This is a genomic window from Paracoccus sp. J56 (assembly GCF_019633685.1).
In the GTDB taxonomy this organism is placed as follows: domain Bacteria; phylum Pseudomonadota; class Alphaproteobacteria; order Rhodobacterales; family Rhodobacteraceae; genus Paracoccus; species Paracoccus kondratievae.
This window is the reverse complement of the sequence record NZ_JAFL01000003.1, coordinates 1-56,555: the sequence shown is the minus strand read 5'-3', so window position 1 is coordinate 56,555 and position 56,555 is coordinate 1. Positions and strand designations below refer to the sequence as shown.

General features: G+C 62.9%; 52 protein-coding genes and 1 pseudogene (1 of these 53 running past the window's edge). 37 read left to right on the top strand and 16 right to left on the bottom strand.

Annotation, left to right across the window (positions count from 1 at the left end; all coding sequences use genetic code 11):
• From lpdA to sucC, 8 genes are all read right to left on the bottom strand, one after another.
• On the bottom strand, positions 1 to 1,248 hold the 5' portion of the coding sequence (gene lpdA / locus M511_RS03005; protein WP_010393099.1) for a dihydrolipoyl dehydrogenase. Its footprint begins 147 nt before the window's first position; only the first 1,248 of its 1,395 coding nucleotides appear in the window; the start codon lies at positions 1,246 to 1,248; its stop codon lies beyond the left edge, outside the window.
• 50 nt (positions 1,249 to 1,298) lie between these two features.
• Positions 1,299 to 1,691, bottom strand: coding sequence for an MAPEG family protein (locus tag M511_RS03000; RefSeq protein WP_085501324.1), 393 nt, complete (start codon positions 1,689 to 1,691; stop codon positions 1,299 to 1,301).
• A complete protein-coding gene (locus M511_RS02995; RefSeq protein ID WP_085501323.1) occupies positions 1,691 to 1,948 on the bottom strand; it encodes a hypothetical protein in 258 nt (85 codons plus the stop codon). The genes M511_RS03000 and M511_RS02995 overlap by 1 nt, the downstream gene beginning before the upstream one ends.
• A gap of 141 nt (positions 1,949 to 2,089) precedes the next feature.
• Entirely contained in the window at positions 2,090 to 3,634 is a 1,545-nt protein-coding gene (gene odhB, locus M511_RS02990) for a 2-oxoglutarate dehydrogenase complex dihydrolipoyllysine-residue succinyltransferase (protein WP_085501322.1), read from the bottom strand.
• 2 nt (positions 3,635 to 3,636) lie between these two features.
• Positions 3,637 to 6,603 carry a 2-oxoglutarate dehydrogenase E1 component gene (locus M511_RS02985; protein ID WP_010393093.1) on the bottom strand — a complete coding sequence of 989 codons (2,967 nt, stop codon included), beginning with the start codon at positions 6,601 to 6,603 and terminating at the stop codon, positions 3,637 to 3,639.
• A 21-nt stretch (positions 6,604 to 6,624) separates the two neighbouring features.
• Positions 6,625 to 7,785, bottom strand: coding sequence for a glycosyltransferase family 2 protein (locus tag M511_RS02980; protein WP_085501321.1), 1,161 nt, complete (start codon positions 7,783 to 7,785; stop codon positions 6,625 to 6,627).
• Positions 7,786 to 7,991: 206 nt separating this feature from the next.
• Positions 7,992 to 8,876: a succinate--CoA ligase subunit alpha gene (gene sucD, locus M511_RS02975; protein ID WP_085501320.1), complete on the bottom strand. Its 885-nt coding sequence runs from the start codon at positions 8,874 to 8,876 to the stop codon at positions 7,992 to 7,994.
• Between the two features lie 4 nt (positions 8,877 to 8,880).
• Positions 8,881 to 10,074, bottom strand: coding sequence for an ADP-forming succinate--CoA ligase subunit beta (gene sucC / locus M511_RS02970; RefSeq protein ID WP_010393090.1), 1,194 nt, complete (start codon positions 10,072 to 10,074; stop codon positions 8,881 to 8,883).
• Between the two features lie 329 nt (positions 10,075 to 10,403).
• On the opposite strand from sucC, the gene M511_RS02965 reads away from it, so the two are divergent.
• Positions 10,404 to 13,478 (top strand): beta strand repeat-containing protein, encoded by a 3,075-nt coding sequence (locus tag M511_RS02965; protein ID WP_085501319.1) that lies wholly within the window; start codon positions 10,404 to 10,406, stop codon positions 13,476 to 13,478.
• 81 nt (positions 13,479 to 13,559) lie between these two features.
• On the opposite strand, the gene mdh is transcribed toward M511_RS02965, so the two are convergent.
• Positions 13,560 to 14,522 carry a malate dehydrogenase gene (gene mdh / locus M511_RS02960; RefSeq protein WP_010393082.1) on the bottom strand — a complete coding sequence of 321 codons (963 nt, stop codon included), beginning with the start codon at positions 14,520 to 14,522 and terminating at the stop codon, positions 13,560 to 13,562.
• Positions 14,523 to 14,708: 186 nt separating this feature from the next.
• Here mdh and M511_RS02955 point away from each other — a divergent pair.
• A pseudogene (locus M511_RS02955) lies at positions 14,709 to 15,413 on the top strand (sulfite exporter TauE/SafE family protein); the annotation flags it as partial.
• A 19-nt stretch (positions 15,414 to 15,432) separates the two neighbouring features.
• Positions 15,433 to 15,576 (top strand): hypothetical protein, encoded by a 144-nt coding sequence (locus tag M511_RS02950; protein ID WP_176224505.1) that lies wholly within the window; start codon positions 15,433 to 15,435, stop codon positions 15,574 to 15,576.
• On the opposite strand, the gene M511_RS02945 is transcribed toward M511_RS02950, so the two are convergent.
• From M511_RS02945 to M511_RS02935, 3 genes are all read right to left on the bottom strand, one after another.
• Positions 15,573 to 16,370 (bottom strand): family 1 encapsulin nanocompartment shell protein, encoded by a 798-nt coding sequence (locus M511_RS02945; RefSeq protein WP_085501318.1) that lies wholly within the window; start codon positions 16,368 to 16,370, stop codon positions 15,573 to 15,575. The two genes, M511_RS02950 and M511_RS02945, sit on opposite strands and share 4 nt — an antisense overlap.
• 1 nt (position 16,371) lies before the next feature.
• On the bottom strand, positions 16,372 to 17,397 hold the full coding sequence (locus M511_RS02940; protein WP_085501404.1) for a Dyp-type peroxidase: 1,026 nt from the start codon (positions 17,395 to 17,397) through the stop codon (positions 16,372 to 16,374).
• 410 nt (positions 17,398 to 17,807) lie between these two features.
• The gene (locus tag M511_RS02935; RefSeq protein WP_012112698.1) at positions 17,808 to 19,163 is read right to left on the bottom strand and encodes an IS1380-like element ISPme1 family transposase; all 1,356 of its coding nucleotides are present in this window, start codon (positions 19,161 to 19,163) and stop codon (positions 17,808 to 17,810) included.
• A gap of 180 nt (positions 19,164 to 19,343) precedes the next feature.
• Between M511_RS02935 and M511_RS02930 the strand changes: the two genes are divergently transcribed.
• The 13 genes from M511_RS02930 (at position 19,344) to M511_RS02870 (ending at position 28,543) form a co-directional block, all read left to right on the top strand.
• Positions 19,344 to 20,183 carry an HpcH/HpaI aldolase/citrate lyase family protein gene (locus M511_RS02930; RefSeq protein ID WP_010393077.1) on the top strand — a complete coding sequence of 280 codons (840 nt, stop codon included), beginning with the start codon at positions 19,344 to 19,346 and terminating at the stop codon, positions 20,181 to 20,183.
• A gap of 42 nt (positions 20,184 to 20,225) precedes the next feature.
• A complete protein-coding gene (locus M511_RS02925; protein WP_010393076.1) occupies positions 20,226 to 20,768 on the top strand; it encodes an NnrU family protein in 543 nt (180 codons plus the stop codon).
• A gap of 15 nt (positions 20,769 to 20,783) precedes the next feature.
• A complete protein-coding gene (locus M511_RS02920) occupies positions 20,784 to 20,990 on the top strand; it encodes a DUF1737 domain-containing protein (RefSeq protein WP_010393075.1) in 207 nt (68 codons plus the stop codon).
• A 9-nt stretch (positions 20,991 to 20,999) separates the two neighbouring features.
• Positions 21,000 to 22,034, top strand: a complete 1,035-nt coding sequence (locus M511_RS02915; RefSeq protein ID WP_085501317.1) for a MaoC family dehydratase — start codon at positions 21,000 to 21,002, stop codon at positions 22,032 to 22,034.
• A 302-nt stretch (positions 22,035 to 22,336) separates the two neighbouring features.
• A complete protein-coding gene (gene sdhC, locus M511_RS02910) occupies positions 22,337 to 22,729 on the top strand; it encodes a succinate dehydrogenase, cytochrome b556 subunit (RefSeq protein WP_010393073.1) in 393 nt (130 codons plus the stop codon).
• Between the two features lie 16 nt (positions 22,730 to 22,745).
• Complete coding sequence (gene sdhD / locus M511_RS02905) at positions 22,746 to 23,135, top strand: succinate dehydrogenase, hydrophobic membrane anchor protein (RefSeq protein WP_085501316.1); 390 nt, start codon at positions 22,746 to 22,748, stop codon at positions 23,133 to 23,135.
• A gap of 9 nt (positions 23,136 to 23,144) precedes the next feature.
• Entirely contained in the window at positions 23,145 to 24,947 is a 1,803-nt protein-coding gene (gene sdhA / locus M511_RS02900; RefSeq protein ID WP_010393071.1) for a succinate dehydrogenase flavoprotein subunit, read from the top strand.
• Positions 24,947 to 25,306 carry a hypothetical protein gene (locus M511_RS02895; protein ID WP_010393070.1) on the top strand — a complete coding sequence of 120 codons (360 nt, stop codon included), beginning with the start codon at positions 24,947 to 24,949 and terminating at the stop codon, positions 25,304 to 25,306. Before sdhA ends, M511_RS02895 begins: the two co-directional genes overlap by 1 nt.
• Complete coding sequence (locus M511_RS02890; protein WP_010393069.1) at positions 25,306 to 25,629, top strand: hypothetical protein; 324 nt, start codon at positions 25,306 to 25,308, stop codon at positions 25,627 to 25,629. Before M511_RS02895 ends, M511_RS02890 begins: the two co-directional genes overlap by 1 nt.
• Positions 25,629 to 26,483 (top strand): hypothetical protein, encoded by an 855-nt coding sequence (locus tag M511_RS02885; RefSeq protein ID WP_139824523.1) that lies wholly within the window; start codon positions 25,629 to 25,631, stop codon positions 26,481 to 26,483. The genes M511_RS02890 and M511_RS02885 overlap by 1 nt, the downstream gene beginning before the upstream one ends.
• A 9-nt stretch (positions 26,484 to 26,492) precedes the next feature.
• Positions 26,493 to 27,272 carry a succinate dehydrogenase iron-sulfur subunit gene (locus tag M511_RS02880; protein WP_010393066.1) on the top strand — a complete coding sequence of 260 codons (780 nt, stop codon included), beginning with the start codon at positions 26,493 to 26,495 and terminating at the stop codon, positions 27,270 to 27,272.
• Positions 27,273 to 27,286: 14 nt separating this feature from the next.
• Positions 27,287 to 27,562 (top strand): hypothetical protein, encoded by a 276-nt coding sequence (locus M511_RS02875; RefSeq protein ID WP_085501314.1) that lies wholly within the window; start codon positions 27,287 to 27,289, stop codon positions 27,560 to 27,562.
• A gap of 147 nt (positions 27,563 to 27,709) precedes the next feature.
• On the top strand, positions 27,710 to 28,543 hold the full coding sequence (locus tag M511_RS02870) for an urea carboxylase-associated family protein (RefSeq protein ID WP_085501313.1): 834 nt from the start codon (positions 27,710 to 27,712) through the stop codon (positions 28,541 to 28,543).
• On the opposite strand, the gene M511_RS02865 is transcribed toward M511_RS02870, so the two are convergent.
• The gene (locus M511_RS02865) at positions 28,540 to 29,232 is read right to left on the bottom strand and encodes a metal-dependent hydrolase (protein WP_010393063.1); all 693 of its coding nucleotides are present in this window, start codon (positions 29,230 to 29,232) and stop codon (positions 28,540 to 28,542) included. The two genes, M511_RS02870 and M511_RS02865, sit on opposite strands and share 4 nt — an antisense overlap.
• Positions 29,233 to 29,364: 132 nt before the next feature.
• On the opposite strand from M511_RS02865, the gene gatC reads away from it, so the two are divergent.
• From gatC to M511_RS02845, 4 genes are read left to right on the top strand one after another with little or no spacing between them, the layout of a single operon-like run.
• The gene (gene gatC / locus M511_RS02860; protein ID WP_010393062.1) at positions 29,365 to 29,652 is read left to right on the top strand and encodes an Asp-tRNA(Asn)/Glu-tRNA(Gln) amidotransferase subunit GatC; all 288 of its coding nucleotides are present in this window, start codon (positions 29,365 to 29,367) and stop codon (positions 29,650 to 29,652) included.
• Positions 29,649 to 31,130: an Asp-tRNA(Asn)/Glu-tRNA(Gln) amidotransferase subunit GatA gene (gatA, locus tag M511_RS02855; RefSeq protein ID WP_085501312.1), complete on the top strand. Its 1,482-nt coding sequence runs from the start codon at positions 29,649 to 29,651 to the stop codon at positions 31,128 to 31,130. Before gatC ends, gatA begins: the two co-directional genes overlap by 4 nt.
• Before the next feature lie 23 nt (positions 31,131 to 31,153).
• The gene (locus M511_RS02850) at positions 31,154 to 31,711 is read left to right on the top strand and encodes a hypothetical protein (RefSeq protein WP_085501311.1); all 558 of its coding nucleotides are present in this window, start codon (positions 31,154 to 31,156) and stop codon (positions 31,709 to 31,711) included.
• Positions 31,708 to 32,370, top strand: coding sequence for an N-acetylmuramoyl-L-alanine amidase (locus tag M511_RS02845; RefSeq protein WP_085501310.1), 663 nt, complete (start codon positions 31,708 to 31,710; stop codon positions 32,368 to 32,370). Before M511_RS02850 ends, M511_RS02845 begins: the two co-directional genes overlap by 4 nt.
• Here the strand turns inward: M511_RS02845 and M511_RS02840 are convergent.
• Both M511_RS02840 and M511_RS02835 read right to left on the bottom strand, forming a co-directional pair.
• Complete coding sequence (locus M511_RS02840; RefSeq protein ID WP_085501309.1) at positions 32,367 to 33,164, bottom strand: 23S rRNA (adenine(2030)-N(6))-methyltransferase RlmJ; 798 nt, start codon at positions 33,162 to 33,164, stop codon at positions 32,367 to 32,369. The two genes, M511_RS02845 and M511_RS02840, sit on opposite strands and share 4 nt — an antisense overlap.
• A gap of 547 nt (positions 33,165 to 33,711) precedes the next feature.
• Positions 33,712 to 33,942, bottom strand: coding sequence for a DUF1127 domain-containing protein (locus tag M511_RS02835; protein ID WP_010393053.1), 231 nt, complete (start codon positions 33,940 to 33,942; stop codon positions 33,712 to 33,714).
• A 330-nt stretch (positions 33,943 to 34,272) separates the two neighbouring features.
• On the opposite strand from M511_RS02835, the gene M511_RS02830 reads away from it, so the two are divergent.
• From M511_RS02830 to murD, 9 genes are all read left to right on the top strand, one after another.
• A complete protein-coding gene (locus M511_RS02830; RefSeq protein ID WP_085501308.1) occupies positions 34,273 to 35,379 on the top strand; it encodes an Mrp/NBP35 family ATP-binding protein in 1,107 nt (368 codons plus the stop codon).
• Positions 35,380 to 36,022: 643 nt separating this feature from the next.
• Positions 36,023 to 36,529, top strand: coding sequence for a division/cell wall cluster transcriptional repressor MraZ (gene mraZ, locus M511_RS02825; RefSeq protein WP_010393051.1), 507 nt, complete (start codon positions 36,023 to 36,025; stop codon positions 36,527 to 36,529).
• Between the two features lie 2 nt (positions 36,530 to 36,531).
• Entirely contained in the window at positions 36,532 to 37,500 is a 969-nt protein-coding gene (rsmH, locus tag M511_RS02820; RefSeq protein ID WP_085501307.1) for a 16S rRNA (cytosine(1402)-N(4))-methyltransferase RsmH, read from the top strand.
• The gene (ftsL, locus tag M511_RS02815; protein ID WP_010393047.1) at positions 37,500 to 37,877 is read left to right on the top strand and encodes a cell division protein FtsL; all 378 of its coding nucleotides are present in this window, start codon (positions 37,500 to 37,502) and stop codon (positions 37,875 to 37,877) included. The genes rsmH and ftsL overlap by 1 nt, the downstream gene beginning before the upstream one ends.
• Positions 37,874 to 39,679 (top strand): peptidoglycan D,D-transpeptidase FtsI family protein, encoded by a 1,806-nt coding sequence (locus M511_RS02810; RefSeq protein ID WP_085501306.1) that lies wholly within the window; start codon positions 37,874 to 37,876, stop codon positions 39,677 to 39,679. The genes ftsL and M511_RS02810 overlap by 4 nt, the downstream gene beginning before the upstream one ends.
• Positions 39,680 to 39,708: 29 nt before the next feature.
• On the top strand, positions 39,709 to 41,178 hold the full coding sequence (locus tag M511_RS02805) for a UDP-N-acetylmuramoyl-L-alanyl-D-glutamate--2,6-diaminopimelate ligase (protein WP_085501305.1): 1,470 nt from the start codon (positions 39,709 to 39,711) through the stop codon (positions 41,176 to 41,178).
• Complete coding sequence (locus M511_RS02800) at positions 41,175 to 42,560, top strand: UDP-N-acetylmuramoyl-tripeptide--D-alanyl-D-alanine ligase (protein ID WP_085501304.1); 1,386 nt, start codon at positions 41,175 to 41,177, stop codon at positions 42,558 to 42,560. Before M511_RS02805 ends, M511_RS02800 begins: the two co-directional genes overlap by 4 nt.
• Positions 42,560 to 43,642 carry a phospho-N-acetylmuramoyl-pentapeptide-transferase gene (gene mraY, locus M511_RS02795; protein WP_010393038.1) on the top strand — a complete coding sequence of 361 codons (1,083 nt, stop codon included), beginning with the start codon at positions 42,560 to 42,562 and terminating at the stop codon, positions 43,640 to 43,642. The genes M511_RS02800 and mraY overlap by 1 nt, the downstream gene beginning before the upstream one ends.
• 71 nt (positions 43,643 to 43,713) lie before the next feature.
• Positions 43,714 to 45,114, top strand: a complete 1,401-nt coding sequence (gene murD / locus M511_RS02790) for a UDP-N-acetylmuramoyl-L-alanine--D-glutamate ligase (RefSeq protein ID WP_085501303.1) — start codon at positions 43,714 to 43,716, stop codon at positions 45,112 to 45,114.
• Between the two features lie 68 nt (positions 45,115 to 45,182).
• Here the strand turns inward: murD and M511_RS02785 are convergent, their stop codons facing one another.
• Positions 45,183 to 46,313, bottom strand: a complete 1,131-nt coding sequence (locus tag M511_RS02785) for an OmpP1/FadL family transporter (protein WP_010393035.1) — start codon at positions 46,311 to 46,313, stop codon at positions 45,183 to 45,185.
• A gap of 301 nt (positions 46,314 to 46,614) precedes the next feature.
• Between M511_RS02785 and guaB the strand changes: the two genes are divergently transcribed.
• The 8 genes from guaB to M511_RS02745 all read left to right on the top strand — a co-directional run.
• On the top strand, positions 46,615 to 48,063 hold the full coding sequence (gene guaB / locus M511_RS02780; protein ID WP_010393033.1) for an IMP dehydrogenase: 1,449 nt from the start codon (positions 46,615 to 46,617) through the stop codon (positions 48,061 to 48,063).
• Positions 48,064 to 48,192: 129 nt separating this feature from the next.
• Positions 48,193 to 49,176 (top strand): AraC family transcriptional regulator, encoded by a 984-nt coding sequence (locus tag M511_RS02775; RefSeq protein ID WP_085501302.1) that lies wholly within the window; start codon positions 48,193 to 48,195, stop codon positions 49,174 to 49,176.
• A gap of 123 nt (positions 49,177 to 49,299) precedes the next feature.
• Positions 49,300 to 50,796 carry an aldehyde dehydrogenase family protein gene (locus M511_RS02770; protein WP_085501301.1) on the top strand — a complete coding sequence of 499 codons (1,497 nt, stop codon included), beginning with the start codon at positions 49,300 to 49,302 and terminating at the stop codon, positions 50,794 to 50,796.
• A 13-nt stretch (positions 50,797 to 50,809) separates the two neighbouring features.
• Positions 50,810 to 51,910: an NAD(P)-dependent alcohol dehydrogenase gene (locus tag M511_RS02765; RefSeq protein WP_010393025.1), complete on the top strand. Its 1,101-nt coding sequence runs from the start codon at positions 50,810 to 50,812 to the stop codon at positions 51,908 to 51,910.
• 107 nt (positions 51,911 to 52,017) lie between these two features.
• A complete protein-coding gene (locus M511_RS02760) occupies positions 52,018 to 52,827 on the top strand; it encodes a lysozyme family protein (protein WP_085501300.1) in 810 nt (269 codons plus the stop codon).
• A gap of 77 nt (positions 52,828 to 52,904) precedes the next feature.
• Positions 52,905 to 54,056 (top strand): RsmB/NOP family class I SAM-dependent RNA methyltransferase, encoded by a 1,152-nt coding sequence (locus tag M511_RS02755; RefSeq protein ID WP_085501299.1) that lies wholly within the window; start codon positions 52,905 to 52,907, stop codon positions 54,054 to 54,056.
• Positions 54,057 to 54,110: 54 nt separating this feature from the next.
• A complete protein-coding gene (locus tag M511_RS02750; protein ID WP_085501298.1) occupies positions 54,111 to 56,159 on the top strand; it encodes an ATP-binding protein in 2,049 nt (682 codons plus the stop codon).
• A gap of 141 nt (positions 56,160 to 56,300) precedes the next feature.
• On the top strand, positions 56,301 to 56,555 hold a 255-nt coding region (locus M511_RS02745; protein WP_139824522.1), incomplete at its 3' end, for a transposase.

Genomic DNA, 56,555 nt, shown 5'->3' with positions numbered 1-56,555 from the left:
AGCGTTCGGGCCGATGATATGGCAGCCAAGCACCCGGTCGGTGTCGGCATCGGCGATCATCTTGACGAAGCCTTCGGCCTGGAACAGCGCCTTGGCGCGTGCGTTGCCCATAAAGGGAAACTTGCCGACCTTGATCTTGCGGCCGTTGGCCTTGGCGGCCTCTTCGGTCAGGCCGACCGAGGCGACCTCAGGCGTGGTATAGATCACGCCGGGGATGACGTCGTAATTCACATGGCCATGTTTGCCGGCGATGACCTCGGCAACTGCCATGCCTTCGTCCTCGGCTTTGTGGGCCAGCATCGGACCGGGCACCGCGTCGCCGATGGCATAAATGCCCGGCACGCTGGTCTGCCAATGCTTGTCGATCTGAACAAAGCCGCGATCGGTCAGCGCGACCCCGACCTTGTCGAGGCCAAGGCCGGTGACATAGGGGCGGCGGCCGGTGGCGACCAGCACGCATTCGGCCTTGATCTCATGCTCGCTGTCGTCCTTGCGCAGCTTGTATTTGACCTCGGCCTTGCCCTTTTCGACCTCGACCTCTTGTACGGCGGCGCCAAGAACGAATTTCAGACCCTGCTTGGCCAGGATGCGCTGGAACTGCTTTTGCACCTCGCCATCCATACCGGGGGTGATAGCGTCGAGATATTCGACAACAGTCACCTCGGCGCCCAGACGGGCATAGACCGAACCAAGCTCAAGGCCGATCACGCCGGCACCGATCACCACCATTGATTTCGGGATCTTGGGCAGGGACAGCGCGCCGGTGGAATCGACGACGATGCCAGCCGCGTTATCGACCTCGACCCCTTTCAGGCTCGCCGGTTCCGAGCCCGAGGCGATAACGATGTTCTTGGTTTCGTGAACGGTGTCGCCGACCTTGACCTTGCCGGGGGCCTCGATGCTGGCCCAACCCTTGAGCCAGTCGATCTTGTTCTTTTTGAACAGGAACTCGATGCCCTTGGTGTTCCCGCCGACCGTCTCGGCCTTATAGCCCTGCATCTTTTCCCAATCGACCTTGGGCTTGGCACCCATCAGGCCCATTTTCTCAAAATTCTCATGGGTTTCATGCAGCAGGTGGCTGGCATGGAGAAGCGCCTTTGAGGGAATGCAGCCCACGTTCAGGCAGGTCCCGCCCAGGGTTTCGCGCCCCTCGACGCAGGCGACCTTCAGCCCCAGCTGGGCGGCGCGGATCGCGCAGACATAGCCGCCGGGACCGGCGCCGATCACGATCAGATCATAGGTGGGCATTCGGGCTCTCCTTGCAGTTCACGGGCCGCGTGCGGCGCCGCTTGTTCGGTTCAGGTAAATAAGGTGATTACGATCATCACCAGGGTGGCGATGAACCCAGCCGCCCAGATGACCGATCGCCACGGCGACCAGCCAAAGGCATAGGCGGGAATGTAAAGCAGCCGCGCCAGCAGATAGGTCCACGAGCAAAGCACGGTCAGGGGTGAGCTGGCATCCGACAGGACCACCACCACCACGGCGATGGTAAACAGGATCAGCCCTTCGAAATGATTGTTCACCGCGCGGCGCAACCGTCCGGTCAGGGCCGAGAATTCGGGTTGTGTGTCGCGCGGGCTGGCGTTCCATGACACGCCCACGTCGCGGTTCATCGAGGCTGCGGCCAGACCGATCTGCACAGCTTGCAGCAGCGCGGCGAGGGCAAGGGCGGTGGTTTCGGCTGCCATCACGCGGTCTCGACAAAGTGGAATTCGGTGGCCGAAACGCCGGCCTGGCTGTTAAAGACGCCGGCCGCCCCTTCAAGATACGCTTTGGCTTTCCCGGCGTCGCCGACCTGAAACAGCGCCCATGCGCTTTGATCGTTTTCCCGCCACAGCTGCAGCAGCGACAGGCCGTTACCGCCCCGATCTTCGGCATCCGCGTCAAAGGCGGTGCGGAAACGGGCGTAATCGGCAACGCGGTAATGGGCGATCATCTGGGCCATGGGACTCTCCTCTGTTTTTGGCGCATCTGCCCTGCGGGTTTCCGGGGCGCGGCGCCTTGCAACAGGTCAACGGGACAGGCCGGAAAGAGTTGCGCGGTGATCGGGCCGGGGGCAGTCGCGCCGCCCCCGACCCGTCAGAGATCAGAGATCCATCAGCAGGCGGCGCGGATCTTCGAGCGCCTCTTTTACGCGCACGAGGAAGGTCACGGCGCCCTTGCCGTCCACGATGCGGTGGTCATAGCTCAGCGCCAGATACATCATCGGACGGATAACGATCTGACCATCGACCACCACCGGGCGATCCTGGATCTTGTGCATGCCGAGGATACCCGACTGCGGCGGGTTCAGGATCGGCGAGGACATGAGCGAGCCATAGACGCCACCGTTCGAGATGGTGAAGGTGCCGCCCTGCATCTCGGCCATGGTCAGCTTGCCGTCGCGGGCGCGGGTGCCAAGCTCGGCGATTTCCTTCTCGATCTGGGCAAAGCTCTTGTGATCGGCGTCACGTACCACCGGCACAACCAGGCCGGACGGCGTGCCGACGGCAACACCCATATGGACAAAGTTCTTGTAGACGATGTCGCCGCCGTCGATTTCGGCGTTGACCTCGGGCACTTCTTTCAGCGCGTGGCAGCAGGCCTTCACAAAGAAGGACATGAAGCCCAGCTTGACTTTGTGCTTTTTCTCGAACTGGTCCTTGTAGGTGCTGCGCAGGTCCATGATGCCTTTCATGTCCACCTCGTTATAGGTGGTCAGCATCGCGGCGGTGTTCTGTGCGTCTTTCAGACGACGGGCGATGGTGGCGCGCAGGCGGGTCATCTTGACGCGCTCTTCGCGGGCGGCGTCCTCGGCCGAGCTGGGCGCACGCGGAGCTGCCGCAGGGGCAGGAGCGGCCGAGGCAACAGGCGCGGCAGCGGCGCGCGCCACATCCTCTTTCATCACGCGGCCATCGCGGCCGGTGCCGGTCACGGCGTCGCGGTTGATACCGGCTTCGGCCATGGCTTTTTTGGCCGACGGTGCGTCCTCGACATCCTTGCGGGCGGCCGGGGCCTCAGCGCTGGGGGCGCTGGGGGCCGGAGCTGCAGCGGCTGCAGCAGCAGGGGCGCTGGCTTCGGTCGCGGCACCGGCGGCACCTTCGGTGATGATCGCCAGACGGGCGCTGGCATCAACCGTCGCCCCTTCGGGGGCAAGGATTTCAGCCAGAACGCCAGCGGCGGGGGCCGGGACCTCGACCGAGACCTTGTCGGTTTCGAGCTCGCACAGCATCTCATCCTGCGCGACGGCATCGCCGACCTTTTTGAACCAGGTCGCAACCGTGGCTTCTGTCACGCTTTCGCCCAGGGTGGGCACCATCACATCGACGGATTTTCCGCTCATCTTCTTTTGTCCTTCCTGAGCCTTGGTGCCCGCATCAGCCTTGGGCAACATTTCTTCGGGGCCCGCATCGCCCTCTTCCATGATCTGCGCGAGCAGGGCGTTGGGTGCGACTACCGCGCCTTCGGGCGCGACGATCTCGGCCAGCTTGCCTGCCACGGGCGAGGGAACCTCGACCGTCACCTTGTCCGTTTCCAGCTCACACAGCATTTCATCCACCGCGACGCGGTCACCCGGTTTCTTGAACCAGGTGGCCACGGTCGCCTCGGATACCGATTCCCCTAGGGTGGGGACGCGTAGTTCCACTGCCATTATCAGGCCCCGACGGTGATGGCTTCTTGAACCAGCGCCTCTTGCTCGGCCTTGTGGCGCGAGGCCAGACCGGTTGCCGGAGAAGCGGCCGCGTTACGGCCGACATAGCGCGCGCGTGCGTGCCTGGCGCCGATGCGCGACAGAACCCATTCGATATTGGGTTCGACAAAGCTCCAGCCACCCTGGTTCTTGGGTTCTTCCTGACACCAGACGATCTCGGCGTTTTTAAAGCGCTCAAGCTCTTTGGACATGGTCTGGGCCGGGAACGGATAGAACTGCTCAAGCCGCAGGATATAGACATCGTCCGCACCAGCGGCGTCGCGCGCCTGAGCCAGATCGTAATAGACCTTGCCCGAACAGATCACCACGCGGCGGATCTTGTCATCGGCTGCAAGCTTGAATTCCGACTTGCCGCGATCGGCGTCGTCCAGCAGCACCCGGTTGAAGGTCGAGCCGGTCATGAACTCATCGGCCGACGAGACCGCCAGCGGGTGACGCAGCAGCGATTTCGGCGTCATCAGCACCAGCGGCTTGCGGAAGGGCCGCTTCAGCTGCCGGCGCAGGATGTGGAAGTAGTTGGCCGGTGTGGTGCAGTTCGCGACGATCCAGTTGTCCTCGGCGCAAAGCTGCAACCAGCGCTCAAGCCGGGCCGAGCTGTGCTCGGGGCCCTGACCTTCGTAGCCATGCGGCATCAGCATCACGAGGCCTGACATGCGCAGCCATTTCTTTTCACCCGAGGTGATGAACTGGTCGAACATGATCTGCGCGCCGTTGGCAAAGTCGCCGAACTGCGCTTCCCACATGACAAGGCTGTTCGGCTCGGCCAGCGAATAGCCGTATTCAAAGCCAAGCACCGCGTATTCCGACAGCATCGAGTCGATCACCTCGTAACGCGCCTGCCCGCCGCGGATGTGGTTCAGCGGGTAATAGCGTTCCTCGGTGGTCTGGTTGATAAAGGCCGAATGGCGCTGCGAGAAGGTGCCGCGGGTCGAGTCCTGACCTGCCAGACGCACCGGATGCCCCTCGGTCAGCAGCGAGCCAAAGGCCAGGGCCTCGCCCGTCGCCCAGTCGAAACCGGTGCCGGTCTCGAACATCTGTTTCTTGGCTTCCAGCAGGCGACCCACGGTCTTGTGCAGATCAAACCCTTCCGGCACGCGGGTCAGGGCTGCGCCGATCTCGGCCATGGTTTCGGGGGCGATACCGGTCTGGCCAAGGTTGTCTTCGGCATGTTCGGCCTCGATCCCCGACCACTTGCCGTCCAGCCAGTCGGCCTTGTTCGGCTTGTAGTTCTTACCGATCTCGAACTCTTCGTTCAGATGGGACTGGAAGGCGGCCTTCATCTCTTCGATCTCGCCCTCGGGGACCAGACCGTCAGCGACCAGACGCTCGGTGTAAAGCTGCAGAGTCGTCTTGTGGCCCTTGATCTTCTTGTACATCACCGGGTTGGTGAACATCGGCTCATCGCCTTCGTTGTGACCGAAGCGGCGATAGCAGAAGATGTCGATGACCACGTCCTTGTGGAATTTCTGACGGAACTCGGTCGCGACCTTGGCGGCATGAACAACCGCTTCGGGGTCGTCGCCGTTCACGTGGAAGATCGGCGCCTCGACCATCAATGCGATGTCGGTGCAATAGGGCGAGGTACGGCTGAAATGGGGCGCCGTGGTAAAGCCGATCTGGTTGTTCACCACGATATGGATGGTGCCGCCAGTGCGGTGGCCGCGAATACCCGAAAGCTGGAAGCATTCGGCCACGATGCCCTGTCCGGCAAATGCCGCGTCGCCATGCAGCAGGATCGGCAGGACGGCGGTGCGATAGGTCTGGTCCGACAGTTGGTCCTGCTTGGCGCGGGCCTTGCCCAGCACGACCGGGTTCACCGCCTCAAGGTGCGAGGGGTTGGCGGTCAGCGACAGGTGCACGGTATTGCTGTCGAAGGTCCGGTCCGACGAGGCGCCGAGGTGGTATTTCACGTCGCCCGAGCCGTCCACGTCATCGGGCTTGTAGCTGCCGCCCTGGAATTCGTGGAAGATGGCGCGATAGGGTTTGCCCATCACATTGGCCAGAACCGACAGGCGGCCGCGGTGGGGCATGCCGATGACGATGTCCTTGACGCCAAGCGCCCCTCCGCGCTTGATGATCTGCTCCATCGCCGGGATCAGCGCCTCGCCACCGTCAAGGCCGAAACGCTTGGTCCCCATGTATTTGACATGCAGGAACTTTTCAAAGCCCTCGGCCTCGACCAGTTTGTTGAGGATGGCGCGGCGGCCTTCGCGGGTAAAGGCGATCTCTTTGCCATAACCCTCGATACGCTCTTTCAGCCATGCCGCCTGCTCGGGGTCCGAGATATGCATGTATTGCAGCGCGAAGGTACCGCAATAGGTGCGCTTCATCAGGTCAACGATCTGACGGATCGTGGCGATCTGCAGTCCCAGCACGTTGTCGATAAAGATGGGCCTGTCCAGATCGGCGTCGGTGAACCCGTAAGTCTTGGGATCAAGCTCGCCGTGATCGGGGATCTCGCGCATGCCAAGCGGATCCAGATCGGCGTGCAGATGGCCCCGGATGCGGAAGGCGCGGATCAGCATGATCGCGCGAATGCTGTCCAGAACCGCACGCTTAAGCTGCTCGTCCGACAGGCTGACACCCTTTTCGGCGGCCTTGGTCGCGATCTTGTCCAGCGCCGCCTTGGCCTCGGCCTTGGGCAGCATGGGCCATTCGCCGGTCAGCGCGGCGGTGGTGTCGTCGGCCGGAACCGGCGGCCAGTCCGGACGCTGCCAGCTTGCGCCCCTGGCCTCGCGCGTGACGGTCGCCTCGTCATCGCCAAGGCTGCGGAAGAAGGCGTCCCACGCCTGATCCACCGCCTCGGGGTTCTTGGCCCACTGGCCATAAAGCTGCTCGACATAGGTCGCGTTGTGACCTTGCAGGAAGCTTGAATCGTGGAAGGCCGAATTGGGAGATTGATCGTTCATTGGCTTGCCTCCGGGAAATCCTTATCCGTTCACGCCCGGGTCGGGGGCGGTCGCATTGTTCTGGCCATGGCCGGGCAAAGTCCCGGTCATCAGCCGTGTCTGAAGATCCTGATACCATGCCTGCAGCCTTTCACGCGGCTGGCGCCACAGGGCGGGCAGGTTACGTCCGGCCAAAAGGGCCCCGCGCGTCTGTGGCAGGTTCCAGCGACCTCCGGCGAGGTCTTTTGGCAGCTCGGCCAGCGTCATGCGCAGATACCACAGTGCATAGCGGGCCAGATCGCGCCCGGGCTGGGCCGAATTGCGGCGGACGAAATAAGCGATGTTGAGCAGGGCGAGCGCGGCATTCACCCGCCGCCGGTCCCGACCTGCCGCAGCCTCAAGATGGTGGATCGGCGCGTCCGGGGCCATGGCAAGGATGCCGTGGCGGCCAAGGCGATAGCTTGCATCCAGATCCTCGGCGATGGCACTGCCGACAAGCCCTTCGTCAAAAGGTTCGCGCAGTGCTACGGCCCGGCGCAGGGTCAGGGCAAAGCCGACGATGAAATCCAGCCGGACCAGCCCTTGTGGCAGGCTGGTATCGCCCTGCCAGCGCCGCTCGGGCGGGTCATAGGGCAGGAAGCGCTGGTCTGCGGGGATCATCAGAAGATGGCGCAGGGCAAAGTCGATCACATGCCGTGCCAGTCCGCTTTGGCTGGAAAGCATCCGGTTTACGCGGCCGGTCTGCTTAAGCTCGCCCGCCTTGGCTGCTTGATGCGCCCAGGAAGTGTTGCAGGCCGAAATGGCGGCGATCCGCCCCCGGGTGTCGGCGCGGTAATGGGCCATGATCCGGCTTGCGCAGGCAGGGTGCAAAAGCGCGTCGTCGTCGATCATGAACAGGATGTCGGCCCGCGCCAGAGCAACGGCCTGATTGCGCTGGACGGTCAGCGATTTGCGCTGTGCGGGCTCATAGCTTAGCGGACAGCCGCCCATTTCAGCGATCACTGCCGCGACATTGTCGCGGTTCTGTGCCCAGTCCGCACTGGCATCGACGATGATAATTTCGGCTGGGCGCTCATCCGAAGCCAGCGCCGCGCGGACGCAATCGCACAGGATGCTGCCGCGATTATAGGTCGAAACACAAAGCGCCCAATCATTGGCGCGGGAGGGCAGGGGCGCACGGTCCTGAAGGGGTTCGACGGTCATGGCGTCTTACCCCAGGCAAAGGTGCAGGTGCCGGGCCAGGCGACGCGCAGGGCGGCGGGACCGTAACCGAGGCGGGATGCTTCGGCGGTTCTGGCGACGATCTGGCAACGACGGCGGTCCAATCTGGCACCTGTTAAAAGATCTGGCGCGGCCCCCAGTAAAGGTAGGCAGGGGCCACGCCCAAGTCAAAAGCCCTTGCGGTCAGGTCAGCGGCCGATCGCTTTCAGAACGGCGTCGCCCAGACCGGCGGGGCTGTCAGCAACGATGATCCCGGCCGATTTCATGGCCTCGATCTTCGATTCCGCGTCACCCTTGCCGCCCGAGACGATGGCGCCGGCATGACCCATGCGGCGGCCCTTCGGAGCGGTGCGGCCAGCAATAAAGCCAGCGGTCGGCTTCCATTTGCCTTTGCGCTTTTGCTCGGCCAGGAACTCGGCGGCCTCTTCTTCGGCCGAACCACCGATCTCACCGATCATGATGATCGACTCGGTCTCAGGGTCGTCGAGGAACATCTGCAGCACGTCGATATGGTCCAGGCCCTTGATCGGGTCGCCGCCGATGCCGACAGCGGTGGACTGGCCAAGGCCGACATCCGAGGTCTGCTTGACCGCCTCATAGGTCAGCGTGCCCGAGCGCGACACGACGCCGACCGAACCGCGCGAGAAGATCGAGCCGGGCATAATGCCGATCTTGCATTCGCCGGGGGTCAGGATGCCGGGGCAGTTCGGGCCGATCAGGCGCGATTTGCTGTCGCTCAGCGCGCGCTTGACCTTCATCATGTCGAGGACCGGGATACCCTCGGTGATGCAGACGATCAGCGGGATTTCGGCGTCGATCGCTTCAAGGATCGAGTCGGCCGCGAAGGGCGGCGGGACATAAATCACCGTGGCATCGGCGCCGGTTTTGGCCACGGCTTCGTGGACCGAGTCAAAGACCGGCAGGCCCAGATGCTCGGTGCCGCCCTTGCCCGGGGTCACGCCGCCGACCATCTGCGTGCCATAGGCGATCGCCTGTTCGGTGTGGAAGGTGCCCTGAGAACCGGTGATCCCCTGGCAGATGACTTTGGTGGCTTTGTTGACGAGAACGGCCATCTTCTTATCCTTTCACCGCTTTCACGATCTTCTGAGCCGCATCCGACAGGTCGTCGGCCGGGATCACATTCAGGCCCGAGTCGCGGATGATTTGCTTGCCCAGCTCGACGTTGGTGCCTTCAAGCCGCACGACCAGAGGCACTTGCAGCCCGACTTCCTTCACCGCGGCGATGATGCCTTCGGCGATGATGTCGCAACGCATGATGCCGCCAAAGATGTTGACCAGAATGCCTTTGACGTTCGGGTCCGAGGTGATGATCTTGAATGCCTCGGTCACTTTCTCTTTGGTGGCGCCGCCACCAACGTCGAGGAAGTTCGCGGGCTCGGCGCCGAACAGCTTGATGATGTCCATGGTGGCCATGGCCAGACCGGCGCCATTCACCATGCAGCCGATTTCGCCATCCAGCGCGATGTAGTTCAGGTCGAACTTGGATGCAGCGAGTTCCTTGGGATCCTCTTCGGTCTCGTCGCGCAGCGCGAGGACGTCGGGCTGGCGGTAGAGGGCGTTGTTGTCAAAGCCCATCTTGGCGTCGAGGCACTTGAGATTGCCGTCTTTCATCACGATCAGCGGGTTGATCTCCAGCATCTCCATGTCCTTTTCAAGGAACAGGCGATACAGGTTCTTGACCAGCTGGACGCATTGCTTGACCTGCGCACCCTTGAGGCCAAGGGCAAAGGCCACGCGGCGGCCGTGGAAATCCGAAAGGCCAGTCGCCGGATCGACGCTGAAGCTGACGATCTTTTCGGGGGTCGAGGCCGCGACCTCTTCGATATCCATGCCGCCTTCGGTCGAGGCGACGAAGCTGATGCGCGAGCTGCCGCGATCAACCAGAAGCGCGAGATACAGCTCGCGCTCGATGTCGCTGCCGTCCTCGATATAGATGCGGTTGACCTGCTTACCGGCCTCACCCGTCTGATGGGTGACGAGGGTGCGGCCCAGCATCTGACGGGTCAGCTCTTCGGCCTCCTCGACCGATTTCGCCAGACGGACGCCGCCCTTTTCACCGGCCTCTTTTTCCTTGAAGTGACCCTTGCCACGGCCGCCGGCATGAATCTGCGCCTTCACGACCCAGAGCGGGCCGTCGAGTTCCCCCGCCGCCGCCTTGGCCTCGTCGGCCTTCATCACCACCCGCCCGTCGGAAACCGGCGCGCCGTACTGGCGCAGCAGCGCCTTGGCCTGGTATTCATGGATGTTCATCGTGCTTCCCCGCAGTTGTCGGTTGGCCGGGCTTGTGCCACATTCCGCGTCGGCGCCAAAGCCCTATACAGGCCGAGTTGCATAAAATGAGCTGCTTTCCGCCTTTTGTGATCACACCTCTTGAGGCTGCGATCACAAAACTGCTGGCAGCCAGCCCCTGCCGTCGCGTCATCGTGGTGCGGCCGCGCACCGTTTCGCTTCCAGGTCGCGCGGGGATGCGTTCGGGGTGAGAGTCAGACAAAATCGGCAAAATTGATTTCTTTTGACATCTCTTGGCCGGTGGTTTTTGGTCAGACGTCATTTGATGATCTATACTGAGAGATATTACCATGGCGACCATTAACGGCACCGATGGTGCGGATACCCTGACGGGTACTCCAGACGCCGACGTGATTAACGGACTTGCTGGCAATGATGTCATCACCGGCGGCAGTGGTAACGATACGCTGCGCGGCGGCTCTGGCGACGACACATTCCTGATCGGCGGTACCAGCCCGGGGACAGACATTTTTGACGGCGGCGACGGTGCTGACCGGATCCGCCTGAACGGCAATTTGACCGTCTCGAACCTCCAGTTGACCAGCGCCAATGTGATCAGCACCGAGACGCTGGATTTCTCGATCTACAGCATTCAGGGCACTGGCGCGAACGATACGTTCAATATCAGCGGCATCACCTATACCAGCAGCTACGACTGGTTCTACCTGTATGACGGCAACGACAGTTTCGTCGGCTATGTCGGCAACGACTCGGTCGATGGCGGTGCTGGCAACGATACGCTCAACGGTGGTGCCGGCAATGACGTCCTGACCGGAGGTGGCGGCAACGACCATCTGATCGGCGGCAGCGGCAACGACACGTTCCAGATCGGCGGCACGGATATTGGCTACGATATCTATAATGGCGGAGACGGCGATGACCGGATCCGTCTGACCAGCAATGTGACTGTCTCGAACCTGCAGTTGACCAGCGCCAATGTGATCAGCACTGAGACGCTGGATTTCTCGATCTACAGCATTCAGGGCACTGGCGCGAACGATACGTTCAACATCAGCGGCATCACCTATACCAGCAGCTACGACTGGTTCTACCTGTATGACGGCAACGACAGTTTCGTCGGCTATGTCGGCAACGACTCGGTCGATGGCGGTGCTGGCAACGATACGCTCAACGGTGGTGCCGGCAATGACGTCCTGACCGGAGGTGGCGGCAACGACCATCTGATCGGCGGCAGCGGCAACGACACGTTCCAGATCGGCGGCACGGATATTGGCTACGATATCTATAATGGCGGAGACGGCGATGACCGGATCCGTCTGACCAGCAATGTGACTGTCTCGAATCTGCAATTGACCAGCGCCAATGTGATCAGCACCGAGACGCTGGATTTCTCGATCTACAGCATTCAGGGCACTGGCGCGAACGATACGTTCAATATCAGCGGCATCACCTATACCAGCAGCTACGACCGCTTTTACATGCACGATGGCAACGACAGTTTCATCGGCTATTCCGGCAATGACGCAGTCGATGGCGGTGCTGGCAACGATACGCTGCGGGGCGAGGCCGGCAACGACCAGCTGATTGGCGGCAGTGGCAATGATGTGCTGATCGGCGGCACTGGTAACGATACTCTGGATGGCGGTACCGGCTCCGACACCGCTCTTTATGATGGGGCCACAAGTGGAGTAAGGGTCAATCTGGGCTCAACCAGCGCACAAGCCATTGGCGGCGGTCAGGGCACCGACGTGCTGACCAGCATCGAGCATGTCCGCGGCTCGCGCTACAGCGACAGCCTGACCGGCAGCGGGGCCAGCAACGTTCTGAATGCCGGTGCGGGCAATGACACGCTCAGCGGTGGTGCCGGCAATGACCGGTTGATCGGTGGCGACGGCAATGACTACCTTAAGGGTGGCACTGGCAACGATACGCTGGAAGGCGGTGCCGGCACGGATACCGCGCTTTATGACAGCGCGACCGGCGGAGTGAAGGTCAACTTGGGTTCTGCCAGTGCGCAGGCGATCGGTGGCGGTCAGGGCACAGACGTGCTGACCGGCATCGAGAATGTTCGTGGCTCACGCTACAACGACAGCCTGACCGGCAGCGGAGGGAATAACATCCTGAACGCCGGTGCGGGCAATGACACGCTCAGCGGTGGTGCCGGCAATGACCGGCTGATTGGCGGCGCTGGTAATGACTACCTTAACGGCGGTACCGGCAACGATACGCTGGATGGTAGCACCGGCTCGGACACCGTGCTCTATGATGGCGCGACGAGTGCTGTCACAGTCAACCTCGGCTCGACCAAGGCGCAGGCGATTGGCGGTGGCTACGGGACCGATGTGCTGAGCAGCATCGAGAATGTCCGCGGTTCGCGCTACAGCGACAGCCTGACCGGCAGCGGGGGGAATAACGTCCTGAACGCGGGTGCGGGCAATGATACGCTCAGCGGCGGTGCTGGCAGTGACCGGTTGATCGGTGGCTCGGGCAATGACTACCTTAACGGTGGTACCGGCAATGATACTCTGGAAGGTGGAACCGGCACGGATACGGTGCTTTACGATGGGGCTACCAGTGCTGTTACCATCAACCTGGGCTCGACCAAGGCGCAGGCTATCGGCGGCGGCTATGGTACCGATGTGCTGAGCAGCATCGAGAATGTCCGCGGTTCGCGCTACAGCGACAGCCTGACCGGCAGCGGGGGGAATAACGTCCTGAACGCCGGTGCGGGCAATGATACGCTCAGCGGCGGTGCCGGCAATGACCGGCTGATTGGCGGCTCGGGCAATGACTATCTTAACGGCGGCACTGGCAACGATACGCTGGATGGCGGAACCGGGATCGATACCGCGCTGTATGACGGCGCCACGTCCGGCATCAAGGTTAACCTCGGTTCGACCAGCGCGCAGGCCATCGGCGGCGGCTATGGTACCGATGTACTGAACAGCATCGAGAACATCCGCGGCTCTCGTTACAGTGACAGCCTGACCGGCAGCGGGGCGAATAACGTCCTGAACGCAGGTGCAGGCAATGACACGGTAAGCGGCGGTGCTGGCAACGACCAGCTGATCGGCGGCACCGGCAACGATCGGCTGCTTGGCGGTACCGGCAACGACACGCTGACGGGCGGGGCCGGCAATGACGTTCTGTCCGGCGGTTCCGGCGCGGATGTCTTTGTCTTCTCGGTTCGTGACAATGCTGACCGGATCAGCGACTGGCAGAATGGCTCTGACGTGATCCGGATCGTTGCGGGCACCTATGATGGTGAGCGTTACGACAGCTTTGATGACCTGACCATCACCCAGTCTGGTTCCAATACCGTGGTCAGCTTTGGCGGCACCACGGTCACGCTGACCGGGATCAACAGCGGTCTGCTGGACGCTTCGGACTTCGTGTTCGTCTGATAAACAAGAAACCCCGCGGGACGCGTCCGCGGGGTTTTTCCTTGCGGCGGCCGGAATGGCCGCTATGTGCGATTGGCCTGATCAGGCCAGCGTGGGGTCGATGCCCTTGCAGGCGGTCACGAGGCCTTTCACCGCATCAACCGACTTGTCGAACATCGCTTGCTCGTCTTTGTTCAGGGTGATGTCGATGACGCGTTCGATCCCCTTGGCACCGATCACGGTCGGCACGCCGACATAGAGACCGTCAAGGCCGTAGGCATCTTTCACATAGGCTGCGCAGGGCAGGACGCGCTTTTGGTCCTTCAGATAGGCCTCTGCCATCTCGATGGCCGAGGTGGCGGGGGCGTAGAAGGCCGAGCCGGTCTTCAGCAGGCCGACGATTTCGGCGCCGCCGTCACGGGTGCGCTGGATGATGGCATCCAGTTTTTCCTGCGTGGTCCAGCCCATCTTGACCAGATCGGGCAGCGGGATACCGGCGACGGTCGAATAGCGGGCCAGCGGCACCATGGTATCGCCATGGCCACCCAGCACGAATGCGGTCACGTCGCGCATCGAGACGCCGAATTCCAGCGACAGGAAGTGGCGGAAGCGCGCCGAATCAAGCACACCGGCCATGCCGACGACTTTCTCGTGGGGCAGGCCGCTAAACTGGCGCAGCGCCCAGACCATGGCGTCGAGCGGGTTGGTGATGCAGATGACAAAGGCGTTCGGGGCGTGCTGCTTGATGCCTTCGCCCACCGATTTCATGACCTTGAGGTTGATGCCCAGCAGGTCGTCGCGGCTCATGCCAGGCTTGCGCGGCACGCCGGCGGTCACGATGCAGACATCAGCGCCGGCGATGTCGGCGTAATCATTGGTGCCCTTGAGCACGGCGTCAAAGCCCTCGGACGGACCCGATTCCGCGATGTCCAGCGCCTTGCCCTGAGGAGTGCCCTCGGCGATGTCAAACAGGACGACATCGCCCAGTTCCTTCATCGCGGCCAGATGTGCGAGCGTGCCGCCGATCTGTCCCGCACCGATAAGTGCGATCTTGGGTCGGGCCATGATAACCTCCGATTTCCATGATGGTTCGGGCGGTGGCGTAGTCCCTCGGGATGAGAATCGCAAGCCTTGCCTGTGGACAGAATGCAGAATCGTCCGCTGTCAATCGCTAACATGAAATGCTTGCCCCGCATTGCCGACCGCGCGGCGCTGGATTAACCCGGCGTTAAGCGACAACGGAGCGCGTCGATGGAAATCTTGGGCTGGGTGCTGGCGGTCATTGCTGCCTTGTCTATCGGAATGGCCAAGGGCGGATTGTCGATGGTCGGTACGATTTCAGTCCCGCTGCTGTCGCTGGTCATGTCGCCGGTGCAGGCAGCGGGGATTCTGCTGCCGGTCTATGTCATCTCGGATATCGGCGGGCTGATTGCCTTTCGCCGCAATTTCGATGCGAGGGTGTTGTGGACGCTGGTGCCGGGGGCGATCACCGGCATCGGGCTGGGCTGGGCCACGGCGCATCACGTCAATGACGCGCAGGTCGGCCTGATCGTCGGGCTTATCGGCCTGACATTCGCACTGAACGCGCTGTTGCGCAGCCCGGTCGATGGCAGTGCGCGGCCGCCGCGCTGGGGGGCAGGTACCCTTTGGGGCATGGTCTCGGGCTATACCAGCTTTGTGTCGCATTCCGGGGCCGCACCCTATCAGGTCTATGCCCAACCGCTGCGTATGACGCCGATGACCTATGCCGGCACGACGACGATCTTTTTCGCCATCTGCAACGCGGTTAAGCTGATTCCTTATGCGCTGCTTGGACAGCTTTCGGCGCATAACCTGTCGATCGCCGCCGTGCTGATGGTGCCGGGAATCATCGGTGTCCTGATCGGGCTATGGCTGGTGCGGCGCATGTCGCCGCGCGTTTTCTACAGTTTTATCACCTGGGCGCTGATGCTGGTTTCGGCCAGGCTGATCTGGGATGGCATCTGCGGGCTTTACCCGGATCGAAGGGGGCCTGCCCGCGCTGGACGACATCACCGTGAAGCTGCGCTTCGCGCCCGGCCCCTCTCAGGGCTGGCAGCAGACCCTGTCCGAGACCATCGGCACGCCGCGCGCCCTCTAGCCTTTCAGCACGACCACGGCTTCCGAGGTCTGCATCTGGAAGGTCAGCGTCTCTTGCAGGTACAGCGTGACCGAGATCGCGTCATGCGACAGATAGCCGATCGCGACATCCTGCCCCAGCCACAGGTCGAAATCTCCGCCGCGCGTGGTCACGACCGCGCCCCCTTGCAGCGCCTGGCTCCAGACCACGGGCACATCGACCAGTTTTTCGAGGTGCTTGAGAACGGGATAGCCGTCCTCGGCCCCGCCATTGGCGGCGGTGAAGGCGGCGGTGCCCAACACCAGCGCATAGGGGCCGTTCACGCCCGCAAGCCGCAACTCGCCGACGGCGGCGGCGACCGCCTCGGGGTAATCGGCGACATCGACGGGCAGCGCGACCGGCGCATTGCTGCTTTCCGGCAGGATGCCCCTGATGCCCGCATCCGCATAGCCCAGAAAGACCAGCCGATCCTCGGCCAGCGCGATCTGGCGGGCGGCGTCCTTCAGGGGCTGCCAATCGCTGTCATTTGCGCCGCGCGCCACGTCGTCGATGGCGGCCCGCGACAGCTTGAAGGGCACGCGCAGTTCGACCAGCGGATTGACCTCGCGCTTGTGGCAATCGACCCCCTCCGCCAGCGCCGCCGCCGGATGCAGATGCCCGGTGCCGACGGCGGACAGGGCGAACCCCTCGGGGCCGTGCAGGTCCACCACATGGCGCGCGCCCAAATAGCGGCGCAGGGTCCGGCCGGCTTCGTCTTCGATCTGCGCCCAGGCGGCCGTGCTGATCGGGGCCAGGTCGCGATAGAGGTTGTCCATCTCAGTCTCCTTGCTTCAAGGATCCAATGCCCAACGAAGCATCAGCCTGCCGGGTTGCTTGCGGGGGTGCGGGCGGCGCGGCAAGCGCCCCGCCTGCGCCGATGATGGCCAGGATATTGGCCGTCGGAATGAAGAACAGCCCGCCCGTGACCGGTGTCGAGACGTCCAGAATGCGGTCGTAATTGCCCGCAGGCAGGCCCACGAACATATTGCGAAGCATGGTCTCGATCCGGCCCGGCTCACGCGCGTAGCCGATGAAATAGGTCCCGAATTCCCCCCTGGCCGGGCTGCCGAAGGGCATGTTGTCGCGCAGGATCTGCAGCTGGTTGCCCTGCGCATCCGCGATATTGGTCAGCACATTATGGGCAAAGCTGGGCTTTTCGGCCTCAGAAAGCTCGATGTCCGACAGCTTCTGGCGACCGATGACGCGCTCCTGGCTTTCGGTGGTCATCGCCTGCCATTTTGCCATGTCGTGCAGATATTTCTGCACGATCACATAGCTGCCACCTGCGAAAGCGGCATCCTCGGGGCCGATCAGGACGGCGGCGGTCCGCTCGGCTCCGTCCGGGTTTTCGGTGCCGTCGACGAAGCCCAGCAAGTCGCGATTGTCGAGGTACCTGAAGCCCTGCGTCTCATCCTCGACCGTGGCGAAGGGGCCGAGGCGCTGCATGATCTGCGTGGCCAGTTCAAAGCAGAAATCGGGCCGCGCGGCGCGGATGTGCAGCAGGATGTCGCCGGGCGTCGAGGGTGCCAGATGGACGCCCGCGATTGCCTGAAAGACATGCAGCCCCGCTGGACGCGCGCCAAGGCCCAGCCGATCCCACAGGGGCGCGCCGATGCCAAGGATGCAGGTCAGCCCGGCCTCGGCGCTGCGAAACCCCACCGCCCGGATCAACGCGGGCAGATCGGCGCAGAGCCCCCGGAACGCCTGCAGCGCGGGCTCATCCTCGTGCAGGGACAGGGTGATGAAGATCGCGCTGCGGGTCAGTGTGCCTTCGACCGGCTGGGAAATCGCCGCGCCGGTCATGCGGCACAGCGCCTGACGCCAAAGGACTTGCTGCCTGCGAGGATACCAAGAACCATCGTCCGCCCACCGCCTTGCGATTGATTGCCTGACCGGCACCGAGTCGCGCCCGTCGCCCGTCATTGGCCAATCTTGCCACAACAGACCCGCATCGCCAGCCCAAAATCCGCACCGATGCCCAGTTGAATTGACCCGACATTCCCCAAGTGGCCTGCCGCTTGACTTCAAGATCGCCTGATTTTGCTCGCTGGGCAAGCGTTTTTCGCCCCGAGCGGTGTCTGTCGTCGCGCAAACGGCCGAAGTCGGGTGGATCAAGCCTCGAACCCGCAGCATTCTGGCCCGGCAGAGCCGCTTTTCCGCGCGGCAGACGGACCTGTCCTGCCGCTTTCGTTCAGCTTGGGCATGGATCGTGGTCATGCGCATGACGGAGGCGTTCGAAGACGGCGGATGGCGGCAAGGACGGCCCGCACCATCGGGCCGGTGACGGCGACCTCGGCCAACTGGAAGGTAATGGCGCGGGCGTGGCGGACGACGCGGGCGCCGATCTTGATCAGCTTGAGTTGCAGGCTGGTCAACGACCAGTCCGCCATGGCCTCGGGCAGTTCGATGCAGCGCAGGAAGGTTGCCAGGTTGTAGGCCAGCGCGTGCAGTTGCAGCCGCACCTCGTTGTGCCGGAACTTCCGGCATGACAGCCGCGTCCAGCGAAAGGCATATTTGCCTTCCTTGATGTGCTGCTCTGCGGTGCCGCGCTGGTTGTAGAACCTCACCACCCAGTCTGGCTCCATCGGCAGGTTGGTGACGATGAAGCCGACTTTGGGGAACAGCTCGCCCGGATGCCATTCGATCTTGGCGATGACGCGGCGCGGCTTGTCCCAGGACGCCGCCTGATACTCGAAGTCCTCGAAGAACCGTTTGACCTTGGTCAGCGAAGGCCGTCCCACGGGCCGTGTCAGCCGATGCGCGATCTTCTCGCGCAAGACGGCGTTGGCGGGCAGACGGATGGCGTAGAAGAACCTGGCTTCTTCCAGCCGCATATAGATCGCGGGGATCGCGTAGGCAGCGTCGGCCCGGAAGAAGCGTCCACCAAGGTCGCGGCCAGCATATCGGGCAATGACGGGATCAAGGACATCCCGCCAGCCATCGGCGCTGTGGACATTGCCGTTACGCAGGGCGCAGCGCTCCAGCATGCCAAACTGGTTGAACAAGAAGATGGGGTGATAGCAGGTGCAGTCGAAATGCCCGTTCCAGGCAGCACCTTCCTGATCGCCGTGGGTGGGGCTGACCGAGCTGTCCATGTCCAGCACGATGTATTTCAACCCGTTGCGGTCATGAAACCGGTCGATCCATTGGCCGTTCAGATCGGCCAGCGCCGCCCGGTTCGCGGCCAGAGCCAGCGTCTCGGTCTCGAACCGTCCCATCTGCGATGCCGAAGCAGCTTGCGCCTCGACGGCCCTGCCGCCAACGACCTGACGCATCACGGGATCGAGGGCCAAGCGGTCGGCATCGTTCACATCCTCGTATCCGGCCAGTCGTCCGAACACCGATTGCCGGAACAATCCGTCAAGCCGATGGAGCGTGTTCTTCCCGGTGCGGCTGTCTCGCAGCGCCTCCGACGCCAGATTGGACAGGCCGAGCACGTCATCAAGCTCGCGCATCACCAGCAGGCCACCGTCTGAACTGATCTGCGCACCACGGAACTCCAGACGCACACGGCGGTCGAAATCAACCCGATCTCCCCGCGCCAAGCCCGCACCCTCCAGGTGATCCATGAAACGCGCCCCTCGCAGCCGTCAACGCCATGATTTATATGCGAAATATCACGATTACGACAGCGAAATCAGCGACTTACTTGGAGAATGTGGGATCTGACGCTGCACTGCGGCAAATCGAGGCTTGCGATTCGCTTCCTTTCCGGGCAGGTTCGCGCAAGATTATTACGCGAGGCCCAGATGACCCGTCCTTATCGTTCCGTGCTGTACATTCCCGCCGCCAATGTTCGGGCGATGGAAAAGGCCCAGACGCTGGCCGCCGATGCGATCATCTTTGACCTTGAGGACGCAGTGGCGCCCGCAGAAAAGGTTGGTGCGCGTGGGCTGCTGTCACAGGCCCTGCAGGCTGATTACGGCGGTCGGGCGCGAATCGTACGCATCAACGGGCTTGATACCGAATGGGGCGAGGATGACGCCCGCGCCTTTGCCTTGGGCGCCGACGCGGTGCTGGTGCCCAAGGTCAGCCGCAGTGCCGATCTGGATCGGGTGGCGGCACTGGTCCCCGAAACCCCGCTGTGGGCGATGATGGAGACGGCCGAGGGCATGCTTAATGCCGCCCGGATCGCCGCCCATCCGCGCCTGCAAGGCATGGTCATGGGGACCAACGATCTGGCCAAGGAACTGAACAGCCGTTTCCGCGCCGACCGCCTGCCCATGATGGCCGGGCTGGGCCTGTGTCTTCTGGCTGCGCGGGCGCATGGCCGGGTGATCGTGGATGGCGTCTTTAACGCCTTCAAGGACGAAGAGGGGCTGCGCGCGGAATGCGCGCAGGGCCGCGACATGGGTTTCGACGGCAAGACCCTGATTCACCCGGCGCAGCTTGCCATTGCCAATGAAGTCTTTGCCCCCTCAGAGGCCGAGGTAGAGCTGGCGCGCCGTCAGATTGACGCGTTTGAAGAGGCCAAGGCGCAGGGCAAGGGCGTCGCGGTGGTCGATGGCCGGATCGTCGAGAATCTGCATGTCGAGACCGCCCGCGCCACTTTGGCCAAGGCGGCTGCGATTGCCGAACTCGCGGGGTGATGGCAGGGTAGCGCCATTACATCCAGCAGAGGAACAAGCCAGATGTTTATCCTGATACTTGGCGTGGCGCTTTGGTGGGTGGCGCATCTTCTTAAGCGGCTCGCTCCGCCCCTGCGCGAACGGCTTGGCCGTGGCGCGGTGGCGGGGGCACTGCTGTTGTCGGTGGTGCTGATGGTGCTTGGCTACCGCCTTGCTGACGGCCCTTATTGGTGGGGGGCAAGTGCGCCTCTCAAGGGCATCAACAACCTGCTCGTGCTGGCGGCATTCTACCTTTTCGCCGCATCGGGGATGAAGACGCGCATCACCCGCCACATCCGTCACCCGCAATTGACCGGCTTTGCGCTATGGGCTTTTGCGCATCTGCTGCCGAACGGCGATCTGCCCAGCTTTGTCCTGTTTGGCGGGCTTTTCATCTGGGCGCTGGTCCAGATCGTGGTCATCAACCGGGATGAGCCGGGCTGGATCCCGCCCGCTGGCCCCTTTCCTCCGCGCAAAGAGATCATGGCGGTCGTGGGCGCCATCGTCGTCATGCTGGTCGTGGGGCTGATCCACAGCTGGCTGGGCTACAACCCGTTCGGAAACTGAGCTTTGGGGGCTGACATGCCGAAAATCTATCGCCTGCTGACCGAAGATGACACCTCGGCCTTTTGCCACAAGGTCAGCGAGGCCCTGTCCAAAGGGTGGGAGCTGTATGGCGATCCCTCCTATGCCTTTGACGCCTCGCGCGGCGTGATGCGTTGCGCCCAGGCAGTCACCAAGGAGATCGAGACCGAGTATCACCCCCAGATGAAGCTGGGCCAGCAATAGGGAGCCAACATGAGCAAGACCAATCCGGGTCGCTTCTTCGAGGATTACCGCGTCGGGCAGGTGATCCGCCATGCCGTGCCGCGCACGGTCACGGCGGGCGAGCGGGCGCTGTATCACGCGCTTTATCCCGCGCGGCATGCACTATATTCCTCGGATGAGTTTGCGGCGGCTTGCGGATTGGGGGCAAGCCCGCTGGACGATCTGATTACGTTTCACATCGTCTTTGGCAAAACGGTGCCTGATATCAGCCTGAATGCGGTGGCGAATCTCGGCTATGCCGAGGGGCGCTTCCTCCGGCCGGTGCGGCCGGGCGACACGTTGCGTTCGGAATCCGAGGTGATCGGGCTCAAGGAGAACTCGAACGGCAAATCTGGTGTGGTCTGGGTCCGCACCCGTGGCCTGAACCAGCATGACGAGGTGGTGCTGGAATATGTGCGCTGGGTCATGGTGCGCAAAGGCGATACCGGGGCCGCAGCGCCAGATGCGGTGGTGCCCGATCTGGCGAAATCCGTCGCGCCTGATGATCTGGTCGTGCCCGAGGGGCTGGATTTCCAGAACTATGATTTCGAGCTTGCGGGTGAGCCGCATCGCTGGGGCGACTATCAGACCGGCGAAATTATCGACCATGTCGATGGTGTCACCATCGAAGAGGCCGAGCATATGCTTGCCACCCGGCTGTGGCAGAACACCGCCAAGGTGCATTTCGACGCCACTTTCCGCGATGACGGGCGGCGGCTGATCTATGGCGGCCATGTCATCAGCATGGCGCGCGCGCTCAGCTTCAACGGGCTGGCCAATGCTCAGATGATCGTGGCGCTGAACGGCGGAGCCCATGCCAACCCCTGTTTCGCGGGGGACACGATCCGCGCCTGGTCCGAGGTTCTGGACAAGGCCGATACCCCGGCCCCCGGCGTTGGCGCGATCCGATTGCGGCTTGTCGCGCATAAGAGCGAGGCTGGTGATCACGCTTTGCGCGGCGCGGATGGAAAATACGCGCCTCAGGTGCTTCTGGACCTCGATTACTGGGCGCTGATGCCCAAATGAGCGCCTTGCAGGCCGGTGCGCGAATCGTTGTCGGACCGGCCTGAGCATGACCAAAATCCTCGGTTATCCGGGGAAATCGAACGAGTCCGTACTGATACCGCAATCATGCCGGCGAATATGACGGGTCTGTGATCACGGCTGGCATGTGCGTGATCACAAAAGCGGAAAATCTGTCCGATATCCGTCTTATGTATGGCATCCACCCGTGACAGATGCGACAAGGCGGCTAAAAGCAAACCCAATTTCGGCCAGCCCTCGCCGCCAGCCGTTGCGTGCGGGGCCTGAACGCAGGAGAGCGCATCATGGCTGACGTCAACCGGGGCAACCGGCCATTGTCACCACATTTGCAGGTCTATCGCCTGCCCCTCGCCGCAATCACCTCGATCATGACCCGCATCACCGGCCATGCGCTGGTCGCGGGGATCGTGCTGATCGTCTGGTGGCTGGTCGCCGCCGTCACCTCGCCCGGCGCCTTTGCCTGCGCAGACTGGGTGGTGCGGTCCTGGCTTGGCTTTATCATCCTGACCGGCTCGATGTGGGCATTGTGGTATCACCTGCTCGCCGGGTTGCGTCACCTGTTCTACGACGCCGGCTACGGTCTTGAGATCGAGCAGGCCAAGAAATCCAGTCAGGCGCTGATCGCCGGCTCGGTCGTGCTGGCCGTGCTGACGCTGATCGTCTTTTTCGCGTTCTGAGGAAAGGGCAGGGATCATGCGTTATCTTACTCCCCGCAAAACCGCCGAGGGTCTTGGCTCGGCGCACGAGGGCACCCAGCACCACTGGGCCATGACGGTTTCGGCCGTGGCGCTGGCCGTGCTGACCCCGCTGTTCATGATCGTGGTGGCCCGCGCCATCGGCCTGTCGCAAGATCAGCTTCTGGCCTATTTCGGCCGGCCCTTCCCTGCCGTCATCACCGCGCTCTTTGTTGTCGTGGGCATGATCCACTTCATCAAAGGCACCCGGATCATGATCGACGACTATTTCCGGGGTGGCGCGCGCAAGGCTGCCATCATCATTTCAATCATTTTCGGCTGGGCGGTCATCGCTGCCGCCGTTTATGCGCTGGCCCGGATGGGTCTGGGCGCGATCGTCGTCGTCTGAGGTTCCGCAATGGCTGCTTACAAATACGAAACGCACGAATATGACGTGGTGGTCGTGGGCGCCGGCGGCGCGGGCCTGCGCGCGACGCTGGGCATGGCTGAACAGGGTCTGCGCACCGCCTGCGTGACCAAGGTCTTTCCGACCCGCTCGCATACGGTCGCCGCGCAGGGCGGCATCGCTGCCAGCCTGTCGAACATGGGTCCCGACCATTGGCAGTGGCACATGTATGACACCGTCAAGGGCTCGGACTGGCTGGGCGACACTGACGCGATGGAGTACCTCGCGCGCGAGGCTCCCAAGGCCGTTTATGAGCTGGAACACTATGGTGTTCCCTTCAGCCGCACCGAAGAGGGCAAGATCTATCAGCGCCCCTTTGGCGGTCACACCACTGAGTTCGGCGAAGGTCCGCCCGTGCAGCGCACCTGTGCCGCGGCCGACCGCACCGGCCACGCCATCCTGCACACGCTTTACGGCCAGTCGCTGAAGGAAAAGGCGGAATTCTTTATCGAATATTTCGCGCTGGACCTGATCATCACCGATGGCGCCTGCACTGGCGTCGTGTGCTGGAAGCTTGATGACGGGACCATTCACGTCTTTAACGCCAAGATGGTCGTGCTGGCGACCGGTGGCTATGGCCGCGCCTATTTCAGCGCCACCTCGGCCCACACCTGCACCGGCGACGGTGGCGGCATGGTGGCCCGCGCGGGTCTGCCGCTGCAGGATATGGAATTCGTGCAGTTCCACCCGACCGGCATCTATGGTTCGGGCTGTCTGATCACCGAGGGTGCGCGCGGTGAGGGCGGCTATCTGACCAACAGCGAGGGTGAGCGGTTCATGGAGCGTTACGCTCCGACCTATAAGGATCTTGCCAGCCGCGACGTGGTTTCGCGCTGCATCACCATCGAGATCCGCGAAGGCCGCGGCGTTGGTCCGCATAAGGATCATATGTATCTGAACCTGATGCACCTGCCGCCGGAAAGCCTGGCCGAGCGTCTGCCGGGCATCAGCGAATCGGCCAAGATCTTTGCCGGTGTCGATGTCACGCGTGAGCCGATCCCGATCTTGCCGACGGTTCACTATAATATGGGTGGCATTCCGACCAACTATTGGGGCGAGGTGCTGAACCCGACCGCCGAAAATCCCGATCAGGTCTTCCCGGGCCTGATGGCGGTGGGTGAGGCAGGCTGCGCCTCGGTTCATGGCGCGAACCGCCTGGGCTCGAACTCGCTCATCGACCTTGTGGTCTTTGGCCGGGCCGCCGCGATCCGCGCGGGTCAGGTGATCGACCGCAAATCGGCCATCCCGACCACGAACAAAGAGGGCGTGGACCGGGCGCTGGACCGTTTCGACCGCATCCGTCACGCCAATGGCACGGTGCCAACCGCCGAGCTGCGGCTTGAGATGCAGCGCACCATGCAGGCCGATGCAGCCGTGTTCCGCACCGACAAGACCCTGGCAGAAGGGGTCGACAAGATGCAGGTGATCGCGGGCAAGCTGAACGACCTGAAGGTCACGGATCGCAGCCTGATCTGGAACAGCGACCTGATGGAAACGCTGGAGCTGACGAACCTTATGCCCAACGCGCTTGCGACCATCGTCGCAGCCGAGGCGCGCAAGGAAAGCCGCGGCGCCCATGCGCATGAGGACTACCCCGAGCGGGATGATGCCAACTGGCGCAAGCACTCGCTTGCCTGGGTCGAAGGCAACGATGTTAAACTGGCCTATCGGCCCGTTCACCTCGAACCTTTGACCAGGCAAGCGGAAGGCGGGATCGACCTGAAAAAGATCGCACCCAAAGCGAGGGTTTACTGATGCGTCTTCCTCTGATCCTGACTGTTGCCGCGTTGGCCCTGTCGGGCTGCGTGGTCCAGAATCCCGGCATGGCGCCGGTGCCGGCTCCGCTGCCTCCGGTTACCACTCCGGCGCCTGATGCGGCGGCCAGCTCTTCTGCGCGCGTCGTCATCAACCGCGAGATGGCCAAGCGCCTGCCGGGTGCCAATGTCGCGCCCTATACCGACTGCGTGATCCAGAACGCCACCAGCGCGGAACTGGCCAGCATCGCCGCCGCCGGAGCGGCCGGGGCAGGGGATTCGGTCGCCGCCATCGTCGGCCGGCCCGCGACGTCGCAATGTATCGCCAGCGCCGCCGCAGCGGCAAAAGGCACTGCGTGATGAGCCGGCGCGGTCTGCGCATGGGTCCTGGTCTTGTCCCGGCACTGCTGGGGCTGGCCGCCTGTGCGACCGCGCCGATTCCTGTCGAACAGGCCGAGCGTGCCTGCCTTAGCGCGGCGCTTGATGCCCGCGCGCCCCGCACCGAAGTTGGCTTCGGCGTTGGTTCGCACGGGGTGCGCGGCGGTTATGTCAAGGTGGGCATGTCCTCGGACTATATCATGGGTCGCGATCCGTCCGAGATCTTTAACCAATGCGTCCTGCGCCGGTCGGGCCAGATGCCCACGCGGCCGCTTTACGATCAGCCGGGTTGGGGGGCGCGCTGATGTGTGCGGGCGATGGTCGCCAGGCGCCGCGCGCCGCGCGCCGGCTGACCGTTCATGTCGGGGTTCAAAAGACCGGCTCGACTGCGTTCCATCATTTCATCAAGCTGAATTCTGCCCGGATCCTGCGCCATCTGGTCGTTGCAAATGAGCTGATCAATATTCAGACGCGCGCGCTGGGGCGGGCTGCAATTGCCTTTAGCCTTAATCCCGATGCCGGGACCGAAGCGGCCCTGCGTCGCACCTTTGCCGGGATTCTGGCCGCTCTGCCCGCGGGTGACCAGCCGGTCCTGCTGACGCATGAGAACCTGGCAGGTGCCATGCCCGGCAATGGGGGCGAGACGCAGCTGTTCCCGATGCTGCCCCGGATCGCGAGGTTGCTGGTCAAAGAGGCGCAGGGCTTTGATCTGAGCTTTGTCTGCTACACCCGCCGGCAGGAACAGTGGCTGGAAAGCGTCTGGGCCCAGGCGATCAGGACCGACGGCTATACCGGGACCTATGCCCAGTTCCTGCAAGAAACAGCGGGCATTGCTGGCTGGAACGATCTGACTGCGCGCCTTGCGGATGCCATCGGCGCGGATCGCCTGCTTTGCCTCGCGGTCGAGGAAGAAGAGCACCGGCTGAAGCCCGGTTGCCGTCTTTTGCGCCACGCTGGCCTGCCGGACGAAGAAATCGCCGCACTTGAGCCGCTGGACCAGCCGGTCATGGCGCGGCTCAACGCCGGGGCGCTGGAATTCATGCGCCAAGTCAATGCGGCGCCGCTTAACCCCCATGCCCGGGCCAAGATCGCAAGGCTCGTCACCCGCTGCCAACCCTTGTTCAACGCTGATTTTCGGCCGCAAGGAAATCTCTCATAGGAGTACCCAATGGTCCAACTTACCCTTCCCAAGAACAGCCGGATGCGGGTCGGAAAGACCTGGCCGAAGCCCGAAGGCGCAACCAATGTCCGCCGCTTCAACATCTATCGCTGGGATCCGGACAGCGGTGAAAACCCACGCATCGACACCTATTTCGTCGATCTGGACAAATGCGGCCCGATGATTCTGGATGCGCTGATCAAGATCAAGAACGAGATTGATCCGACGCTGACCTTCCGCCGCTCGTGCCGCGAGGGGATCTGTGGATCCTGCGCGATGAACATTGACGGCGGCAACCATCTGGCCTGTATCTACGGCATTGATGAGGTCAAGGGCGATGTGAACATCTACCCGCTGCCGCATATGCCGGTGGTCAAGGACCTGGTGCCGGACCTGACGCATTTCTATGCCCAGCACGCCTCGGTCCAGCCCTATCTGATCACCGAGACGCCCAATCCCGACAAGGAATGGCGTCAGTCGATCGAAGACCGCAAAAAGCTTGATGGTCTTTATGAGTGCATCCTCTGCGCCTCGTGCTCGACCTCGTGCCCCAGCTACTGGTGGAACGGCGACCGCTATCTTGGCCCGGCGGCGCTGCTGCATGCCTATCGCTGGATCATCGATTCGCGCGATGAAGCCACGGGCGAGCGGCTGGATGCGCTTGAAGACCCGTTCAAGCTGTATCGTTGTCACACGATCATGAACTGCACCAACACCTGCCCGAAAGGGCTGAACCCGGCCAAGGCGATTGCCTCGATCAAGCATATGATGGTGGATCGGATCGTCTGATTTGCCCTGACATCATGGCTGCCATGACGGCCATGGCGGGTTTACGCCGCGTCGCAGAGCTGGATTTTTCTGCGATGCGGCGTTATCTGTTTGGCAGGGAGGACAAAGCACGATCCGGAGATTCCGAGATGACCTCCTCTGCCGTTACGCAAGAAAACGTCACCCCCCTGACCCCGCGCAAGCCGCAAAAGGTCCAGGATCGCGAGGCGCTGGCCGTTCTGGAGCAGATGTTCGGCTATTTCAGCTTTGCGCCGATGCCGCTGGAAGCTGATCTGCGTCAGGCTGCCTGATCCCGGGACCGTCGGCAGCTTTGGGCGCAGTTCTGGCGATTGCGCCCGCTAGCGCGTTTCTATGCCGCCTTTTTGCCACGAAATTTCTGTTAAGATACGTGGCAAAACAGGGTTGCGATATCGTGGTGTCGCTCCTAGCATCGCCGCATGACCCGCAATATTCCCGAAGATGCCGCCGACCGTCGGGCCGTTCGCCCGGTGATCTGTTATCCCAACGAGACGCTGCCTGACCCGGATCTGCCGGGACTGCAGACGCTGCGGCTGACGGCACGCAAATCGGGCGAATGTCTGGTACCGCCGCGCGAGGCGCGCTGCTTTCACGTCCCTGCCGGCCATTTTTTTCGCATCACCAGCGTCGAAGGGCCGCAGGTCGGCGATCTGAATTTGTGGTCTGCGGCCGACCCGCGTGAGCGTTTTTACTCGGGCAAGACCCGGGCGCTGCATGGCACGCATCTGACGCGCGGGGACCGGATGTGGTCCAGCTTTCCGCATCTGCGCCCCATGGCGACGGTGACCGAGGATACGCTGGAGTGGTATGGCATTGATGAATTCGGCGGCTCGGTCCATGACGTGATCGGTACACGTTGCGATCCCTATACGCACCGGCTGCTTAGCGGGCAGGATTATCACCATTGCTGCCATTCGAATCTGGTCAATGCGCTGATGGCCGATCTGAACCTGTCGCGAGACGAGGCCGAACCGCTGGTGCATGACGTGCTGAACGTTTTCATGTGCACCGGTTTTACCCGCGATACTGGCCAGTATTTCATGAAAGCCAGCCCGGTGCGTCCCGGAGACTATCTTGAATTCTATGCCGAAATCGACCTGATCGGCGGGCTTTCGGCCTGTCCGGGCGGCGATTGCGGCAGCGAGCACTCCAGTGACGCTGCCGCATGCTATCCCCTGCTGGTCGAGATCTTTGCGCCGCTTGGTCCGACGGTACGCGAACAGCCCCGCTCCAGCAGTTACAGCTGGCCTTAAAGGGTGATCGGCTGCATGACCTCAGGCTCGATCACCTGAACGCCGGGCAGGCCCGCTTTCAGCGGCTCGGCATCCTGTGCCAGCAGCGGGAAGGTCCGATAGTGGCAGGGTATCACGGTCCTGAAGTTGAAATACTTCCGCGCTGCCCAGGCTGCGCGCTCCATATCCATGGTGAAATGCCCGCCGGCCGACAGGATGCCGATGTCGGGCTGGTGATATTCGCCCATCCACCCCATGTCGGCCATGATGTCGGTGTCGCCTGAAACATAGATCACATGGCCCTCGCCCGCGATCATATAGCCCGACTCATGTCCGGCATAGACCGGTCCCTCGTTCCCATCGAAGGACGAGGAATGTGCGGCATTGACCATGGTGACGCGGGCTCCGCCCAGATCGACCGTGCCGCCTTTGTTAAAGCCGATACCTTCAATGCCCTGATGGGTCTGCCAGGTGTTGATCAGGTCATAGATGCCGGCGACCGGGATTTTCAGTTCGCGTGCGATGGACAGTGTATCCCCGGTGTGGTCGCCATGACCGTGGGTCAGCAGGACATGGGTTGCGCCGGTAATCGCCTCGTCACGCCTGTCGGCAGGAAACATCGGGTTGCCGGACAGCCAGGGGTCGATCAGGATCACGGCCTTTTCGATCTCCAGCCGGAAACCCGAATGGCCAAGCCAGGTCAGTTTCATGGAAGGGCTCCTTGCTTGTTGCTTGGCCCGCATCCTGCCAAGCCGGGTCGCGGGCGTAAAGTTCCGCCTGCACGGGTGCTTGCCCCGCCCCGGCCGCCCCGGTAAAACCCGGCCCAAGCGAAAGGAGCCCCCATGGCGATCACCGAGGACGAAGCCCGCAAGGTTGCGCATCTGGCGCGGATTGCGGTCAAGGACGCCGACCTGCCCGCGCTGGCGCAGGAGCTGAACGGCATCCTGCATTTCATGGAACAGCTGAATGAAGTCGATGTCGAGGGCGTCGAGCCGATGACCGGGGTCGAGCCGATGCGTCTTAAGCGCCGTCAGGATGTCGTCACCGACGGCGAGATGCAGGACCTGATCCTGAAAAACGCGCCCGATGCGCGTGAGGGCTTCTTTGCCGTGCCGAAGGTGGTGGAATGACCGATCTGAACCGACTGACCATCGCCGGGGCCCGCGACGGGCTGCGCAAGGGCGATTTTACCAGCGCCGAGCTGACCGAAGCCTGCCTTGACGCGATCGAGCAGGCCGGAGCGTTGAACGCTTACTGCCACAAGACGCCCGAAAAGGCGCGCGAGATGGCTGTCGCTGCCGACAGCCGCATTGCTGCGGGCGATGCTCCGGCCATGTGTGGCATCCCGTTGGGGATCAAGGATCTTTTCTGTACCCGCGACGTGCCTTCGCAGGCTGCAAGCCGGATCTTGGAGGGCTTTTTGCCGCCCTATGAATCGACCGTGACCCAGAATCTGTGGGACGCGGGCGCGGTCATGCTGGGTAAACTCAGCATGGACGAATTCGCCATGGGCTCCTCGAACGAGAGCGCCTGCTACGGACCGGTGGTGAACCCTTGGAAAGTCGATGACCGGCAACTGACGCCGGGCGGCTCTTCGGGTGGTTCGGCGGCGGCCGTGGCTGCAGATCTGTGCCTTGCCGCGACGGGCACCGATACCGGCGGCTCGATCCGCCAGCCCGCGGCCTTTACCGGTACAGTAGGGTTGAAACCGACCTATGGCCGGGTCAGCCGCTGGGGCGTCATTGCCTTTGCCAGCTCGCTTGATCAGGCGGGCCCCATGACCAAGACGGTGCGCGACGCGGCAATCATGCTGGGCGCAATGGCCTCGGTCGACCCCAAGGATTCGACCAGCGCCGAGCGTCCGATCCCGGATTATGAGGCTGCATTGACCGGTGACATCCGCGGCCGTCGCATCGGCATTCCGCGCGAATATCGCATGGACGGCATGTCGGATGAGATTGACGCCCTGTGGAACAAGGCGGCCGAGATGCTGCGCGATGCGGGGGCCGAGGTGGTAGATGTCAGCCTGCCGCATACGAAATATGCCCTTCCGGCCTATTACGTCATTGCGCCGGCCGAGGCTTCATCGAACCTCGCCCGGTACGACGGCGTGCGCTATGGCCACCGCGCCCGGCTCGAAGCTGGTGACGGCGTGGTCGAGATGTATGAGCGCAGCCGCGCCGAGGGCTTTGGCCCCGAGGTGCAGCGCCGGGTTATGATCGGCACTTATGTGCTGTCCGCGGGCTTTTACGACGCCTATTACAACCGTGCCCGCAAGGTACGCGCGCTGATCAAGCGCGACTTTGATCAGGTCTTTGCCGATGGTATCGACGCAATCCTGACCCCGGCCACCCCCAGCGCCGCCTTTGGTCTGGGCGAGATGTCGGGCAAGGACCCGGTCGAGATGTATCTCAACGACGTCTTTACAGTGACGGTGAACCTTGCCGGCCTGCCCGGGATTTCGGTTCCGGTGGGGCTTGACCGTCAGGGCCTGCCGCTTGGCATGCAGCTGATCGGCCGCCCCTGGGATGAGGGCAACCTGTTGAACCTTGCGCAAAGCCTCGAATCTGCGGCAGGCTTCACGGCGAAACCCTCGCGCTGGTGGTAACCGGCTACAAACGGGAGAGACCGATGCGGAACCTGGCGACCCTCGCGGTATTTGGCTCTGTGCTTGCGCTGGCCGGCTGCGGTGAAAATACGGGCTGGAACCCGAATTACAGCGCCATGCACAATGGCTCGGCCTATGCCAAATACCTGCAAGAGCGTGAGGTTGCCCTGCATGGCAAGGGTCAGGCGCCGAAGGCGATCCCGATCCAGCTGCCAGCTCAGGCGCCGACCCCGGACGATATTGCGGGCACACCCGTGAAACCGCAGGCTGCCACAGCCCCGAAACAGGCTGCGCCACGCACCCAAGGCACCCCGGTCCGCGTCGGGCAGGGGGTGACGCCGGTGCTGGTGCGCTATGCTCATCAAGAGACGCAGGCTCCGGGCACACGCACCTATCAGCGTAGCGGAAGCTCTGATTCGGCAGCGGCGCGGGTGTGCCGGACCTATGCCAGCGTGGATGCGGCGCAAGCTGCCTTTATCGCGGCAGGCGGACCGGTGATAGATCCACATGGCATGGACCCTGACGGTGACGGCTTTGTCTGCGGCTGGGATCCGCGCCCCTTCCGCCAGTCCAGACTTTGAGCCTATCCCCCAATCACGGCGATCGGCGCGGGGAACAGCCTCAACTGATCGTCATCCACTATACCGGCATGGCCGATGGCCCTTCGGCCCGCGCGCGGCTTTGCGACCCCGAGGCCGAGGTCAGCGCGCATTGGCTGATCCATGAAGACGGCACGACCGAGGCACTGGTCCCCGAGGATCGCCGCGCCTGGCACGCGGGCGCGGGCTCGTGGCTGGGGCGCGAGGATGTCAACTCCCGCAGCATCGGCATCGAGCTTGCTAACCCCGGCGACCGTCCTTTCCCCGAGCCGCAGATGGCAGCGCTGGAGACCTTGCTGGCTGAGATCATGGCGCGCTGGCCCATTAGCCCTCGGGACGTTATCGCACATTCGGATCTGGCCCCGGGACGCAAGATCGACCCGGGCCCGCGCTTTGACTGGCGACGGCTGGCCCTGCAAGGACTCGCAATCTGGCCTGAGGGAGAGGGGGCCGATCTGCCCCTGCCCGATAGCCTGACGCGCATTGGTTACCCAGAATCCCCCGCGCGGCTTGCCGCATTCCGCCTGCGTTTCCGTCCATGGGCAGATGGGCCCGAGGATGAAACTGACCGCAGGCTTGCCGGCTTGCTTGCCTCTGGCCGGCTTCTTTCGTGTTCAAATATCCAAAAACTGTCGAGCTAGCGCCAAGCCTTGCCCGGAAAGCGCTGACTGAACAGCGACTCGATCCGCGCTGCTTCTTCATCCAGCCCATAAGGCGGGTTCACCACCGCCATGCCCGAACCGATCATGCCATGGCCTGGTCGGGCCGGTGGGAAGCTCACTTCCGAGATCAGCGCATCCGCATGGCCGCCCCGCAGTGCCTCGATCATCGGCACATGGCGCTGATCGGTCAGGATCGGATACCACAGCGCAATCACGCCTACGTTCCACTTGCGCACCAGTCGCGAGATATGGCGCGGTATGGCGTCGTAATCGGCCTTGACCTCATAGCTTGGGTCAATGAGCAGCATCCCCCGGCGCGGCATAGGCGGACAGACTGCCTGTGCCATCTGAAACCCGTCCTGTTGGTGCAGGCGTGCAAAACCCGCAACCTCGGCCAGTGCCTCATGCTCGGCGGGGTGCAACTCGGCCAGATGGGCGATGTCGTCCGGGCGCAGGAAGTGTCGTGCGATCAGCGGAGAGCCGGGATAGGCCGTGGCACCATGGCGTGCGCGGACTGCATCCAGGGCCTGGCGCAATGGGTGATCTGCAGGCAGCCAGTCCTCTGCCAACGCGCGGGTGATGCCTGCGGCCGCCTCGCCGGTCTTTTCCGCCTCAGGCGAGGTCAGATCGTAAAGACCACGCCCGGCATGGGTTTCCAGATAGGACAGCGGCTTGGGTTTGACGGTCAGATACGAAAGCATGGCAGCAAGCAACGCGTGCTTGTGCAGATCGGCCAGATTCCCGGCGTGATAGGCGTGCTGATAGGACAACATGTCCCGCGATTAACCCGATGGCCTGAAAATGAAAAGCGGCGGCGCCCAGGGAGGAGGAGGGGGCACCGCCGCGTAACGCTGGCCCAGGGAGGAGGAGGGGCCGCGCATAGGGTGCGGCAATGGCAGGGAGGAGGAGGCCATTACCGCGTGCTGACGATCCCAGGGAGGAGGAGAAGGACCGTCGCAAACTGTGTCCGCCTTGCGGCGGGGATTTTGGCGGCGCCCTCCAGGGAGGAGGAGGGGAGGGCGCCGCGCATAACGGAAAGCCCAGGGAGGAGGAGGGGCTTCTCCGTATCGGTTTGGCGGCGCCTCCGGGAGGAGGAGAGAGGCTGCCGCCGGAACCGCGAGACCCGGGAGGAGGAGAGGTCTCGCCGTATTGGTTGGCGGCGCCCTCAAGGGAGGAGTAAGGGGCCGCCTTAACGTGAAACCCGAGGGAGGAGGAGCGGGCTTCACCTTATCTGAGCGGCGGCATCCTCAGGGAGGAGGAGGGAGGATGCCGCCTGAACCCGGACCCAAGGGAGGAGGAGTGGGTCGGGTATCGAAATTCTTACTTCGCCCCCCATGCGGCTTCGTAAGCCACGCCACGGAGGTTGCTGCGGTTCAGGCCAAGGTCAGCCAGTTCGCGGTCGGACAGTTCGCCCAGCTCGCGCAGGGTCTGACGATAGACGGCACGACGGGCCATGTTTTCACGCAGGCCGGCCACGAATTTCGCGATCGCCCCGTTGCCGCTTGCGGCGTTGCGGTGCATACCGCCATGGATCAGATCGAGAACAGCCATTTCATACACTCTTTCGTCTTGCGGTTGGCGCGGTCACTTAATCTTGTCCCGCGCTGTTGGAATGAACATGGCCCGTTTTCTGCATATGCACAACGCCCACAGGCGAGATGCTGCTATGCAGAAACGACATGGCTGTCTCTGGAACGCCGTCACAATGCGTTAATAAACCGCGAATTTTTCAAATTCTTTACAAACTCATTCGCGTATATCTAGTGACCGGGTCGTATTTTACGTGGGGTCACAATACGTTAGCGGTATCACCATTCGGACCCGGGTTGCCGAGCCATGTCCGAATTGCCATGCTGCGGGTCGATCTAACCGGGGGTAGCGATGACGATATCACGCGAACGTGTGCTTCAGGAACTTGCGGAAATCGCGGTTCCGGGGGGCGGAAACCTGGTTTCTCAGGACCTCGTACGCGCTCTCAGCGTCGAATCGGGCCTGGTGCGATTCGTCATTGAGGCGGGCGATGCAGCGACTGCCCGCGCGCTTGCCCCGGTCGAAGCCGAGGCACAGCGCCGGCTGTCGGCTTTGCCCGGAGTCGAAAAGGTGCAGATCGTCACCACCGCCCCCGCTGCTCCGCGTGGCGCACCGCCGCAGGTTGTGGCCCGTTCGGGCGGCGCCAGCGACCCGCCCAGCCTTAAGATCGGCCGTCACCCCACGCCGCAGGCCGGGCCGGCCCCGGTCGGGGGCGTGGCGCGGATCGTGGCCATCGGCTCGGGAAAAGGGGGCGTCGGGAAATCGACGCTGACCTCGAACCTTGCCGTGGCGCTGGCGCGTCAGGGCCGTCGCGTCGGGCTGCTTGACGCAGATATATATGGTCCTTCGCAGCCGCGGATGCTGGGCCTGACCGGGCAGCGTCCGACCAGCGACGGCCAGATGATTGAACCGCTGCACGCTCATGGCGTCACGGTCATGTCGCTGGGCCTGATGATGAAAGAGGGTGAGGCGGTCGTCTGGCGCGGTCCGATGCTGATGGGCGCGCTGCAGCAGATGCTCAATCAGGTGAAGTGGGGTGAGCTGGACGTGCTGCTGGTCGACCTGCCACCGGGCACGGGCGATGTGCAGCTGTCGCTGTGCCAAAAGGCGCAGGTGACCGGCGCGATCATCGTCTCGACTCCGCAGGATGTGGCGCTGATCGATGCGCGCCGCGCTATCGACATGTTTGACAAGCTCAAGACCCCGGTTCTGGGACTGGTCGAAAACATGTCCACCTATGTCTGCCCCAACTGCGGGCATGAGGCGCATCTGTTCGGCCATGGCGGCGTCGCTGCCGAGGCGCAAATGCTGGGCCTGCCGTTTCTGGGTGAGATACCTCTTAGCCTTGATGTCCGGCTTGCCGGTGATGAAGGTGCGCCCATCGCATCTGGTGACGGGCCGGTGGCTCAATCCTTTGCCCGTCTGGCGGTGCGTCTGATCGCGGACGGTCTGGCCTAGGAACGACACCTCTGGACCCGTTCGGGAAAACACGGGAACGGGTCCGGGAATTTACGGGAATGACGGCACAGCTCCGAATCACTGCGGCGTGATAATCCGTGAATCGCTGCACGAATCGGCGAATCTCACCCCCTGTTCCAGCGATGAAATGGCGATTCCGGCCTTGATCGGGACGATTCCGGGAATTGGTGGGATTTATTTGCCACATCGTCTCTGGACACCACATATTGTGGTTTATCTCTCTCAACATCCGAAACCTTCCCCTGTCATCGCGTTTGCGTGAGCCTGTTCACATACTGTTCGCAGGCGATTGCCCGCCTGCGACCAAATTTCACCCAAACAAATCCATTGCGTCCCATGAAATCCCATGGCATCCCTGACTCACGGAACGGGCACAAAAGGGGCACCAAGACCCCAAAAGGCGACAAGCAGCTTTCATACAGGCAACCCGCTTCCGAACATGCCTCTGCGGCGCGCGAGCAGCACCTCCCCCAGGTGGCGCAAAACGCAGGGCGCGATCCCCGAAACTACGGGGCCCAGAGATGGGAACGAGGGCGGCGGATCGGGCAGTGGCAGCAGCCCGATCCGCCTTTCCTTTTCGGGTGGACCGGAAAGGACGGGACAGTGGAAGGAGTGCGGGCCCTTGGCACGCAGGTTCAGAGGTTCGGAAGAGGTCAAGGTGGACGCGAAAGGCCGCGTTTCCATCCCGGCCAAGTTCCGACGCGTCTTTGAGTCCTGCGATCCCGATTGGGAACCCGGCAAGCGCCCCCAGCTGGTCATCGTCTTTGGCACCCGCGACTGGAAATATCTGCAGCTTTTCACCATGGAGGCCATGGACGAGATTGATCGTGGCATCTCGGCCATGAAACGCGGCAGCGCCGAACGTAACCTTCTGGAAAACATCTATCACGGCCATGCCGAAGAGACTGAGATCGACGGCGATGGCCGCTTGGTCCTGCCCCAGAAGCTGCGCGAGAAAATCGGCCTGACCGACAGCGCCTTCTTTATTTCGGCCGGCGACAGCCTCAAGGTCTGGGCACCCGACAACTACGAAGAGGAAGAGCGCCGGCTGGAAGAGCTGGTGCCGGACTTTGAGCCCGGCGCCGATCCGCTGTCGCTTTTGACCTCGGGTCCGCAGGAGGAGGGGTAGGGATGGCGCAAGCTCCGCATGTGCCTGTCCTGCTTGGCCCGCTGTTGCGGGCCGTTGCGCCTGTGAAGGGTGTCTGGGTCGATGGCACCTTTGGCGCGGGCGGTTATGCGCGCGGCCTGCTGGCGCAAGGTGCCGATCAGGTTATCGGCATTGACCGCGACCCGACCGTTTTCGGCATGGCCAAGGCTTGGGCCGGGGAATATGGCGACCGGCTGCGTCTGGTCGAAGGCACGTTTTCTGATCTGGATGAGCTGGCAGGCGGCCCTGTCGATGGCGTGGTGCTGGATCTTGGCGTCAGCTCGATGCAGCTGGACCAGCCCGAACGCGGCTTTTCCTTTCTGCGCGACGGGCCGCTTGATATGCGCATGGGCGGGGACGGACCAGGCGCGGCCGATCTGCTGAACGCTGCGCCCGAGGCGGTGATCGCCGATGTGCTGTATCTTTACGGAGAAGAGCGCGCCGCCCGCCGCATTGCCCGCGCTATCGTCGCGGCGCGGCCACTGACGCGCACCGGGCAGCTGTCGGATATCGTCGCGGCCTGCCTGCCGCGTCCCAAGCCGGGGCAAAGCCATCCGTCGACCCGCACCTTTCAGGCTATCCGCATCTGGGTGAATGACGAGTTCGGCCAGCTCGTTGCCGGTCTTGCTGCGGCCGAACGTGCCTTGCGTCCGGGTGGCAAGCTGGCGGTGGTCAGTTTTCATTCGCTTGAAGACCGGATCGTTAAGCGCTTTATGCAGGCGCGTTCGAACAGCGCCGGAGGCGGCAGCCGCTATGTGCCCGAGGCGACGCGCGAAGCGGCGGCCTTTACGCTGCCCTTCCGTCGCGCCATCGGCCCCGATGAGGCAGAGCTTGCCGCGAACCCCCGCGCGCGTTCGGCGCTGCTGCGGGTCGGTATTCGTACAGATGCCGTTGCGGGCCGGGTCGATCCCTCGGCCCTCGGCCTGCCGATGTTGTCAGGAAAGGGGGCGTGATGCGGTCGATTCTGTATCTTTTGACCACCCTTGCTGTCATGGGCCTGGCCTTCTGGGCCTATCGCGAGAATTACCGTACCCAGGCCGCCATCGAAGAGATGAGCAGCATCCAGCGCCAGATCGGTCGCCTGCGCGAAGATCTGGGCGTCCTGCGTGCCGAATGGGCCTTTCTTAACCGGCCCGAGCGGCTGCGCCAGCTTGTCGACCTGAACTTTGACCGGCTGAAGCTGGTCCCCTTTGGCTCGGACCAGTTCGTCGATGTGGGCCAGATCGCCTTTCCGACAGCGACACCGCAGACGTCAGCACCGGGCGAGAACCCGCCCGTCGAACGCCCTGCCGGTTATCCGCCCCGCAGACCACAGGAGAGCACGCCATGATCCGCACACCGCTGCGCCCGCTGGCCCGCATCCTTCGCGCCCGCGAAGCCGGGGAAAACCCTGACGCCATTGAGGCGGAAAACCGCGCGCAAAGACATGCCGTGATTCAGGAAAAGGCGCGGGACAGCGCCCGCTCACGTCTGTTTTTCATGTCCTGCGCCTTTGCGCTGGCCTTCTGCACGGTGGGGTTCAAGATGGGCGTGCTGGCCTCAAGCCAGCCCAGCGAGCCGCGCGTCCAGACGACCGGCGCGCAGATCATCTCACAACGTGCCGATATCACCGACCGTCAGGGGCGGGTGCTGGCGACGAACCTTTTGACCCAATCGCTTTACGCCCATCCCCAGCAGATGGTTGACCCCGATCGCGCGGCAAGCGAGCTGGTCCGTGTCTTTCCCGACCTGGATATCGAACGGCTGCGCAAGGATTTCACCGGCAAGCGCAGCTTTGTCTGGATCAAGAAAAAGATCAGTCCCGAACAGATGCAGGCCGTCCATGATATTGGTGAGCCAGGGCTGCTGTTCGGCCCGCGCGAGATGCGGCTTTACCCGAACGGCAATATTGCCGCCCATATCCTTGGCGGCGCGACCTTTGGTAAAGAAGGCGTTGCCAGCGCCGAGGTCGTCGGCGTAGCCGGGGTCGAGAAAGCTTTTGACCACTGGCTGCGCGATCCGGCCAATGATGGCGCGCCTCTGACCCTGTCGCTGGACCTGACCGTGCAGGCCGCGATGGAAGAAGTGCTGAGCAACGGCATGAAGGTCATGAACGCCAAGGGTGCGACCGGCATCCTGATGGAGGTCAAGACCGGCGAGATCGTCGCGATGGCAAGCCTGCCCGATTTCGATCCCAATGACCGGCCGCGCCCGCTGCTGAAGGGTGATCCCTCGGACAGCCCGCTGTTCAACCGCGCGGTTCAGGGGCAGTACGAGCTGGGCTCGACCTTCAAGATCTTCCCGGTGGCGCAGGCGATTGACCTCAAGCTGGTCAGCCCGACCACGATGATCAATGCCAAAGCGCCGATGAAGATCGGCAAATATCTGATCAACGAATTCCGCGGCCACAATTACGGCACGCTTTCGGTGACGGATATCATCGTGAAATCCTCGAACGTCGGCACCGTCCGGGTGGCGCAGCTGCTCGGGGCCGAGCGGCAGCGGGATTTCCTTGAGAAACTGGGCTTCTTTGAGCCGACCCCGATCGAGATGAGCGAGGCCCCGACCGGCAAGCCGCTGGTGCCGAAACGCTGGCCCGCCGTGACCTCGGCGACGATCGCCTTTGGCCATGGTCTTGCCGCGAGCCCGCTGCATCTGGCCTCGGCCTATGCAACTGTCGCCAATGGGGGCAAGCGCGTGGTGCCGACACTGATCCACGGTCGCAACCAGCGCGGGGGTGAGCAGGTGCTTTCGCCCGAGGCGGCGCACATCGCCGTCCAGATGCTGCGTCAGGTGGTGGTCCGGGGCAGCGGTCGCAGCGCCAATGTCGAAGGCTATGAGGTCGCGGGCAAGACCGGCACCGCCGACAAACCGCGTCCCTCGGGCGGCTATTACGGCAACAAGGTGGTCTCGACTTTTGCTTCGGTCTTTCCGGCCAGCGATCCGCAATATGTTCTGGTCCTGTCGCTGGACGAGCCCTCGACCAAGGGGCCGGGCGGCGAAAGCCGGACGGCGGGTGCGACCTCGGCACCGGTGGCGGCCGAGGTGATACGTCGCGTCGCGCCGCTTCTGGGCCTGCGTCCGACCACGGAAACCAAGTTGCCGATGGTTGAACGGCCTTTGCCGGATCGGCTAAAGCTCGTCTCGAACTGATGAACGGAGGTTCCGTGACGGACCGGGCGATGCGACTGTCCCTTCTGGGGCTTAGAGGGGACAAGGGGCGCGACCCCGAGATTACGGGCCTGGCTGTCGATTCGCGGCAAGTCAGGCCGGGCTGCCTGTTCGCGGCGCTGCCGGGTTCGGCGGTGCATGGGGCCGAGTTCATCCAATACGCGTTGCGCCAGGGCGCAGGGGCGGTCCTGACCGACCGCAAGGGCGCCGAGGTTGCTGCTGCCGAATTGGCAGGCGCAGATGCGGCGCTGGTCGTGGCCGAGGATCCGCGCGCCGCGCTTGCCGGTGCCGCCGCGCTGTGGTTTGCCGCCCAACCCGAGACGATGGTTGCTGTCACCGGCACCTCGGGCAAGACCTCGGTTGCGACCTTTACCCGCCAGATCTGGCAGGCGCTTGGCCATAAGGCGATCAGCCTGGGCACCATGGGCGTGCAGGGCGACTATCAGGCCAAGCTGGCCCATACCACGCCCGAGCCGATCACCCTGCACCGCGTTCTGGCCGAGGCGGCCGCCGAGGGCGTCACCCATGCGGCGATGGAGGCCAGCTCTCATGGTCTGGACCAGCATCGGCTGGACGGGGTGCGGCTGAAGGCCGGGGCCTTCACGAATTTCAGTCAGGACCACCTCGACTACCACAAGGACTTTGATGAATATTTCGCCGCCAAGGCGCTGCTCTTTGACCGGCTGCTGGACGAAGGTGCGGGCGCGGTCATCAATATCGACGATGCGCGCGGCCGGCAGATGGAACAGATCGCCCGCGACCGGGGCCTGAAGCTGACGACCGTTGGCCGTGCCGAACGTGCTGACCTGCGCATCCTGAACCAGCGCTATGATGCAACCGGGCAGGATCTGCGTTTCAGCCTGTATGGTCAGGCGCATCTGGTGCGTCTGGCGCTGATCGGCGGTTTTCAGGCCGAGAACGTCCTGGCTGCAGCGGGCCTTGTCATCGCTGCCGGGGATGAGCCGGCGCGCGTGCTTGACACCTTGTCGAGCCTCACCACGGTGCGCGGCCGGATGGAGCTTGCGGCGGTGCGCGAGAATGGCGCGGCGGTCTTTGTCGATTACAGCCACAAGCCCGGCGCTCTGGCCTCGGCCCTGCAATTGCTGCGACCGCATGTCATGGGCCGTATCGTCGTGGTCTTTGGCGCCGGTGGTGACCGCGACCGGCTCAAGCGCCCGCTGATGGGCGAGGCGGCGCGGCAATTCGCGGATGTCGTTTATGTCACCGACGACAACCCCCGATCCGAGGACCCGGCCGCGATCCGCGCCGAGGTGATGGCCGGGGCTGGACCCGAGGCAATCGAGATCGGAGACCGGGCCGAGGCGATCCTGCGCGCGGTCGATACGCTTCAGCCGGGTGATGCGCTGCTGATCGCGGGCAAAGGGCATGAGACCGGCCAGATCATCGGCAGTGACGTTTATCCATTCGACGATGCTGAACAGGCCTCGGTGGCCGTCGCGGCGCTGGATGGCAAGATATGAGCTTGTGGACCTCGCAGGATGCCGCTGCTGCAACCGGCGGCCATGCCACCCGTGACTTTGCGATCACCGGTATCTCGATCGACACCCGCACCATTCAGCCCGGCGATCTGTTTGTCGCCCTGCAAGCCGCGCGTGACGGGCATGATTTCGTCGCCCAGGCGCTGGAAAAGGGCGCGGCGGCGGCGCTGGTCAGCCGCATCCCCGAAGGTGTCGCGCCCGACGCGCCGCTGCTGACCGTGCCCGATGTTCTGCCCGCGCTAGAGGCTCTGGGCAGGGCGGGGCGCGCGCGGATGCAAGGCAAGGTCATCGCCATCACCGGATCGGTCGGCAAGACCTCGACCAAAGAGATGGCACGCATCGCCCTTGCCGGTCAGGGCAGGATTCATGCCGCAGAGGCCAGCTATAACAACCACTGGGGCGTGCCGCTGACGCTGGCGCGCATGCCCGCCGACACCGATTTCGCCATCATCGAGATCGGTATGAACCATCCGGGAGAGATTGAGCCTTTGGCCCGTCTGGCCCGTCCGCATGTTGCCATGATCACAACGGTCGCTGCCGCGCATCTTGAGGCGTTTGGCGCGATCGAAGGGATTGCGCGGGAAAAAGGCGCGATCTTTCGTGGCCTGCTACAGCCCGGTACCGCGGTCCTGCCCGAGGATCTGGGCGTGACGCCGCTTTTGCGCGACTACGCGGATGAGGCCGGGGCAATCGTGATCGGTTTTGGCGAACATGGCATGGCCAGACCCATCAAGGCCGAAACCGGGGACGGGGTGACCCGCGTCCGCGCCCGCGTTCTGGGTGAGACGGTGGATTTCACCCTTGCTACGGCCGGTTCGCATTTCGTGATGAACGCGGTCGGTGTTCTGGCCGCACTTTCGGCGGCTGGGGCGGATCTGGCCGAGGCGGCGCGGCATCTTTCCGATTGGCACCCGCCCCTGGGCCGTGGCGCGGTCGAGGATCTGGGCGGCATCCGGCTGATCGACGACGCCTATAACTCCAACCCGACCTCGCTGGCCGCCGGGCTTGCGACGCTGGCCCGTCTGACCGGGGGTCGCCGCATCGCTATTCTGGGCGATATGCTTGAGCTTGGACCGGATGAAATCGCACTGCATCGCGGCATGGCCGATGATCCTTCGATGGCGGCGGTGGATCTGGTTCATACCGCCGGGCCGCGTATGCGCGCCCTGCATGAGGCTCTGCCCGAAACCCGGCGCGGTCTGCATGCCGCGACTGCTGCGGAACTGGCCGAAAGGGTGGGAGAGCTGGTCGCCACCGGCGATATCGTGCTCGTGAAGGGGTCGAAGTCCTCGAAGGTCTCGACGGTGGTTGACGCGCTGCGGCGGACGCGCCAAAGCACGCTCCCTGGCGAAAGGACAGCGTAATGCTTTATTGGCTCACGAACCTCTCCGACGGCGGGGATTTCTTCAACCTGTTCCGGTATATCACCTTCCGGGCGGGCGGCGCCTTTTTCACTGCGCTGCTCTTTGGATTTTTCTTTGGCCGACCGCTGATCGACCTGCTGCGCCGCAAGCAAAAGAAGGGTCAGCCAATCCGTGATGACGGGCCGCAGAACCATTTTTCCAAGGCCGGAACGCCGACCATGGGCGGTCTGCTGATCCTTGCTGCGCTGGTGGTCGGGACGCTGCTCTGGGCGCGGCTCGACAATGGCTATGTCTGGATCGTGCTGCTGGTGACGCTGGGCTTTGCCGCCATCGGCTTTGCTGACGACTATGCCAAGGTGACCAAACAGCATCACGCCGGACTGTCAGGCAAGGTGCGGCTGGCGATTGGTCTGTGCATTGCTGCCGGCGCAGGTCTTGCCGCCACCTGGCTGCATCCCGCCGCACTGAGCGGAGAGCTGGCCCTGCCCTTCTTTAAGGATGCGCTGATCAACCTTGGCATCCTTTACGTGCCTTTTACCGTGCTGGTGATCCTTGGCGCGGCCAATGCAGTGAACCTGACCGACGGGCTGGACGGGCTGGCAATCATGCCGGTGATGATCGCTGCGGCCAGTTTCGCGGTCATCGCCTATATGGTCGGCCACGCGAATTTCGCCAATTATCTGGGCGTGCATCTGGTGCCCGGTACGGGTGAGCTTGCAGTCTTTGTCGCCGCGCTGATCGGCGGGGGCCTTGGCTTTTTGTGGTATAACGCCCCTCCGGCTGCGGTCTTTATGGGCGACACTGGCAGCCTTGCCCTTGGTGGTGCACTGGGTGCCATTGCCGTCGTGACCAAGCACGAGATCGTGCTGGCCATCGTCGGCGGCCTTTTTGTCGTCGAAGCACTGTCGGTCATCATTCAGGTGCTTTATTTCAAGCGCACTGGCAAGCGGGTGTTCCTGATGGCCCCGATCCACCACCACTTTGAAAAGAAGGGCTGGGGAGAGGCGCAGATCGTCATCCGTTTCTGGATCATCGCGTTGATCCTCGCGCTGATCGGGCTGGCGACGCTTAAGCTGCGCTAGCCGTTATTCGTCCCCCTCCGGGCGCGGGGCAAGGCGAAGCTTCCCCCGCCTGCCACAATCAAGGAAGCGTCATGATTCCGGTCCAGGGCGTCCAGAACCAAACCATCGCCGTACTCGGGCTCGGCCGCTCGGGCCGTGCCACGGCGGCTGCCCTTGCTGCGGGCGGGGCCCGCGTCGTCGTCTGGGACGACGGTGCCGATATCCGCGAGCAGGCAGCCGCGGACGGGTTGCATGTCCTTGACCTTACGCGCGAGCAGAACTGGGACGGTATCTCGGCGCTGATCACCAGCCCCGGCATCCCGCATCTTTACCCCGCGCCGCATCCGGTCATTGCCTGCGCCTATGCGATGGGTGTGCCGGTCGATAATGACATCGGCCTGTTCTTTCGCAGTTTTGCGACCCCGGAATGGGAGCGGTTTGACAGCACCCCCCGGGTGATCGCCGTCACCGGCTCAAACGGTAAATCCACCACCACAGCACTTATCCATCACATCCTGAAAGAGGCGGGCCGCCCGACCCAGATCGGCGGGAATATCGGCACGGGTGTCCTGTCGCTGGAACCCGCCCATGATGGCGAGGTGGTGGTGCTTGAACTGTCGAGCTACCAGACCGACCTTGCCCGTGCTTTAACCCCCGACGTGGCGGTCCTGACCAATATGTCGCCGGATCATCTGGACCGTCACGGCGGCTATGGCGGCTATTTCGCTGCCAAGCGCCGCCTGTTCGCTGAAGGTGGGCCGGATCGCGCCGTGATCGGTGTGGATGAGGTCGAGGGCCGCTATCTGGCTGATCAGCTTGGCATGGGGCCTGGCGATGATAGGGTGATCCGGGTGTCCTCGGGACAAAAGCTTGAGCGGTTTGGCTGGTCAGTTTTTGCCCGCAAGGGTTTTCTGTCAGAGTATCGCAAGGGCCGGCAGATCGCCTCGATTGATCTGCGCGAGGTGACGGGTCTGCCTGGGGCGCATAACCACCAGAACGCCTGTGCCGCCTATGCCGCGACCCGGGCCATCGGCCTCGCCCCGCGCGAGATCGAAAGCGCCTTTCACAGTTTTCAGGGCCTGCCCCACCGCAGTCAGACCGTGGCCGAGATCGGCGGCGTGCGCTGGGTGAACGACAGCAAGGCGACCAATGTCGATGCGGCCGCCAAGGCGCTTGCCGCCTTCAAGCGCATTCGCTGGATTGCCGGGGGGCTGGGTAAGGAAGGTGGCATCGCCGACCTTCAGCCTTATCTGGGCGAAGTGGTGAAAGCCTATCTTATCGGCCATTCAGGCCGCGATTTTGCGCTGCAGATCGGCCAGACCGCTTATGAGGTTGTTGAAACCATGGATCTGGCCGTCGCCCGCGCCGCCGCTGAGGCACAACCGGGCGAGACTGTGCTGCTTGCCCCCGCCGCCGCGAGTTTTGACCAATATCCGAATTTTGAGAAACGCGGCGAGCATTTCACCGCTTTGGTACAGGCGCTGCAACCCTGATCGCCCGCCTGTCCTGTGCATGAGAAAAGGCCCCGGAGGTTCCGGGGCCTTTCGCTTTTGTCGAGAGATCAGAAGGAATAGCCGATCCGGATCCCCGCGCCCCATGCGTGGTTGCCCGACATCTTGGCCCGCTCTTGATCCGGAGTGCCGGTTTCGGCATAGGCATCGCCCAGCTTGATATAGCTGACGCCGGTCGTGACCTTAAGGTTGTCGCGGGTATAGATCGCGGCCACCGAGACGCCCTTGCGACCGTTGGTCGGGGACAGGGGCGAGACCAGATCGCTGTTCTCAGGCTCATACATGAAGGACAGCGAACCCGACCAGTTTTCGGTGAACTTGCGGCCCACGCCAATGGTATAGGTGGTGGTGTCTTCAAGTTCGACCAGCCCGCCCTCAACGCCGAAGCCCAGCGGGGGAGCACTGACCAGCACCTGCGGCTCGACCCGGAACTCGGACCAGTTCACCCAACGGATCGAGCCGAACAGGAGCGTATCTTCGGCGATCCCGGTCTGGCCCTCCAGCGTCCAGGACCGCGGGGTCTTGACCTTGGTCTTGCTGCTGACCGGCCCGGTGAGGGGATGGGTTTCAACCGTGTCGAATTCGTGTTCGACGGGCGAGTTGTAGGTCAGCGAGACGCGTGCCGCGATCTCGGGCACCTCATAGGCGACGCCCGCGACCCAGCCCATGCCCCAGGCGCCGTCCAGATCGACGTCGTAACCCGAGAGCGGGCCATAGGCAGCGCCGCTCAGCCTGACATGCCCATCGGCGCGTGAGCCGCGCAGACCACCATGGACCGAGAAGTTATTGTCGAATTTATAGCGCAAAAGGGCGGTATAGGTGGTCGAGTTCACCTCGGCCAGGGTGCCGCCAAGGGCGATGGATTTGCCGGGCTCATAAAGGATGTCCGCACCAAACGGCTGCTCGACGATAAAGACGCCCGACAGGTTGTCGGTGAACTGATGCTTGTAAGAGAAGCCGACAAAGCCATAGCCCTGTGCGACGTCCCCGGTATCCCTTCCGCCGAAGACAGGCATGTCCCTGCCCGAGACCTCCGGCGTGACGCCGCCAAAGCTCAGCTCCAGATAATTCCCCTGCTCGAACAGTGGCGCGATCGACTGCGGCGCGCGTTCGATCCCGCCGGCCAGAACCGGCGCTGCGGTGGTCAGCAGGGCGCCAATGCCGGTGATGATCCTATTCATGATTTCCTCCCAGAAACAGGCTCATTCCGAACCTCTGCTTCCAGCCTGCGGCAGGGGTCGTGGCTGCGTCAATCACCCGCATATTCTGACGCGGCGTCCAGTCTGGTACCATGTTATGTTCCGTGTCATTGCAGCAACGTTCCCCGATGCGGGGACCAGAGGACGGGACTACGACGATTTTTGCGCCGTGTCCGCGAAAAACTGTTTCCAATTCTAGCAGATCGCACGGCGGAAGGCTGGACATTCCACGCGGCCCGTGAAATGGGAAACTGCCAAACGAACCCCTGACAAGGATGCTCCCATGCAGATTCGTGAGGCTTTGACCTTCGACGATGTTCTTCTCGTTCCTGCGGCGTCCTCGGTGATGCCCTCGACCGCCGACGTGACGACCTGTGTCACCAAGCAGATCCGGATGAATATCCCACTGCTTTCCAGCGCCATGGACACCGTCACTGAAAGCCGCATGGCGATTGCCATGGCTCAGGCAGGCGGCATCGGCGTGATCCATCGCAACCTGACCACCGAGCAGCAGGCCGATGAGGTCCGCCGCGTCAAGCGCTTTGAGTCGGGCATCGTCTATGACCCGATCACCCTGACCCCCGAACAGACCATTGCCGATGCCAAGGCCCTGCAGGCCCGCTATAACGTCACCGGCTTTCCGGTGGTTGACGCCTCGGGCCGGGTGGTTGGCATCATCACCAACCGCGACATGCGCTTTGCCAACAGCGATGAGATGCCAGTGCGGGCGGTGATGACCTCGGACAACCTTGCCATCCTGCGCGAGCCGGCCGATCGGGCCGAAGCCATCGACCTGATGAAGGCACGCCGTATCGAAAAGCTGCTGGTTACCAATGCTGCTGGCAAGCTGACCGGCCTTCTGACCCTGAAGGATACCGAGAAATCGGTGCTGAACCCCTTGGCCTGCAAGGATGAGCTGGGCCGGCTTCGGGTTGCGGCTGCTTCGACCGTGGGCGATGAAGGGTATGAGCGCAGCATTGCCCTGATCGAGGCCGGGGTTGATCTGGTGGTGATCGACACTGCCCATGGCCACTCAGAGGGCGTGGCCCGTGCTGTCAGCCGTATCAAGGCGTATTCGAACGAGGTTCAGGTTGTGGCCGGTAACGTCGCCACCGCCGATGCGGCTCGCGCGCTGGTCGATGCCGGCGCTGATGCGGTCAAGGTCGGCATTGGTCCGGGCTCGATCTGCACGACGCGGATCGTCGCCGGTGTTGGCGTGCCGCAATTGACCGCGATCATGGACGCTGTGCGCGGCGCGGGCGATGTGCCGGTGATTGCTGATGGTGGCATCAAGTTCTCGGGCGATTTCGCCAAGGCCATCGCGGCGGGTGCGGCTTGCGCTATGGTCGGCTCGGCCATCGCGGGCACCGATGAAAGCCCGGGCGAGGTGATCCTGTATCAGGGCCGCAGCTTCAAATCCTATCGCGGCATGGGCAGCCTTGGCGCCATGGCGCGCGGCTCTGCCGACCGCTACTTCCAGAAGGACGCCGCCTCGGACAAGCTGGTCCCCGAGGGGATCGAGGGGCAGGTGCCTTACAAGGGCTCGGCTGCTGCGGTGATCCATCAACTGGTCGGCGGTCTGCGCGCTGCCATGGGCTATACCGGCAACGCGACCGTGGCCGAGATGCAGCGCAATTGCCAGTTCGTGCGCATCACCGGTGCGGGGCTTAAGGAAAGCCACGTCCACGACGTGCAGATCACCCGCGAAAGCCCGAACTATCGTCTGGGCTGATCGGGCCCTGTCAGATAGAGCCTCCGGGCCAGCTACGGCCCGGGGAAGCCGCCGCGCCCGCTCATCCGGCTTGACAACCGTCATGCGTGTGTAAAGGCTTGGACGGCGGGGTGGCAGAGGGTATGCGCCATGTCCGGGCTGGCTGCCCTCTATCAGCAATGCATTTTCCGTTCCCGTGAACAAATGGAGACGCATGGTCTGGTGGCAGCCGAGCTGTCCGACCATCATCTGCATTGGGAGGCGGGGCGGGTCGATACCCGGCTTTACAAATTCGACACCCCCCGGCTGTCGCTTTATTCGCTGCGATATGGCCCCGAGGTGGGTATCTGTCCCGTCGTCTATGATCACTTTTCGCTGGTGCATTTTTCGTTGACTGGCCCGATCGAGGTTCAGGCGGATGGCGTGCGCCGGCTGGTGCCTCAGGGCAGCGCGGTGATCAGCTCGCCGCGCCGCAACATCCGGCTGCGCTGGTCCGAGGGCAGCGAGCAGCTGATCCTGCGCCTGCCGCACAGCCTTATGGCCGAGGCTGCCCATACGCTGGGCCGGCCGGATCTGCTTGCCGCTGTCTGCGCCGATCCGGGGCGGATGCTCGCTCCGACCGCCGCGCTGCACTGGCGGGCGCAACTGGAGGCTTTCGTGGCCGTCGAGGGGGTACGGCACAAAAGCGCGGATTTGGCACCCTGGCTTGCGCATATGGAGCAGGGGCTGGCGATGTTCCTGCTGCTTAATGGCAGTGGGGTGGTGGATGACGCCGATCCCCGCGGCCTGCCGCAAGGTCGTCAGCGCAGGCGGCGTATCGACCGGCTGCATGCCTATGCCACCGCCCGTCTTGGCCAGCCGATCGCTCTGGCCGATCTGGCTCGCGTCGCGGCGCTGTCCGAGCGGCAGCTGAACGCGCTTTGCCATGCCGAACTGGGACGGTCGCCGATGGTCTGGCTGCGCGAGCTTCGTCTTGATGCGGTGCGGGTGGCGCTGATTGCGGATCCGGGGGCTGACCTTGCCGATCTGGCCATGACGCACGGATTTTTCCATCTTGGCCGGTTTTCGGCCTATTACCGCGAGCGTTTTGGTGAATTGCCCAGCCAGACCCGCAAATTCGCAAGAAACGGATAGTATTTCCCCGATTTTCGCCAGCAGCGGATAGACGGCGCCCAGGGGCCGGGCCTAGCCTTTGTGGGTGGCGAGCCATGACTCGCGCGGGCCCGACAACCGAGAAAAAACGACAGGAGAGAACGGATGACCGATGTGTCTGCCGCCCGGGCCAGTCTGTCCCGAAGCTATGGCGCCTTTATCAACAACAGTTTCCAGCCGGTCAAAGGCCCGGTCTTTGCGGCCACGGCAGCCGCGACGGGCGAGCATCTGGCCGATATCGCCCGCTGCGGCAAGGATCAGATTGACGCGGCGGTTGCCTCTGCCAAAACCGCTTTCCCGATCTGGCGGGCGAAGACGCCCGAGGAACGCGCGGCCTGCCTGAGCAGGCTTGCCGATGCCATCGAGCGCGAAGCCGGCCGGCTGATGGCGATTGATACGCTGGATATCGGACGCGGCCTTTGGGAGACGGGGCTGGACCACGCGATCGCCGTCCAGCAGTATCGTTACTTTGCTGCGGCGATCCTTACGCATGAGGGCTGGGGGCGGCCGATCGCCGACGGATATCTTGTCGCCAAACGCGAGCCCTACGGCGTTTGCGGCCAGATTATTCCATGGAACGTGCCGGCGATCATGGCGGCGTTCAAGATCGCGCCTGCTATCGCCGCCGGGAACACGGTCGTGTTGAAGCCCGACGAGCATGCCTCGCTTTCGACGCTTGAGCTGGGCAAGCTGATTGCGGAAATCTTTCCGCCCGGTGTGATCAATATCGTTCCCGGCTTCGGGGAAGAGGCCGGTGCGGCCCTGACCAGCCATCCCGATGTCGCAAAACTTGCCTTCACCGGCAGTTCCGAGGTGGGGAGGCTGATCTCGGCGGCCGGTGCGCAGCGCCTCGTCCCCGTCTCGCTGGAGCTCGGCGGCAAAAGCCCTAACATCGTTTTCCCGGATATCGCGGTCGCCGATATGGACGCGATCGTCGATAACGTCACATTCGCCTCGATGTATTGCAACGGCCAGTCATGTCTGGCCGGGACCCGCCTGTTCCTGCATCGGGACATTTACGACGATTTCATGCAGCGCCTCGTCGCCTCGATGCGGCGGATCAGGGTGGCCGATCCGACCAACAGTTATCCTCTGCTGGGCTGCCTCGTCTCGGAAAAGCAGGGGCGTCGGGTCCAGTCCTATATCGACATCGGCAAAGAACAGGCCAGCCTGGCCACGGGCGGAGGCCGGGCCGAGGTTCCCGGATGCAATGCCGGCTGGTTCTTCGAGCCGACGGTTTTCGAGACCACGAACGATACCCGCATCGCGCAGGAAGAGATCTTTGGCCCCGTTCTCTCGGTCATCCGGTGGAGCGACTACGACCGGCTCATCCATGACGCGAACGACATCCGTTATGGGCTGGCGGCGGGGATCTATACCAACGACCTCGCCTCTGCCTGGGACACGGCGGACCGGCTGCAGGCCGGAAACGTCTGGATCAACAACTACTTCAATCTCGCGCCCGGCTCACCCTTCGGCGGCTTCAAGGAAAGCGGGATCGGCAGTGAATTCTGTCACGAGACGCTGAACATGTACACGCATCTCAAGGCGGTGACCGTCCAGACCCGGGTCAAGCCCGCCTGGTTCGCAGCTATACAGTAAAAGAGGAAAGACCATGAAGATCACAGCGGCAGTAATGCGAGAGAAGGGCGGGAAATTCTCGCTCGAAGAGATCGAGCTTGACGACCCGCGCGAGGACGAGGTTCTGGTGCGTCTGGTCGCGACGGGCATCTGCCACACTGACACGCTGCCTCGCGATCAGGTCGTTCCCGCCCCTTTCCCGGCCGTGTACGGCCATGAAGGCGCGGGCATCGTCGAGAAGGTCGGCGCAAAGGTCACCAAGCTCAAGCCCGGCGATCATGTGGTCATGAGCTGTCACTATTGCGGGGCATGCGACACCTGCAAGACCGGTCAGCCGATGTATTGCCGCGATTTCTCCAAGGCGAATTTCGGCTTTGCGCGCATGGATGGCTCGCCGACGATGCGCAAGGGGGACGAGGTGATCCATGGCGGATTCTTCGGCCAGTCCTCCTTTGCGACACATGCCCTTGGCAATGAACGTTCGGTGGTGAAGGTCGCGAATGACGTGCCGCTTGAGCTGCTTGGCCCACTGGGCTGCGGGGTGCAGACCGGGGCAGGGGCGGTGATCAACTCACTCCATCCCTCAGCCGGCGATTCCATCGTGATCTACGGGGCGGGCGCAGTCGGCCTGTCGGCGGTGCTAGGGGCGGTGGTGACGGGTTGTGCCACCATCATCAGCGTCGATCTGAACGATCAGCGGCTTGCGCTGGCAAAAGAGCTGGGCGCGACCCATACCATCAACCCGACCAGGGCCGATCCGGTGGAAACCGTACGCGGCCTGACCGGAGGGCTTGGCGCAAAATTCTCGCTCGAGACCTCGGGCAATCTCAAGGCTCTCAGGCAGGCGGTGGACTCGGTCCGTATTCTTGGGGAATGCGGCATGATCGGCGCCCCGGCCTTCGGGTCCGAGATCCCGCTTGATACGTGGGGATTACTGCTTGGCCGCAAGGTGCGCGGGATCTGCGAAGGCGATGCGGTGCCCGATCTGTTCATCCCGAGCCTTGTCGAGCTGTACAGGCAGGGGCGTTTCCCCTTCGACAAGCTCGTGACCTTCTATGATTTCAAGCAGATCAACGAAGCCATCGAGGACAGCGAAAAAGGCCGCTCGATCAAGTCGGTGCTGCGCTTTTCGTGAGATCGCGCCCGTGTGCGGCCCCCGAGGCTGAGGTTTGGGGGCCGCTTACCGGATCTTAACGGTTCTCGGCTAGAGATGGTCCGGATACATGATCCCCGGACCGTTACATGCGCCGTCTCGTCCTTTTGCTTGGCCTTCTGGCACTTGTCTGCATGCCCTCCCGCATACCGGCCATGCCTGCGGCCGAGATCTGCGAATGGGCGGCGCAGCAGGCCGCACGGGAAAGTGGTGTGCCGGTTGATGTACTTGGCGCCTTGACCCTGACCGAAACCGGTCGCAGGCTGGATGGCATCGTCCGCCCCTGGGCGTGGAGTGCGAATGCCGAGGGCGAGGGGACATGGTTTGATGATCCCGCCAGTGCCATCGCCTATGCCGAAGATCGGGTCGCGCAGGGGCGCACCAATATCGACATTGGTTGTTTTCAGCTGAACTATCGCTGGCATGGCGAGAATTTCTCCTCGGTCGCCGAGATGTTCGATCCGCTGGAAAACGCCCGTTACGCTGCCCGCTTTGTTTTTCAGCTTTATACCGAGACGGGTGACTGGCGTCAGGCGGCAGGCGCCTTTCACTCGCGCACGCCGGCCAATGCCCAGCGGTATCTGGCGCGGTTCGATACCCTGCACCAGATGCTGCGTGACCGCGGCTTTCAGGGTCTGAGCGACTCTCCCGAAACCTATAACCGCTTTGCCGGCATCGGTTCGGGCCAGCGCCGAAGGGTGCGGGAAAGGGTGATGCTGCTCGGCGCGCCTTTGGGCAGTCCAGCTACCGGTCAGCCGGGTTCGCTGGCGGTGCTGGCACCTGGCCGCTCGCCGCTTGGGGCAAGGGCCGGGCCGCTGGTCACCGTCCGGCTCGGCGAAGAGGGGGAAAGGCGGGCTTCGCTCTGGCCATCCGACACGGCTCCCGAGGCGGTCCGGTAACGGGATTGACAAAGAGTAGCCAAGCTCGTTTCTGCGCTCCGTAATCCGTATTCGCCGCGTAAGGGACGCAGCCTGACATGACGCCCGCCGCCAGAGCTGCTGCAGCCATTGCCATTCTCGACCAGATCCTTGAAGGACAGCCCGCCGAGGCGGCGCTGATCCGCTGGGCACGCGCCAGCCGCTTTGCCGGATCTGGTGATCGCGCTGCGGTCCGCGATCTTGTCTTTGACAACCTGCGCCGTTTGCGTTCGCGTGCGGCCATGGGTGGTGCGATGTCAGGTCGTGGGCTGATGCTGGGTCTTTGCCAGGAGGAGGGAATTGATCCTGCGTCGCTCTTCACCGGCGAAAAGTTCGCGCCTTCTCGGCTGGTTGAGACAGAGCTGCAGGCGGGTCGCCAGCCCTCATCTGACGAGGTGCTGGATCTGCCCGACTGGCTTATCCCCCTGTGGCGTGAATCGCTGGGTCCTGACGCTGAAGCCGCAGCGGTTGCAATGCGGGAACGTGCTCCGGTCTGGTTGCGGGTCAATACGCTTCGAACCAATCCTGAGGAGGCAATTGAGGCGCTGGCAAAGGAAGGAATTGCCGTCCGGTCGCACCCCGTCCTGCCCTCGGCAATTTGTGTGACAAAAGGCGCGCGGCGTGTAGCGGGGTCTGATGCTTATCGGCAGGGGATGGTCGAATTGCAGGACCTCTCTCCGCAAATGGCCTGTGCATTGCTGCCGGCACAGGGCAGTCTTCTTGACCTATGTGCGGGCGGCGGGGGCAAGGCGCTGGCTATGGCCGCACAGGGTGCGGGGCCGATCACAGCCCATGACATCAATGCGGATCGCATGGCCGACCTGCCGGCGCGGGCCGAGCGCGCAGGTGTCCGGATCCATCTCGCTCAGCCAGGCAAGGTAAAGGGGCAATTCGACACGGTGCTCGCCGATGTACCCTGTTCCGGCAGCGGAACATGGCGGCGCACCCCCGATGCGAAATGGCGTCTGACTCCCGATGATTTACGCCGTGTTCTAGCTACGCAAAGCCGTATTCTGGATCAGGCAGCCGGCTTTGTCGCGCCGGGCGGGGTGTTGGCCTATATGACTTGCTCGGTCCTGGCCGAAGAGAATGAGCGACAGGTTGGAGTTTTTCTTGCAAAAAACCAAGGGTTTCAGATGGTTCTGGAGCGCCGCTATTCACCACTTGATGCTTCGGACGGGTTTTATCTTGCGCTGATGCGCTGCCGTTAATCCTTCCTTAACTCGTGTGCCGTATCCGTCACCGGATAAGTCGCGAGAAGAGTAATGAGTTCGGAACGTACGGAAAGCTTGCGTTCGGCACGTATCGTGCTGCCCTTTCTGACACTGCCCATGGTAATCGGTGCCTTGTGGCTGGCAATATACCCGCATTGGCGGGAGGGCGGCTTGGTCCTGATCAGCGCGGGTGCCGTGATCATGGCCTGGTATCTTCTTGCCGGTATTCTTTCAGCGCGCCATATCGGCCGTGCTCTGATCACAAAGCGTGATCTGGACGATGTATTGCCAGCCATCCACCAGCATGAACAGCCCGCCATGGCTACCGATGCGGCGGGTTTGATCCTGGCTCAGAATCAAGAAGCGCTGGACAGGTTCGGCGACCTGGTGGGGCACCGAATTCATGAGGTGTTGGGGCGTAGCCACGCTGATCCGGAAAGGATGTGGAGCGATCTTACCATCAGGCTGTCTCGCCGCGGCAGAATACGGGCAGATCTGGGCAATGGTTGCGAATACACGGTGACCCGCAGGACCAGGTCCGAAATCCGGCTGTGGCAGGCTGTTGCCTGCGAACGTTCGGTTACCCCCCCGCCTGCAGTTCTGGGCAGCGATCACGGCGATTTCGACTCACTGCCTGTCGCCCTTATTGTTCTGGATCCGACAGGAAATATCATCCGCGCCAATGCCGCGGCCCGCAATCTGCTGGGTGGGCAGATTCTGGGCCAGAAACTATCCATTCTGCTCGATGGTCTGGGACGTGAGATCGGCGACTGGGTTTCTGACGTTTGTGCGGGCAGAACAGTTGGCGGCTCTGAGGTCCTGCATGTCAAAGCTGACGGGCCGGATCGTTTCGTGCAGCTCACATTGACGCGGGCGCGGGGTGACTACGTCACGGCCGTTCTGTCTGATGCAAGTGCGCTAAAGACGCTTGAGGCCCAGTTTGTTCAAAGCCAGAAGATGCAGGCGATCGGTCAGCTTGCCGGAGGTATTGCCCATGATTTCAATAACCTGTTGACTGCGATCACAGGGCATTGCGACCTGCTGATGCTGCGTCATGACAAGGCTGATCCGGATTATGCCGACCTCGACCAGATAAGCCAGAACGCCAATCGTGCTGCGGCGCTGGTGCGCCAGTTGCTGGCATTTTCCCGCAAGCAGACGCTCAAGCCGCAGATCATGGACCTGCGGGATACGCTTTCGGATCTGACGCATCTGCTAAATCGGCTGGTGGGCGAACGGGTGGTGCTGACCTTTGACCATGATCCTGCCCTGCGGATGATCCGCGCAGATCGCCGCCAGCTGGAGCAGGTTATTATGAACCTGGTGGTAAATGCCCGGGATGCCATGCCGGACGGCGGCGACATCAATATTTCTACCGACAATGTCCGACTTGAAACCAAGGCCGAGTTCGGGCGCGCCATTCTTCCAGCCGGTGATTATGTACGCGTTCAGGTACGCGATCAGGGTTGCGGGATTGCTCCGGATGATTTGGTAAAGATTTTCGAGCCGTTTTTCACCACCAAGCGCGTCGGTGAAAGCACTGGTCTGGGCCTTTCGACCGCATATGGGATCGTAAAACAGACAGGAGGTTATATTTTCTGTGATAGCATGCTTGGAGAGGGCAGCAGCTTTTCGCTGTTTTTTCCCGCGCATGATCGACATGAGCTTGAAAAGACGTCGCCTCCTGTTGTTGTCCCCATTCGACCTTTGCGCGAGCTTGAAGCGACTGTTCTGCTTGTCGAAGACGAAGCGCCGGTCCGTTCTTTCGCAAGCCGCGCATTGAAACTACAAGGGTTCAAGGTGCTTGAGGCAGCCTGTGCCGAGGATGCATTGTCCCTGTTGGCAGATGAGCGGCTGATCGTTGACGTCTTCGTCACTGATGTAGTTATGCCGGGAATGGACGGTCCTGCCTGGGTGCGCACTGCTTTACGCGACAGGCCTGACACCAAGGTGATCTTCATGTCGGGCTATACCGAAGATATCTTTTCTGAAGGACGCCCGCCCGTACCGGATGCAGCCTTCCTTGCCAAGCCATTCTCTCTGTCAGACCTGACTGCGTTGGTCACACGGCAATTGGGAGACCAGCGTCGGGATGAATGAGTGGGCATCACAATGAGGCATAGAGGGCAAAGTCATCTGCCATCACCCGCCGCAACTGCTCTGCTTGCCCGGGGCTAGGGTCAGGACCCATTGATTTACGCTTGTCGGCGTGATTCACGGTTCGAAAATCGAGCGGTGAACATGTCTGATCTTTTCTGGCTGACGGATGCGCAGATGGCGCGCCTGGAGCCCTTCTTCCCGAAGTCCCATGGCAAACCTCGCGTTGACGATCGACGCGTGCTGAGTGGCATTATCTTCGTCAATCGCAATGGTTTAAGGTGGCGCGACGCACCAAGTGCGTACGGCCCACATAAGACGCTCTACAACCGCTGGAAGCGTTGGAGCGACAAAGGCATCTTCGCGAAGATGATGGCGGGGCTGGCCGCCAAGCACGGT

Bases quoted from the DNA above. Each gene is read 5' to 3' on its own strand.
- M511_RS03000 (WP_085501324.1), bottom strand. From the start codon at position 1,691: ATGGCAGCCGAAACCACCGCCCTTGCCCTCGCCGCGCTGCTGCAAGCT.
- M511_RS02995 (WP_085501323.1), bottom strand. From the start codon at position 1,948: ATGGCCCAGATGATCGCCCATTACCGCGTTGCCGATTACGCCCGTTTC.
- odhB (WP_085501322.1), bottom strand. From the start codon at position 3,634: ATGGCAGTGGAACTACGCGTCCCCACCCTAGGGGAATCGGTATCCGAG.
- M511_RS02985 (WP_010393093.1), bottom strand. From the start codon at position 6,603: ATGAACGATCAATCTCCCAATTCGGCCTTCCACGATTCAAGCTTCCTG.
- M511_RS02980 (WP_085501321.1), bottom strand. From the start codon at position 7,785: ATGACCGTCGAACCCCTTCAGGACCGTGCGCCCCTGCCCTCCCGCGCC.
- sucD (WP_085501320.1), bottom strand. From the start codon at position 8,876: ATGGCCGTTCTCGTCAACAAAGCCACCAAAGTCATCTGCCAGGGGATC.
- sucC (WP_010393090.1), bottom strand. From the start codon at position 10,074: ATGAACATCCATGAATACCAGGCCAAGGCGCTGCTGCGCCAGTACGGC.
- M511_RS02965 (WP_085501319.1), top strand. From the start codon at position 10,404: ATGGCGACCATTAACGGCACCGATGGTGCGGATACCCTGACGGGTACT.
- mdh (WP_010393082.1), bottom strand. From the start codon at position 14,522: ATGGCCCGACCCAAGATCGCACTTATCGGTGCGGGACAGATCGGCGGC.
- M511_RS02950 (WP_176224505.1), top strand. From the start codon at position 15,433: ATGGCATCTGCGGGCTTTACCCGGATCGAAGGGGGCCTGCCCGCGCTG.
- M511_RS02945 (WP_085501318.1), bottom strand. From the start codon at position 16,370: ATGGACAACCTCTATCGCGACCTGGCCCCGATCAGCACGGCCGCCTGG.
- M511_RS02940 (WP_085501404.1), bottom strand. From the start codon at position 17,397: ATGACCGGCGCGGCGATTTCCCAGCCGGTCGAAGGCACACTGACCCGC.
- M511_RS02935 (WP_012112698.1), bottom strand. From the start codon at position 19,163: ATGGATCACCTGGAGGGTGCGGGCTTGGCGCGGGGAGATCGGGTTGAT.
- M511_RS02930 (WP_010393077.1), top strand. From the start codon at position 19,344: ATGACCCGTCCTTATCGTTCCGTGCTGTACATTCCCGCCGCCAATGTT.
- M511_RS02925 (WP_010393076.1), top strand. From the start codon at position 20,226: ATGTTTATCCTGATACTTGGCGTGGCGCTTTGGTGGGTGGCGCATCTT.
- M511_RS02920 (WP_010393075.1), top strand. From the start codon at position 20,784: ATGCCGAAAATCTATCGCCTGCTGACCGAAGATGACACCTCGGCCTTT.
- M511_RS02915 (WP_085501317.1), top strand. From the start codon at position 21,000: ATGAGCAAGACCAATCCGGGTCGCTTCTTCGAGGATTACCGCGTCGGG.
- sdhC (WP_010393073.1), top strand. From the start codon at position 22,337: ATGGCTGACGTCAACCGGGGCAACCGGCCATTGTCACCACATTTGCAG.
- sdhD (WP_085501316.1), top strand. From the start codon at position 22,746: ATGCGTTATCTTACTCCCCGCAAAACCGCCGAGGGTCTTGGCTCGGCG.
- sdhA (WP_010393071.1), top strand. From the start codon at position 23,145: ATGGCTGCTTACAAATACGAAACGCACGAATATGACGTGGTGGTCGTG.
- M511_RS02895 (WP_010393070.1), top strand. From the start codon at position 24,947: ATGCGTCTTCCTCTGATCCTGACTGTTGCCGCGTTGGCCCTGTCGGGC.
- M511_RS02890 (WP_010393069.1), top strand. From the start codon at position 25,306: ATGAGCCGGCGCGGTCTGCGCATGGGTCCTGGTCTTGTCCCGGCACTG.
- M511_RS02885 (WP_139824523.1), top strand. From the start codon at position 25,629: ATGTGTGCGGGCGATGGTCGCCAGGCGCCGCGCGCCGCGCGCCGGCTG.
- M511_RS02880 (WP_010393066.1), top strand. From the start codon at position 26,493: ATGGTCCAACTTACCCTTCCCAAGAACAGCCGGATGCGGGTCGGAAAG.
- M511_RS02875 (WP_085501314.1), top strand. From the start codon at position 27,287: ATGGCTGCCATGACGGCCATGGCGGGTTTACGCCGCGTCGCAGAGCTG.
- M511_RS02870 (WP_085501313.1), top strand. From the start codon at position 27,710: ATGACCCGCAATATTCCCGAAGATGCCGCCGACCGTCGGGCCGTTCGC.
- M511_RS02865 (WP_010393063.1), bottom strand. From the start codon at position 29,232: ATGAAACTGACCTGGCTTGGCCATTCGGGTTTCCGGCTGGAGATCGAA.
- gatC (WP_010393062.1), top strand. From the start codon at position 29,365: ATGGCGATCACCGAGGACGAAGCCCGCAAGGTTGCGCATCTGGCGCGG.
- gatA (WP_085501312.1), top strand. From the start codon at position 29,649: ATGACCGATCTGAACCGACTGACCATCGCCGGGGCCCGCGACGGGCTG.
- M511_RS02850 (WP_085501311.1), top strand. From the start codon at position 31,154: ATGCGGAACCTGGCGACCCTCGCGGTATTTGGCTCTGTGCTTGCGCTG.
- M511_RS02840 (WP_085501309.1), bottom strand. From the start codon at position 33,164: ATGTTGTCCTATCAGCACGCCTATCACGCCGGGAATCTGGCCGATCTG.
- M511_RS02835 (WP_010393053.1), bottom strand. From the start codon at position 33,942: ATGGCTGTTCTCGATCTGATCCATGGCGGTATGCACCGCAACGCCGCA.
- M511_RS02830 (WP_085501308.1), top strand. From the start codon at position 34,273: ATGACGATATCACGCGAACGTGTGCTTCAGGAACTTGCGGAAATCGCG.
- rsmH (WP_085501307.1), top strand. From the start codon at position 36,532: ATGGCGCAAGCTCCGCATGTGCCTGTCCTGCTTGGCCCGCTGTTGCGG.
- ftsL (WP_010393047.1), top strand. From the start codon at position 37,500: ATGCGGTCGATTCTGTATCTTTTGACCACCCTTGCTGTCATGGGCCTG.
- M511_RS02810 (WP_085501306.1), top strand. From the start codon at position 37,874: ATGATCCGCACACCGCTGCGCCCGCTGGCCCGCATCCTTCGCGCCCGC.
- M511_RS02805 (WP_085501305.1), top strand. From the start codon at position 39,709: ATGCGACTGTCCCTTCTGGGGCTTAGAGGGGACAAGGGGCGCGACCCC.
- M511_RS02800 (WP_085501304.1), top strand. From the start codon at position 41,175: ATGAGCTTGTGGACCTCGCAGGATGCCGCTGCTGCAACCGGCGGCCAT.
- mraY (WP_010393038.1), top strand. From the start codon at position 42,560: ATGCTTTATTGGCTCACGAACCTCTCCGACGGCGGGGATTTCTTCAAC.
- murD (WP_085501303.1), top strand. From the start codon at position 43,714: ATGATTCCGGTCCAGGGCGTCCAGAACCAAACCATCGCCGTACTCGGG.
- M511_RS02785 (WP_010393035.1), bottom strand. From the start codon at position 46,313: ATGAATAGGATCATCACCGGCATTGGCGCCCTGCTGACCACCGCAGCG.
- guaB (WP_010393033.1), top strand. From the start codon at position 46,615: ATGCAGATTCGTGAGGCTTTGACCTTCGACGATGTTCTTCTCGTTCCT.
- M511_RS02775 (WP_085501302.1), top strand. From the start codon at position 48,193: ATGTCCGGGCTGGCTGCCCTCTATCAGCAATGCATTTTCCGTTCCCGT.
- M511_RS02770 (WP_085501301.1), top strand. From the start codon at position 49,300: ATGACCGATGTGTCTGCCGCCCGGGCCAGTCTGTCCCGAAGCTATGGC.
- M511_RS02765 (WP_010393025.1), top strand. From the start codon at position 50,810: ATGAAGATCACAGCGGCAGTAATGCGAGAGAAGGGCGGGAAATTCTCG.
- M511_RS02760 (WP_085501300.1), top strand. From the start codon at position 52,018: ATGCGCCGTCTCGTCCTTTTGCTTGGCCTTCTGGCACTTGTCTGCATG.
- M511_RS02755 (WP_085501299.1), top strand. From the start codon at position 52,905: ATGACGCCCGCCGCCAGAGCTGCTGCAGCCATTGCCATTCTCGACCAG.
- M511_RS02750 (WP_085501298.1), top strand. From the start codon at position 54,111: ATGAGTTCGGAACGTACGGAAAGCTTGCGTTCGGCACGTATCGTGCTG.